The 57,671-nt window shown below is 41.9% G+C and carries 45 protein-coding genes (2 of these 45 running past the window's edge); 30 read left to right on the top strand and 15 right to left on the bottom strand.

Annotated elements, in window-relative coordinates:
• Together ACOI22_RS12895 and ACOI22_RS12900 are read right to left on the bottom strand one after the other, a co-directional pair.
• Positions 1-1,202, bottom strand: the 5' portion of a protein-coding gene (locus ACOI22_RS12895) for an NAD-dependent malic enzyme (protein WP_420672527.1). Its footprint begins 493 nt before the window's first position; 1,202 of the gene's 1,695 nt are visible here — the first part of the coding sequence; the start codon lies at positions 1,200-1,202; the stop codon falls past the left edge of the window.
• A gap of 27 nt (positions 1,203-1,229) precedes the next feature.
• Positions 1,230-3,953 carry a penicillin-binding protein 1A gene (locus tag ACOI22_RS12900; RefSeq protein ID WP_420672528.1) on the bottom strand — a complete coding sequence of 908 codons (2,724 nt, stop codon included), beginning with the start codon at positions 3,951-3,953 and terminating at the stop codon, positions 1,230-1,232.
• A 140-nt stretch (positions 3,954-4,093) separates the two neighbouring features.
• Between ACOI22_RS12900 and pilM the strand changes: the two genes are divergently transcribed.
• From pilM to ACOI22_RS12950, 10 genes are all read left to right on the top strand, one after another.
• Positions 4,094-5,164, top strand: a complete 1,071-nt coding sequence (gene pilM, locus ACOI22_RS12905; protein ID WP_420672529.1) for a type IV pilus biogenesis protein PilM — start codon at positions 4,094-4,096, stop codon at positions 5,162-5,164.
• A complete protein-coding gene (locus ACOI22_RS12910; RefSeq protein ID WP_420672530.1) occupies positions 5,152-5,736 on the top strand; it encodes a PilN domain-containing protein in 585 nt (194 codons plus the stop codon). Before pilM ends, ACOI22_RS12910 begins: the two co-directional genes overlap by 13 nt.
• A 5-nt stretch (positions 5,737-5,741) precedes the next feature.
• Positions 5,742-6,335: a type 4a pilus biogenesis protein PilO gene (locus tag ACOI22_RS12915; RefSeq protein ID WP_420672531.1), complete on the top strand. Its 594-nt coding sequence runs from the start codon at positions 5,742-5,744 to the stop codon at positions 6,333-6,335.
• A complete protein-coding gene (locus tag ACOI22_RS12920) occupies positions 6,332-6,874 on the top strand; it encodes a pilus assembly protein PilP (RefSeq protein ID WP_420672532.1) in 543 nt (180 codons plus the stop codon). Before ACOI22_RS12915 ends, ACOI22_RS12920 begins: the two co-directional genes overlap by 4 nt.
• Positions 6,867-8,624 (top strand): type IV pilus secretin PilQ, encoded by a 1,758-nt coding sequence (locus tag ACOI22_RS12925; RefSeq protein WP_420672533.1) that lies wholly within the window; start codon positions 6,867-6,869, stop codon positions 8,622-8,624. Before ACOI22_RS12920 ends, ACOI22_RS12925 begins: the two co-directional genes overlap by 8 nt.
• A gap of 253 nt (positions 8,625-8,877) precedes the next feature.
• A complete protein-coding gene (gene aroK, locus ACOI22_RS12930) occupies positions 8,878-9,393 on the top strand; it encodes a shikimate kinase AroK (protein ID WP_420672980.1) in 516 nt (171 codons plus the stop codon).
• A gap of 21 nt (positions 9,394-9,414) precedes the next feature.
• Positions 9,415-10,488 (top strand): 3-dehydroquinate synthase, encoded by a 1,074-nt coding sequence (aroB, locus tag ACOI22_RS12935; RefSeq protein WP_420672534.1) that lies wholly within the window; start codon positions 9,415-9,417, stop codon positions 10,486-10,488.
• Positions 10,489-10,599: 111 nt separating this feature from the next.
• A complete protein-coding gene (locus tag ACOI22_RS12940; protein WP_420672535.1) occupies positions 10,600-11,949 on the top strand; it encodes an SPOR domain-containing protein in 1,350 nt (449 codons plus the stop codon).
• Entirely contained in the window at positions 11,903-12,781 is an 879-nt protein-coding gene (locus ACOI22_RS12945) for a Dam family site-specific DNA-(adenine-N6)-methyltransferase (RefSeq protein ID WP_420672536.1), read from the top strand. The genes ACOI22_RS12940 and ACOI22_RS12945 overlap by 47 nt, the downstream gene beginning before the upstream one ends.
• A 235-nt stretch (positions 12,782-13,016) precedes the next feature.
• Positions 13,017-15,431: a putative bifunctional diguanylate cyclase/phosphodiesterase gene (locus ACOI22_RS12950; RefSeq protein ID WP_420672537.1), complete on the top strand. Its 2,415-nt coding sequence runs from the start codon at positions 13,017-13,019 to the stop codon at positions 15,429-15,431.
• Between the two features lie 28 nt (positions 15,432-15,459).
• On the opposite strand, the gene ACOI22_RS12955 is transcribed toward ACOI22_RS12950, so the two are convergent.
• The 3 genes from ACOI22_RS12955 to ACOI22_RS12965 form a co-directional block, all read right to left on the bottom strand.
• Positions 15,460-15,648, bottom strand: a complete 189-nt coding sequence (locus tag ACOI22_RS12955; protein WP_420672538.1) for a DUF2970 domain-containing protein — start codon at positions 15,646-15,648, stop codon at positions 15,460-15,462.
• Between the two features lie 47 nt (positions 15,649-15,695).
• Entirely contained in the window at positions 15,696-16,034 is a 339-nt protein-coding gene (locus ACOI22_RS12960) for a hypothetical protein (protein ID WP_420672539.1), read from the bottom strand.
• Positions 16,035-16,139: 105 nt separating this feature from the next.
• Positions 16,140-16,829, bottom strand: coding sequence for a TorF family putative porin (locus ACOI22_RS12965; protein ID WP_420672540.1), 690 nt, complete (start codon positions 16,827-16,829; stop codon positions 16,140-16,142).
• 436 nt (positions 16,830-17,265) lie between these two features.
• Between ACOI22_RS12965 and rpe the strand changes: the two genes are divergently transcribed.
• From rpe to ACOI22_RS13005, 8 genes are all read left to right on the top strand, one after another.
• Entirely contained in the window at positions 17,266-17,931 is a 666-nt protein-coding gene (gene rpe / locus ACOI22_RS12970; protein ID WP_420672541.1) for a ribulose-phosphate 3-epimerase, read from the top strand.
• Between the two features lie 18 nt (positions 17,932-17,949).
• The gene (trpS, locus tag ACOI22_RS12975; protein WP_420672981.1) at positions 17,950-18,972 is read left to right on the top strand and encodes a tryptophan--tRNA ligase; all 1,023 of its coding nucleotides are present in this window, start codon (positions 17,950-17,952) and stop codon (positions 18,970-18,972) included.
• 9 nt (positions 18,973-18,981) lie between these two features.
• Positions 18,982-19,563 (top strand): anthranilate synthase component II, encoded by a 582-nt coding sequence (locus ACOI22_RS12980; RefSeq protein ID WP_420672542.1) that lies wholly within the window; start codon positions 18,982-18,984, stop codon positions 19,561-19,563.
• 4 nt (positions 19,564-19,567) lie between these two features.
• The gene (locus tag ACOI22_RS12985) at positions 19,568-20,794 is read left to right on the top strand and encodes an HDOD domain-containing protein (RefSeq protein WP_420672543.1); all 1,227 of its coding nucleotides are present in this window, start codon (positions 19,568-19,570) and stop codon (positions 20,792-20,794) included.
• A gap of 399 nt (positions 20,795-21,193) precedes the next feature.
• On the top strand, positions 21,194-22,411 hold the full coding sequence (locus ACOI22_RS12990) for an aspartate aminotransferase family protein (protein WP_420672544.1): 1,218 nt from the start codon (positions 21,194-21,196) through the stop codon (positions 22,409-22,411).
• A gap of 14 nt (positions 22,412-22,425) precedes the next feature.
• On the top strand, positions 22,426-23,463 hold the full coding sequence (astA, locus tag ACOI22_RS12995) for an arginine N-succinyltransferase (RefSeq protein WP_420672545.1): 1,038 nt from the start codon (positions 22,426-22,428) through the stop codon (positions 23,461-23,463).
• Between the two features lie 26 nt (positions 23,464-23,489).
• Positions 23,490-24,965, top strand: coding sequence for a succinylglutamate-semialdehyde dehydrogenase (astD, locus tag ACOI22_RS13000; protein WP_420672546.1), 1,476 nt, complete (start codon positions 23,490-23,492; stop codon positions 24,963-24,965).
• Between the two features lie 12 nt (positions 24,966-24,977).
• Positions 24,978-25,784: a DUF1338 domain-containing protein gene (locus ACOI22_RS13005; RefSeq protein ID WP_420672547.1), complete on the top strand. Its 807-nt coding sequence runs from the start codon at positions 24,978-24,980 to the stop codon at positions 25,782-25,784.
• 64 nt (positions 25,785-25,848) lie between these two features.
• On the opposite strand, the gene parC is transcribed toward ACOI22_RS13005, so the two are convergent.
• Entirely contained in the window at positions 25,849-28,146 is a 2,298-nt protein-coding gene (parC, locus tag ACOI22_RS13010; RefSeq protein ID WP_420672548.1) for a DNA topoisomerase IV subunit A, read from the bottom strand.
• 280 nt (positions 28,147-28,426) lie between these two features.
• Here parC and ACOI22_RS13015 point away from each other — a divergent pair, with 280 nt between their 5' ends.
• From ACOI22_RS13015 to ACOI22_RS13030, 4 genes are all read left to right on the top strand, one after another.
• Complete coding sequence (locus ACOI22_RS13015; RefSeq protein ID WP_420672549.1) at positions 28,427-31,405, top strand: response regulator; 2,979 nt, start codon at positions 28,427-28,429, stop codon at positions 31,403-31,405.
• A 355-nt stretch (positions 31,406-31,760) separates the two neighbouring features.
• Positions 31,761-33,608, top strand: coding sequence for an alkaline phosphatase PhoX (locus ACOI22_RS13020; protein ID WP_420672550.1), 1,848 nt, complete (start codon positions 31,761-31,763; stop codon positions 33,606-33,608).
• A gap of 113 nt (positions 33,609-33,721) precedes the next feature.
• A complete protein-coding gene (locus tag ACOI22_RS13025; protein WP_420672551.1) occupies positions 33,722-35,455 on the top strand; it encodes a hypothetical protein in 1,734 nt (577 codons plus the stop codon).
• 1 nt (position 35,456) lies between these two features.
• Positions 35,457-36,179 (top strand): hypothetical protein, encoded by a 723-nt coding sequence (locus tag ACOI22_RS13030; protein ID WP_420672552.1) that lies wholly within the window; start codon positions 35,457-35,459, stop codon positions 36,177-36,179.
• Between the two features lie 86 nt (positions 36,180-36,265).
• Here ACOI22_RS13030 and ACOI22_RS13035 read toward each other — a convergent pair whose 3' ends face one another.
• The 4 genes from ACOI22_RS13035 to ACOI22_RS13050 form a co-directional block, all read right to left on the bottom strand.
• Complete coding sequence (locus ACOI22_RS13035; protein WP_420672553.1) at positions 36,266-39,223, bottom strand: TonB-dependent receptor; 2,958 nt, start codon at positions 39,221-39,223, stop codon at positions 36,266-36,268.
• Positions 39,224-39,459: 236 nt separating this feature from the next.
• Positions 39,460-40,179, bottom strand: coding sequence for a DUF2982 domain-containing protein (locus ACOI22_RS13040; protein WP_420672554.1), 720 nt, complete (start codon positions 40,177-40,179; stop codon positions 39,460-39,462).
• 96 nt (positions 40,180-40,275) lie between these two features.
• Positions 40,276-43,476, bottom strand: a complete 3,201-nt coding sequence (locus ACOI22_RS13045) for an efflux RND transporter permease subunit (RefSeq protein WP_420672555.1) — start codon at positions 43,474-43,476, stop codon at positions 40,276-40,278.
• 8 nt (positions 43,477-43,484) lie between these two features.
• Entirely contained in the window at positions 43,485-44,684 is a 1,200-nt protein-coding gene (locus ACOI22_RS13050; protein WP_420672556.1) for an efflux RND transporter periplasmic adaptor subunit, read from the bottom strand.
• 196 nt (positions 44,685-44,880) lie between these two features.
• Between ACOI22_RS13050 and ACOI22_RS13055 the strand changes: the two genes are divergently transcribed.
• Complete coding sequence (locus ACOI22_RS13055; RefSeq protein ID WP_420672557.1) at positions 44,881-45,525, top strand: TetR/AcrR family transcriptional regulator; 645 nt, start codon at positions 44,881-44,883, stop codon at positions 45,523-45,525.
• Between the two features lie 6 nt (positions 45,526-45,531).
• Here the strand turns inward: ACOI22_RS13055 and ACOI22_RS13060 are convergent, their stop codons facing one another.
• Together ACOI22_RS13060 and ACOI22_RS13065 are read right to left on the bottom strand one after the other, a co-directional pair.
• Positions 45,532-46,443: a DMT family transporter gene (locus ACOI22_RS13060; protein ID WP_420672558.1), complete on the bottom strand. Its 912-nt coding sequence runs from the start codon at positions 46,441-46,443 to the stop codon at positions 45,532-45,534.
• Positions 46,444-46,716: 273 nt separating this feature from the next.
• The gene (locus ACOI22_RS13065) at positions 46,717-47,706 is read right to left on the bottom strand and encodes a zinc-dependent alcohol dehydrogenase family protein (protein WP_420672559.1); all 990 of its coding nucleotides are present in this window, start codon (positions 47,704-47,706) and stop codon (positions 46,717-46,719) included.
• A gap of 111 nt (positions 47,707-47,817) precedes the next feature.
• Between ACOI22_RS13065 and ACOI22_RS13070 the strand changes: the two genes are divergently transcribed.
• From ACOI22_RS13070 to ACOI22_RS13090, 5 genes are all read left to right on the top strand, one after another.
• Entirely contained in the window at positions 47,818-48,723 is a 906-nt protein-coding gene (locus ACOI22_RS13070; RefSeq protein ID WP_420672560.1) for a LysR family transcriptional regulator, read from the top strand.
• A 156-nt stretch (positions 48,724-48,879) separates the two neighbouring features.
• Entirely contained in the window at positions 48,880-49,701 is an 822-nt protein-coding gene (locus ACOI22_RS13075) for an SDR family NAD(P)-dependent oxidoreductase (protein WP_420672561.1), read from the top strand.
• Between the two features lie 166 nt (positions 49,702-49,867).
• The gene (locus ACOI22_RS13080; protein ID WP_420672562.1) at positions 49,868-50,884 is read left to right on the top strand and encodes an aspartate carbamoyltransferase; all 1,017 of its coding nucleotides are present in this window, start codon (positions 49,868-49,870) and stop codon (positions 50,882-50,884) included.
• A gap of 3 nt (positions 50,885-50,887) precedes the next feature.
• Positions 50,888-52,171: a glutamate-1-semialdehyde 2,1-aminomutase gene (gene hemL / locus ACOI22_RS13085; protein WP_420672563.1), complete on the top strand. Its 1,284-nt coding sequence runs from the start codon at positions 50,888-50,890 to the stop codon at positions 52,169-52,171.
• A 16-nt stretch (positions 52,172-52,187) separates the two neighbouring features.
• Positions 52,188-53,237, top strand: coding sequence for an adenylate/guanylate cyclase domain-containing protein (locus tag ACOI22_RS13090; RefSeq protein ID WP_420672564.1), 1,050 nt, complete (start codon positions 52,188-52,190; stop codon positions 53,235-53,237).
• A 15-nt stretch (positions 53,238-53,252) separates the two neighbouring features.
• On the opposite strand, the gene ACOI22_RS13095 is transcribed toward ACOI22_RS13090, so the two are convergent.
• Both ACOI22_RS13095 and ggt read right to left on the bottom strand, forming a co-directional pair.
• Entirely contained in the window at positions 53,253-54,197 is a 945-nt protein-coding gene (locus ACOI22_RS13095) for a Dyp-type peroxidase (protein ID WP_420672565.1), read from the bottom strand.
• Positions 54,197-55,903, bottom strand: coding sequence for a gamma-glutamyltransferase (ggt, locus tag ACOI22_RS13100; protein WP_420672566.1), 1,707 nt, complete (start codon positions 55,901-55,903; stop codon positions 54,197-54,199). Before ggt ends, ACOI22_RS13095 begins: the two co-directional genes overlap by 1 nt.
• Positions 55,904-56,070: 167 nt before the next feature.
• On the opposite strand from ggt, the gene ACOI22_RS13105 reads away from it, so the two are divergent.
• Positions 56,071-56,442: a VOC family protein gene (locus tag ACOI22_RS13105; protein ID WP_420672567.1), complete on the top strand. Its 372-nt coding sequence runs from the start codon at positions 56,071-56,073 to the stop codon at positions 56,440-56,442.
• 39 nt (positions 56,443-56,481) lie between these two features.
• Positions 56,482-56,925 (top strand): lactoylglutathione lyase, encoded by a 444-nt coding sequence (gloA, locus tag ACOI22_RS13110; protein ID WP_420672568.1) that lies wholly within the window; start codon positions 56,482-56,484, stop codon positions 56,923-56,925.
• A gap of 161 nt (positions 56,926-57,086) precedes the next feature.
• On the opposite strand, the gene ACOI22_RS13115 is transcribed toward gloA, so the two are convergent.
• A protein-coding gene (locus tag ACOI22_RS13115) for an ammonium transporter (RefSeq protein WP_420672569.1) crosses the window boundary here: on the bottom strand, positions 57,087-57,671 show its end. 642 nt of this gene lie beyond the right edge of the window; 585 of the gene's 1,227 nt are visible here — the last part of the coding sequence; the start codon falls outside the window, past its right edge; its stop codon occupies positions 57,087-57,089.

The raw sequence follows: 57,671 nt of genomic DNA on the forward strand, positions 1-57,671 counted from the left end.
GTAACAACCAACTCTGTAAACAAGCCTGGCTGGCCTGATACGCCAATGAGGATATCAGGCTTTGCGCAATTAACGGCATCTAGCAATGAAGGGTACTCACCGGAATAAGACCAATCATTTATACTTTCTTTGCTTTGTGCCAATTTTGCTTGGAAGTCTCTTAATCCTTCCATACCCTCGGTTAACAGACCGTAACGGTCTATCATAAATACACGTTCACGTGATTGCGCTTCACTTAAACCTTCAAACATCATTTGCTGAATCAACATTTCAGCAATGCCGCAGCCAGCTGACCCAGCTCCAACAAACACGACTTTCATATTAGAAAGCTTATCGCCTCGCGCTTTACATGCGGCTAAAATTGTCCCCAAGGTAACCGCTGCAGTGCCTTGAATATCATCGTTAAAACAACACACTTGATCTCGATATTTATTAAGAAGCGGCATTGCATTAGGTTGCGCGAAATCTTCAAATTGGATCATTGCTTCTGGCCAACGCTCTTTTGCTTCTCGAATGAATGTATCTAAGAACTCATTATATTGCTCTTGTTCTATTCTTGGATGACGCGCTCCCATATACATAGGGTCGTCTAATAGCTTTTGATTGTTAGTGCCCACGTCAAGCATAACCGGCAAGGTGTAGGCTGGGCTAATACCACCACAAGCGGTATAAAGCGAAAGCTTACCAATAGGAATGCCCATGCCGCCAATACCTTGATCACCTAGTCCTAATATTCGCTCACCATCAGTGACTACTATCACGCGCACTTTACGCTTCGTTGCATTTCGCAATATATCTTGCATTAAATGTCGTTCTTCATAGCTTATAAATAAGCCTCTTGAAGAACGATAAATATCAGAAAAACGCTCACAGGCTTCACCCACGGTTGGGGTGTAAATTATAGGCATCATCTCTTCAATGTGCTTTTGCAACAAGCTGTAAAACAACGTTTCGTTGTTGTCTTGAATAGCCCGCAAAAATATATGTTTATTCAATGGGCTTTCAAATGAAGAATACTGCAAGTAGGCTCTATCAACCTGTTCCTCAATAGTTTCATATCGAGGCGGAACTAAACCTAATAAATTAAATGATTTTCGTTCTCTTTCAGTAAATGCACTGCCTTTATTTAACAAAGGCGTTTCCAGTAGTGCTGGTCCAGAATAATGAGTGTAAAGGTGACGCTGTGTATCGCTAGCTGACATGTTAGGCCTATGCAATGTAGTGAAAGATTAAAATAATTCTTCTAACTCAGGTTCTTGCTGTTCATTCTCTTCTATCGGTAATTCTAAAGAATTTTGTAACACAAAAGTAGTTGGCTCAGTACCTTTTATAAAATACTCAAACATAGATGATGCATCGGTACGCCTAGTTAGCTTGCCAGTTGCTCTATCTATTCTAACTCGAACAATGTTGTCTGGTATCGCTTTAGCGCCTTGTTCTACGTCAGCCAAAACATCTTGCATGAAGTAAATCCACGCAGGTTGTGCGGCTTTAGCGCCATCTTCGGCACCAATCAAACCATTTCCAATCCAGTTAAATTTCTTCGGCTTTTTGTTCACAATATTTTGATTACGAGTAGCTCTCCCCAATTGACGCACGTTGTCATCAAAGCCTACCCAAGATGTTGCAACTAAATCAGGTGCAAAGCCACTAAACCATGTGTCACGAGAATCGTTCGTTGTACCGGTTTTCCCGCCGATGTCAGTTCGCTGCAAAATATTTCTTGCACGCCAACCCGTTCCCAACCAATACGTTTTATTGTTCCAATTACCGTTAGCACGCACCGCCGTTCGCATCATATCGGCTATAAGAAAGGCGGTTTGCTCTGAAATTACACGAGGTGCCGACTTCATTGGGCCAAGTTTCGCCTGCGTATCCTCCAGCTCGCTTTCAGCTGCTGTACTTTGGTCAAACTGAGCCGCCAACATTGCTTCAAGGTCTATTGATTCTGTCCCTTCATTGTTGGCCTTGTTCTCGCTTGCGACTTTATGCCCTTTGCGATCGAGCCCTTCACATGGATCACAGGCATATAGTGGGTCAGCCTGCCAAACAAGCTCACCTGTAGCGGTTTCAATACGCTGAACAAAATAAGGTCTTATGCCATATCCACCATTAGCAATACTGGCTAAGGCTGTAGCCACTTCAATGGGTGTATGGGCTCCCGATCCAAGCGACATAGTTTCATCTAATGGAATATCATCACGCTCAAATCCGAACTTACTTAAATAATCTTTCGCATTTCTTAAACCTACACCTCGAAGTAATCTAACTGACACTACGTTTTTAGATTTACCTAATGCCACTCGCATACGAATGGGTCCATCGTATATGGCTGGTGAATTTTGTGGACGCCAAGCAACGCCTGATGACGCATCCCATTGATTAATTGGCGCATCATTTATAATAGAAGCCACGGTGTAACCGTTATCAAGTGCTGAAGCATATATAAACGGTTTAATATTCGACCCCACTTGGCGTTTTGCTTGCGTGGCTCGGTTAAATTGGCTGTGATAGAAGCTATAGCCCCCCACTACTGCTTCAACGGCTCCATCGAATGGATTTAAAGCAACGAAAGCACTTGATGCATCGGGAAATTGCGATAGCTGCCATGCACCTTTATCCTCATTATAACGCACATATACCGCCATACCCTCTTGTACAATATCAGAGGCTTCTTTCGGATCTGGACCTTGAGCTTGGTCGCTAATATAAGGGCGCGCCCAATCTAAACCGTCCCACTCAATATCAAGTGTTTCATTTGTAGCCGTAAGCACTGTGATACTTTGCTCTTTAACACGAAGCACGGCGGCAGGAATAAGGCGGCCTATTATTTCTATTGATTGTAAACGCTTAAGTAACTCATCGGGCTCAGGCTGTGCAAACTCTCCCTGCATTTCTACAATTTCACTTGCCTGTGCTGGGCTCAACGGTAAATCATATCCTTTCTTTTCCAGAGCTTGAGCATCAAGAGGCGTCCAAATTTTTTCTAATGGCCCTCGAAAGCCGTGCCGTTCATCGTAGTCGTGAAGGTTACGCACAAGCGCTTTTTGCGCGGCTATTTGCTTGTTAGAAATGGCGCTGGTATACACCTTAAATCCACTCGTTTCGGCAATTTCTTTACCGTATATAGAAACCATCTCACTGTAGGCGATGTCAGCTAAGTAGGGTGCGTCTAAATCAATTTCAGCACCATGTTTTTTAGCCGTAACTGGCGCACTTGCGGCTTCATCAAACTGTTCTCGAGTAATGTAACCCTCATCAAGCATACGCAGCAAAACAATGCGTCTTCGTTCTACGGATAAATCTGGGCGGGTAATAGGGTTCAATACTGACGGACGCTGGGGTAAACCAGCCAGTGTCGCTATTTGTGCTAAATTGAGTTCTTGCAAACTTTTACCGTAATAGACCTGTGCGGCGGCCCCCACACCAAAAGAGCGATGGCCTAACTCAACCTTATTCAGGTATAGCTCAAGAATTTCCTCTTTACTTAATTCTTGTTCCATTTTAAGCGCTATGAATACCTCTTTGATTTTTCGAGAGTATTCTTTTTTTCGGGTCAATCCAAAAAAACCACGAGCCAACTGCATGGTCAAAGTACTTGCACCTTGGCCTTTTTCTCCCGTAATCACCAAATTCATTACTGCGCGCATTACACCAATTGGGTCTACACCCACATGATCATAAAATCGGCTATCTTCGGTAGCAATCAAAGCCTGAACCAAGGTCTCGGGGACTTCATCTAAGGAAACGGGTATTCTTCGTTTTACACCATATTGGGAAATCAATTTCCCATCTTGAGTATAAATTCGCATAGGCGTTTGCAGTTGTACATCACGTAGTACATCAACACTAGGAAGGTCGTCTTTAAAGTAATAATACATCCCAACAACAGATGCTATACCAATAAGCGTACCTACAATAAAAATAATAATCAGGAATTTTAGAAACTTCACAGGTGTTCTAGATCTCAGTAAAAAAAGAAAAAACTACTTAAATTTTATACGTATGTGTCGTTAACAGAAACATACCACAATAAATATCTCAGTATTATGTGCGGCATATGATACTGGAAACCACATTAGGCTACCATGATATGAAGTCGCTTTTTTCAAAAAAGGCAAAAACAACAATTGGTTTAGACATTGGCACGAAGTATGTGAAAGCCGTTAGCTTAGATCTAACAGACACACACACCGCTGTTACGGGTTTCGCGTGCGAGCCCATTATAGGCACTGCATTTGCTGAGCGAGATTTAAAAGATTTTGACGCGGTAAGTAAAGCCCTTAAAAAAGTAAAGCTAGCGCTTAAATCAAATAATAAAGCTTGCGCGCTTGCCGTTTCGGGATCATCCGTTATTAGCAAACTCGTTTACATGGAGCCTGACCAATCTGACTTCGAACTTGAAGGTCAAATTGAATTAGAAGCCGATAGCCTCATACCTTATCCATTAAGTGAAGTGTATTTGGATTTTCAGGAATTAAGAGTAAGCGAAAGCCACGCTGGAAAAGTAGAAGTATTGCTAAGCGCGGCACACAGAGATTTGGTTGATAGCCGCATTACCGTTGTGCGTGAAGCCCCGTTTGACCCTGTAATTATAGATATTGAGTCAAATGCCTTAGGTGATGCGTTTCTTAATTATCGCCCTAAAGACGCCAGCCCGCACGATATACTTTGCTGCGTAAATGTAGGCGCAAGTTTATTGCAACTTTCAGTTACCCAAGGAAATGAAGTTATTTATGCAAAAGAACATGCTTTTGGATTAAATAAACTCATCCAAGACTTGTCACTCATATATGGTATTGACGTACCCGAAGTAGAGGCACAAATAGCAAACAACCTTGCCCCTAAAGAATGGTTCGTTGAGTCAGTAGCTAGCTTTTACGCCAGTTTACAACAACATATTCAGCGCTCATTGCAAATGTACGCTGCCACTACTCACAAGCCCATGCCAAGCACAATTTATATTGCAGGCGGCTTAGCGCGTTTACCAAATATATGCCTAGAACTTGAAAAAGAACTTTCAATAGATGTGAAGTTATTTAACCCATTTAAGGGTATAGAAATTGAAAATGACCTAAACGAAGAACAACTGGCCAGCATGGGGCCGCAACTAGCCATTGCATTTGGACTTGCTACAAGGACGCTTGAAACATGGCAAAAATAAATCTACTACCTTGGCGAGAGAGCCTAAGACAAACACAGAAAAAGCGCTACATAGGCTCGCTGATTGCGGTATCAGTTGCGGTTTTGGCGGTATTTTGGATAGCGGGACAAGTATTTGACCAGCAAATTCGAAATCAAAACTCTAGAAACAACTATTTGAAACAGCAAATAGAAGTACTCGATCGTCAAATTGCGCAAATTCAAGAAATCAATACCGCCAAAGAAGCCATTAGCATTCGTATGTCGCTCATTAAGCAATTGCAAATTAGCCGAAACCTTACCCCTATTATTTTTGACGAGTTAGCGAATATTGTGCCTACGGGCGTATCGTTTAACAAAATGAGTCGAATGGACAACGAAATTAAAATTATAGGCACAAGTGAATCCAACAATCGCTTATCAAGTTTCATGCGCGCATTAGAGGACTCAAAAGTATTTATTGATCCGGTTCTTTCATCAATTGTGGCTGACAAATCAGGCAGCAATGCTATGAGTGATTACGAACTCACCTTTTCTATTTCACCTTTGTATGGCCCGGTTGAAGTAGCAAGCCAGCCAGAAAACACAAGGTAGTCAGTATGAATTTTGACTTTAACAAACTGAAAGAGATTAATGAGCTAGATTTTGAGCAAGTGGCTATTTGGCCTCGCGAAATTAAAATTGTTGTAGGCCTTGTTTGCGCTTTGATTGTTTCGGGCGTGTGTTACTACGCAATTATTTCAAGCAAGATTCCTTTGCTTGCCAGCGCTAATAATGAAGAAGTGCAATTGCGCCAAACCTTTGAAGCTAAATATAGAGTTGCCGTTAATTTAAAAGCTTACGAAGAACAGCTTAGCCGCATTAAGAAAGATTTTTCTTCTATGCTCAAGTCGCTTCCCACGAGCAACGAAACCCCCGGCTTACTTGATGACGTTACCTTTGTTGGTACTGATGCAGGGCTGTCTTTTAAACTTTTAAACTGGCAAAACGAAATTCCAAAAGAGTTTTACACCGAACTGCCGATACAGTTAGAAGTGAGCGGAAATTATCATGAGTTTGGTCAGTTTGCGTCGAATGTCGCCAACTTGCCTAGGATTGTCACCTTACACGATTTTGATATTAGCATGAAAGATGAGCAGTTAATGCTGCGCATGCAAGCTAAGACTTATCGCGCAGAAAACACGGAGCAATGATCGTGAGAGTTGTAGTTATAGCGGTTTTATCACTTTTGCTTAGTGCCTGTGGCTCTAACATTGATGACTTAATTTTGTATACACAGCAAGTAAGAGCAAATACTCAAGTGAGTATAGAACCATACCCTGAGTTTAAAGCTTTACCTAACGTAAGTTACGGGGCGGCCGATTTAAGAAGTCCGTTTCAACGCTCTATTCGCGCCGCAAATGAAGCGCCCGAACAGCAGCAAACGAACTGTCCACAAATAAATTTGAATAGGCCAAAACAGGGACTCGAAAAATACGGGCTTGATGCCCTAACCATGACAGGGGTGTTTACTAGCAATGGAAGAAAATATGCACTAATTAGCGCCAATGATGGCAGTTTGCACAAAGTTACTCGAAACAGTTATTTAGGGTTATTCCACGGTCGCGTTAAGCAGATTACGAATAAAGAAATTTTGATCACAGAAATGCTACCTGATGGCGCAGGATGCTATAAGAGCAAAGATACCACATTAATCATGTCGTCTTTGTTAGGGGAAAGAAACGATGTCTAAACAGTATATATTTAACACCGAATTAAACACACGTAAGCCGCATTGGCTACTGCTGCTTGTGTTTGCTCTGAGCGTCCTGACTTTTGGTGTAGTTGCCAAGCAAGACAAAGTAGACTTTGTTGATCCTAGCGGGGTAACAGAATCAACATTGTCGTACCAATTGTCGGCCATTGATTTTAATCGCGACGCTTCTGGTGCCAATATTATAATTGACTTTGAATCGGGACACCCATCGGTTTCTTATATTGAAGCTGAGGGAAAATTAAATATAAGTTTTGATAAAACACAATTAAATGATGACCAATACGTAGAAATAGATGTAAGCCAGTTCGGCACCTTTGTAAATAAACTCGAGACCTTTCAAGAAGGTGACACTAGCCGCCTAGAAGTAAAGTATTCTGGCGTGGTAAAGGTGAAGAAAAGCGCACAAGATAATCAAGTCATTATTTCACTTAGCCCTCTTAGCAAGGAACAAGTGAAAGACAGCCAAGGCAGCATCTATACAGGTAAACCTATAAGCCTAGACTTTCAAGATGTTCCTGTTCGCCAAGTACTGCAAATTATTGCTCAAGTAAATGGTTTTAATTTGGTTACCACCGACACCGTAAGTGGCAACGTTACTATTAGCTTAAGCGGAGTCCCTTGGGACCAAGCCCTAGACATGATTTTAAAAATTAGGGGGTTAGACCAACGCCTAGAAGGCAATATTTTATTGATTGCGCCTAGCGAAGAATTGGCCGCAAGGGAAGCCCAAGTTCTGCAATCTAAACAACAGGTCCAAAACCTAGCAGACTTAGTTTCTGCCAATATTGCAATTAACTATGCCAAAGCGCTTCCTATGTCTGAGATTCTGCAATCGCCCCAAGGTGGAATATTATCTCCCCGCGGCAGCGTAAGTGTAGATGAACGTACAAATACTTTGCTTATTCGTGATACCCAGGCATCAATAGATGAAGCTAGAAAAATAATTAAGGCCCTTGATATTCCAGTGCGCCAAGTACTTATTGAATCAAGAATGGTAACGGTTCGTGACAACGTAGATGAACAACTAGGGGTGCGCTGGGGATTCACTAGCAACTCAGCTGATGGAGCAACATCGGGAAGCCTTGAAGGTGCTGATATTACTAACGGTGGCTTGGTGCCCTCAGACATAAGTGAACGATTAAACGTAAATTTACCCGTAAGTAATCCGGCAGGCAGAATAGGCTTTCAGATTGCAAGTTTAGTCGATGGCAATATTCTAGATTTGGAGTTAAGTGCTTTAGAATCGGAAAATAAGGGTGAAATTATAGCTAGCCCGCGCATAACCGTAGCTAATCAGCAAGAAGCATACATTGAGCAAGGTACTGAAATACCATACGTGCAAGCAACTTCTAGCGGAGCAACTTCTGTAGAATTTAAAAAGGCGGTGTTAAGTTTACGCGTTACGCCACACATTACGCCTGATAATCGCATTATTCTAAATTTAGTAGTGACTCAAGATACTCGCGGCGAAACTGTATCGACTTCAACGGGCCCTGCTGTTGCTATTGATACTCAGGAAATTAGCACACAAGTATTGGTTGAAAATGGCGAAACCATAGTACTAGGTGGTATTTTTCAACAAATTAGTACAAACGACGCAAGTAAAGTCCCTTTATTCGGTGATTTACCGGTGGTGGGTAAGTTATTTAGCACCACTTCAACCGTAGAAGAAAAGCGTGAACTGCTAATATTCGTTACACCTAAAATAATTATGGCTAATATGTAAGCTAGCATTTTATGCTATATCACTGATAATTATGCAAAAAGGTCGCTCATGCGGCCTTTTTTTATAATCCCCCAAAAGCAATTTGCTTACAGGGCTTGCAAATGTACTGTGATAATTGAGATAATCCCGCGTCTCGATTTTAACGCGAGGAAGAAAACGCTCATAACAGCTCCCGCCTGTTATGGTTTTTGTTGGCCCAAAAATAAACGAATAGGCGCCAACACAACTAACAAAAGATGTGATTAAAACAAATATGGCAGAGAAACGTAACGTATTCCTTGTAGGGCCAATGGGCGCTGGTAAAAGTACCATAGGTCGACATCTCGCGGACGAACTGCACCTTGAATTTTTTGATTCAGACCAGGAAATAGAACGCAGAACGGGTGCTGATATTGCCTGGATCTTTGATTTAGAAGGTGAAGACGGCTTCCGTAAACGTGAAGAAACAATTATTCATGACCTAACCGACAAGCAAGGTATTGTTTTGGCTACCGGTGGCGGCTCAGTTGTTTCTAAAGCGGTTCGCAACAGATTGTCAGCAAGAGGAATTGTAGTATATCTTCAAACTACAATTGATAAACAAGTAGCAAGAACACAACGCGACAAACGTCGCCCATTGCTACAAAAAGATGATCCTGAAACAGTATTAACGTCATTAGCAGAAGAACGTAACCCTTTGTATGAAGAAGTTGCCGACTACGTAATAGATACTGACGAGCAAAGCGCTCGTGCTGTTGCCAATCAAATTATTAGCAAAATAGGTTTATAATAACTGTAAAGGAATATTACTATGCCAAGCATACAAGTTGACCTTGGTGAACGTAGTTACCCTATTGCAATAGAAGCCGGCAGCTTTAATGAAGCCGGCTTTTTGTTATCTGCAATAAAGGGCTCGCAAGTTGTAATTGTGAGTAATGACGTCGTTGCCCCGCTTTATCTTGAACAATTAAAATCACTATTAGCTGAATCCAATAAAACAATTCACACGGTGATACTACCTGACGGCGAATCGCATAAAACTTTAGCGAGTTTTGAGCAGGTTATGGGTCAACTTTTAGAGAAGAGGATTTCTAGAGATGCATGCCTAATTGCTTTAGGCGGTGGCGTAATTGGTGATTTAACAGGGTTTGTGGCAGCTTGTTATCAACGTGGCGTAGACTTCATTCAAATTCCTACCACTTTGTTATCTCAAGTAGACTCTTCTGTAGGCGGAAAAACTGCGGTTAATCACCCGCTTGGAAAGAACATGATTGGTGCGTTTTATCAGCCCAAAGCAGTGTTAATAGATCCCTTGAGCTTAAATACCCTAGCCGATGCGGAATTTGCAGCAGGCATGGCCGAAGTCATCAAATATGGCATTATTTACGATGCTGATTTTTTCCAGTGGTTGGTAGATAATCAAGCGGGTATTGCGGCCAAACAGCAAGACCTACTAAGTCATATGATAGGGGTGTGCTGTCAAATAAAAGCCGATATAGTGAACCAAGACGAAAAAGAACATGGCATTAGAGCTTTGCTTAATTTAGGCCATACTTTTGGCCACGCCATTGAAGCTGAAATGGGCTATGGTACTTGGCTACACGGTGAAGCGGTTGCCACTGGCATGGTGCTTGCTTGCAAGCTAGCTGTTATGCGCCAACAAATGCAAGTGTCAGAATTACGTCAGGTTGAGAAGTTACTAACATACTTCAATTTACCCATCAGTGGGCCTGAAAATATGCATGCTGAGCACTACATTTCACATATGCAGCGCGACAAAAAAGTATTGAGCGGCACCATGCGGTTTATCTTACCTAAAGGTATTGGAAATGCCCATGTTGTGAGCGATGTGACTCATCAGGAACTGAACGAGCTGCTTAATTAAATTAACCTATTAGCTCTTGAGCGGTATTAAAATATAGTGTCTGAACTTCACAATAGACTATCCCATCTTGTGAACTATTCGTCTCAGCTAATTTTTGTTAGCGGCGATTCTGTGTCTGATCAACAGCGTACACTAAATGAATTTCTCGCTCATCAGCAAGAAAATACCGACATTTCATTTTTTAGCGCTAAACAAGAGCAAAACGCAACAGACTACCGTGGAATGATTTGCCGTCAGTTAGGTGGGCATACCGTAGGTAGCTTTGTGCGGCCCCTTAACCAACTTTTAATAGACTTACCATCCGATGATGGGCCTTTTTTAGTTTGCATCACGCAAGCACAGCATTTGAGCAATGATTTTTTGCAAGAGCTGTGGGATTGGGTTATGCATGCTAAGCAATACAACCGTAAACTACACCTCAATATTATTTTATTTGGTAAAAATGATTGGGCACAAGCTTCTCAGGAATGGTTGCCTAGCCAAAATAGTCATAAACCGGTGCTGTTATCTTCTCAATCGCTAGACGCTGTTGGCTTTGATGTAAATGCGCTTGAAGCTTTAATGGCTCAAGACAAAGAATGGTTTTCTGGCTCAGCCTCCCCTATTGTGACCAAAAAATGGTTCATTTCGAGTGTGTTAGCCGTATTTTTGTGTCTTTTTATTGGCATGATAACTTGGCAATACCCTGAAGATATTAGTCGTTTACTTGCAGGCGAAAAAATAGACAATATTGAAGCACCTGCTTTCGACTTACCAGAAGAAGATGTTGAAACGGCTATCTTACCTATTGATGATACATTCGACCAAGTTAGCACTGATGTTAATGAAGTAGTTGTGGTTGAACCGGTACCCGTTACTGAAGATATTTTGGTTAGGTCGTGGCAAAGCGAGAAGCAAACTGAAGCAAGCCAGACAGTCCCCATTGCTTCCACGGCTGAACAACAAGCAATAAATAGCCCACAAGAAGATGCGGGTGATTTCCAAGTTCCAGATATTATTAGCGTGGCGCAATTAGATGAGCGTTTAGGTTCAAGCGTTCAAGATCCTATAGAAACGCCAATTGAAAACGATACTGTTGCCAACATTGAAGACGATATTGAAGACGAACTTGTAAATGAACCCCAATTACCTAGCGAAACAGTTGCAACAACTATTGACTATCGTTTCGATGAAACTACACTATTAGCCTTGCCAAGCGATGCTATCGTTTTGCAATTGTCGGGAATTCAAAATCCGGTAGTGCTTGAAAACTACCTTAATAATAATAATCTGAAAGCAAATACATGGGTTTACGAAACCCAGCGCTATGGTGGGCCTTGGTATGTGGTGGTTTATAATCAGTCATTTGACTCTATTGATGCCGCACTTAACAGGTTATCTAGCTTGCCAGACGACATAAGAGACGCGCAGCCTTTTGCCAAAAGTATCAATCAAATCCAACAAGAAATTAAGCAACGCTAGCGCCGTTACCCCCACGCCGTATAAATCGCCATTAAAGTGGGCCGGTGGAAAACGCCGCTTAGTAAGCAACATTGCACAATGGCTTCCTAAAAAAAGTACGGGCCGGTTTATAGAACCCTTCGTTGGCGGTGGCTCTGTGTTTATTAATTTGCCCTACTCTAATTATCTACTTGTTGATAGTAACCCTGATCTCATTGGTTTGTTTAACGCGCTTAAGTCTAATAAAAACGAGTTTTTGGAACTCGCCGAACCTTTATTTACACCGGAATTTAATCAAGCAGAACAATATTACTCACTTCGCAAAGAATTCAATGACTGTGACAAGGGCCTTAGAAGATACGCGTTATTTATGTATTTGAATCGCCACGGATACAATGGTTTATGCCGATACAACTTAAAGGGTCAATATAACGTTCCTTTTGGTAAGTACAAACGCCCCTATTTTCCAGAGTTAGAAATAAATCGATGCCATCAACAGCTGCAAAATGCGCACTTACAAAGCGGTGATTTCTCGCTGGCATTTGAGCAAGCACAACCTGGCGACATAATTTATTGCGATCCCCCCTATTTCCCACTTGGCGAAACCGCTTCTTTTACTGCGTACTCAGGTGTGGCCTTCTCATTTGATGATCAGCAACGTCTTGCATTACTGGCTGAAGACGCCCAAATGAAGGGAGTTACAACGGTTATATCCAATCACCACCTTCCCGCTACGCTTTCACTGTACCAAAATGCGAATAAAATTGTTCCGCTTAAGGTATCACGAACAATTAGCTGTAAAGGCAGCGTTAGAAAACCAATTAAAGAACTTCTTGCGATCTACAAAGCGTAATTTACCACTAATAAAAATGTTCTAAGGGTCGATACACATACTAAGATTACGCAGTTGTTATTACATAATAAAGGTATAAACTAGTACCTACGCATGTAAAACGGTTAATTAGCTAAGTATAAGAGAACACTCATTAAATGGCTTACAACCCTGACTCAGAATTTAATTCTAAGATCAATTTGTTGCATTACGCGTCTATTTGCTACTTTGGCAAATACAGGGCGAGTTCGTGTATATGATTAATATAAACGGCTTGCTAGCGAAAATGTTAATAATGGTTATGTTAGTAGCTGTTATAGCTTTAGGCGCCTCTTATACCTTTGTTAATATACAGCAGAAACAAACATTCAAGTCTAATATAGACGACATCAAAACAAGCCATCAACAATCCGCAAGTGTTCTTTTTCAGCGCCATTTAGAAGAGCAAGTTTTATCTGCTGAAGAAATAGTAATGCTCAGCGGCATTACGAACATGCCATCAGCAAAACTTAAAAACTATTTCAGCGAAATTTGGCCACGCATACAACTTAGTTTTATGCTCTCTTCAATGTCATTTTCAAACGGTGAACAACGCTACGATTACGGCCGCTTTCCTGACACTGAAATGCAATTTATGCATGATGAAGCAACGGCAACGTTAACCCCGCAATCAGGCATTATCTGTCATATCATTTGCGAACTTACCTCAACCATTCCTGTTAGCATTCAAGATGAACGCTGGTCATTCTCTTTGTTATCAAACATAGGTCCATCCATCATATTTCTAAGTTACGTGGTGGGCAGTGATATAGGTATAGTGTCAAACTCCCAAGCGGTCTCAAGCCAAAACATGACACTGTCACGCTATGTGATTGAATTTATGACTGGGACTGAAAAAAACGTTTTACTAATGGAAACAGAACTTTCCGAAAAACAACTCGAAAAATTAGAAAATGGTGGTTTGCAAATCACCACCGCAGACCGAGATTATTATGTTTGGTTTGAGAAAATTAAAGGCATTGGTACTGATATTAATTTATTGATGATTCGTGATATTTCTAATCTTTTAGTGCATCAAAATAATCAAAAGCAACAAGTTATCGTAATATTTGCGACCCTGACCTTCGGCATATTGTTGTTTTTAACCTTGTTCACCATCATTCCTATTTCTAAAATAAATCAGCTCAAGCGTGCTATTAAACTAATAGGTGCAAAAGAGTACAACATTGCGCGCTATCGGCTTGGCAAACCTAGTAATTCATTATTTGCCGATGAACTCCATGAGCTTGAAGATGAGTTTAGGCACGCAATTGACGTACTTGAAACCTACGAGCAACAACTTAATACCTCGCAAAAACGTTTGATAAGACAAGCCACCGTTGATGGTATCACCGGGCTGTATACACGTAACGTGCTCGTAGAAGATTTAGATAGCATGAACAGTGAAAAGCACATTCATGAAGTGGCTATTTTCTTCTTAGATTTAGATGGCTTTAAACCAGTTAACGATAATCTAGGGCATGAGGCTGGCGACATTATGCTCAAAAAAATAGGGTATCGCTTAAAAGGGGTGGTTAATAAGAGCACCAAAGTGTATCGAATTGGAGGTGATGAGTTTGTTATTTGCTTAAGTAACTTTGCATCCGAGCAAGCTCTACTTAGCACAGCGAACTCACTTGTTGAGCTATTTGCTGCACCATTTCATATATACGATTCAACAATTTCTATTAGTGCCAGTATTGGTATTGCAACGCAGGCATCGGGTTCAATCAATTCTGACGAACTACTCAGATTTGCTGATATCGCAATGTATCAAGCAAAAGAAGATGGCAAAAATAGATATCGCTTCTTCGATGACTCTATGCGCGATAAAGCCCAGCAACGATTTACCATTAAAAACGATTTCCTTGCCGGCTTAGCTGACAACCAGTTATTTTTGGTATTTCAACCCATTGTTAATGCAAAAGACCGCCGAGTAATTAAACTTGAAGCCTTGTGTCGTTGGCACCATCCTGAGCTTGGTTTTATCCCCCCGCCAGTATTTATTGACGTGTTAGAAGAAAGCGAAAATATGAATACTTTGTTTGATTGGATTGTAGATGCCGTTCTTGAAGAGTTACTTTATTTAGACTCCATTGGCTTAGACGACATAGTTATCTCCGTCAATTTAAGCTCTTCACAATTAGTCAGTAATGATGCACTTCATGTGCTTGCAGGCAAAATTAAGAGCAAGCAAATAGATGCTGCGCGAATTGAGCTAGAAATCACCGAAACCTCACTTATAACCAACTTTTCACAAGCAAAAATTTGGGTAGAAGAAGCCGCAGATTTAGGTTTTAAAGTTGCCATTGATGATTTTGGGGCAGGTTATTCATCTTTATCATATTTAACGGCGTTTCCTTACAATACCGTTAAGCTTGACCGTTCGTTACTTAATAATATTGATAAAGACGCTCGCCAGCAACGTGTGGTTGGCTCACTAACACAAATGCTGCACGGTTTATCTGTACCCATTGTTGCAGAAGGGGCTGAAACTGAAGCACAATTTGAAATGTTAGAAAGGCTAGGTTGTGACTACATACAAGGTTACTTAATTTCTAAGCCCATTCCACATATTGCCTTAGTAGATTTTTTGCAGGAAACGCGTTTACAGGCCGACGAAACACAGTAAGCTCCGTGCAGCTATAATGCATCGCTCATTAGTTTGCACTCACGAGTACTTTCACAAGCATCCATATGGCAAGAACTAACACCACCACCATGATGAAGCCCACTACTACGAAGGGTATTACGGAATTCATATTGGCATCTTTAACATACTGCTCTTGCGTTTGTACGCCAAAGAAGCTCGCCATTACACTTTTAAGAATGCCAAACCACTTACTCATAAATTGCCTTGTATTGTAACTGTGTTGCTTGTGAGGACAACTGCAGGCTAATTATCGCGAGATAAAAGCTCTAGCAAATCTAAATAATGAAAATCAACTGACTCTGAACGTTTAAACAGCCACGTTAACCAGGTCACTTGTTGGTTGTTGCGGTTGCATATAATCATTGGTTGGTCAGTGTCACTTTGCCTAAGGCGCGATTGATGTGTATCTACTATGACTTGATCTTGTAATGCCTGGCTGTTGATACAGGGAGTATTCGCTTGGGTGAAAACAGCACTAATAATGAATACCGTAATGCTGCTAAAAAGTGCGGCAGTAATAAACATCCCTGCAGGAAATTGCTTTCTTGCTGAGCTTTCTGATAATTTTTGCTTATCGTTCATACGCACCATCCTAGTTAGTATATTTAGTGTACACCAAAAATCTCAAATAGCAAAAAGCCAACATAATAATGTTGGCTTTTAATTTCTTGTTTTTGTAATTAGTGCTTAGAAGCTTGTGCCCCAGCTTGCTACAAATTTAAGGTCGCCGTCAGCGAAGCCTTCGTCTTGTGCTTTGCTAATTGAAAAAGTGAAATCACCTTTAGAAATGTCAGCTTGGATGTGCGCGTAGTCGTAATCTGCACCATCATCACCGTCTGAATCAAAAGTGTATAAGCCAGCGCTTAACCCTAGTTCGAATTCATTGCCTAAATCAATGCCGCCGTAGCTTACACTGTAGTATATGTCGCCAGACTCAAAGCCAGCGCCGTCAGGAACTTCACTGTTAACGGTAACTGCTACGCCAAAACCGAAGTTGCCGAAAGCACCATTAAAGTAAACTTCACCGAAGTTAGCATCATCTAATTCAGTATATGCATAATAGATATAACCAACATCGTATGCAAAACCGTCAGTTTCGCCACCGAAACCTAGGTAAAAATCTGTTTCTGTACCGTTAAAGCCTGAGTCAGAGTCGCCTAAAGAGCCTACCCAAGTACCGGCATAAAAGCCGCTTTCGTCTGCGTAGTCTAGGCCACCAGATACAGATGCTGCATCAGCACTTTGGCTTACGCCACGCCAAATGTAGTTAGTGGTAGCACCAATGTTTGCACTAACTTCAGCAAGTGCTACTTGGCTAACGAATAAGCTTGATGATAGAGCTGCTGCTACCAACGATAATTTTGCTAATTTTTTCATGTGTGTTCTCCATACTATAAATTGTTTGTGGATTTTGAATTAAAAATGTTTGTCGTTGATTATTATTATTCTTATTTTCTATTCATCTCACTTACGAGTTAAAGCTCCCTTCAACCCTGCTCGTGGCTTAAGCCCCGTTAGCACCTAGGTAATAGCAAATGCGATGCCAAAAACACTAAAAAAAATCGGAAGCCTCTTCAATTCATTAAAATACAAACACTTAACAAGAAAATCATTAGGCAAGATTGCTATAATTTTGTAAATTTGAAGTGTTAATTGTTGTAAATTTACATATTTTTGCACCTAAATGGCGCATACTCACCAATGTGGCGCATAGGTTTTTAAAAGCCACCATCACATTTTATTTAAAAAGCTTTTTATACTCACTATTAAAATACGGTAGACTTGAGCTTTTAAACATTCAGGCAATTTACGCATGGCACATCATCCCCTTATAGCACCCTCTATATTATCAGCGGATTTCGCGCGTTTGGGCGAAGAAGTTGAGAACGTTTTAGCGGCGGGTGCCGACGTGGTACATTTTGATGTAATGGATAATCATTATGTTCCAAACCTCACTTTTGGCCCCACTATTTGTAAGGCGCTTCGCAACTATGGCATAACGGCAGATATAGATGTTCACTTAATGGTATCCCCCGTTGACTCTATGATTGAGGCCTTTGCTGAAGCAGGTGCAACTATGATTAGCTTTCATCCAGAAGCCAGCCTGCATGTTGACCGAAGTATTAGTTTAATAAAAAGCTTAGGGTGCAAAGCCGGTTTGGTGCTTAATCCAGCCACATCGCTTAGCGTACTTGACTACGTACTTGAAAAGCTTGACTACGTATTATTAATGTCTGTGAATCCAGGATACGGCGGGCAAAGCTTTATTCCCAGCACCGTTGAAAAAACCGCACACTTAAAAGCAATAATTGATGAACTGGGTTTAGATACAAGAATAGAAGTAGATGGCGGTATTAATAAAGATACAATTGGTGCAGTGCATGCTGCCGGTGCAGATATGTTTGTAGCGGGTAGTGCAATATTTAACACCAATAACTACAAGCAAGCCATTGACGATTTAAAGCTACAATTAAAATAGGAAAGTTTTGTGAGTGACATGAATACAAATAATATCAGGCCCACCGTTTTAAGTGGTTGCCAGCCATCAGGACAGCTTACATTAGGTAATTATCTTGGCGCACTGCGTCAATGGGTGCAGATGCAAGATACCCATGATTGCTTATATATGATTGTGGATTTGCACGCTATTACCTTACGCCAAGATCCCGAAAAATTAAAGCAAGCTTGTTTAGATGGTTTAGCTTTATATTTAGCCTGTGGGATTGACCCACAAAAAAGCACCATTTTTATGCAATCGCACGTGCCTGAACACGCACAATTGGCTTGGGTCTTAAATTGCTATACGCAAATGGGTGAGCTTAATCGCATGACTCAGTTTAAAGACAAGTCACAAAAGAATCAGTCAAATGTAAATGTGGGCTTGTATGCTTATCCGGTGCTTCAAGCTGCAGATATTTTGTTATACCAAGCGAATGAAGTTCCTGTGGGCGAAGATCAAAAGCAACATTTAGAATTAACTCGAGATATTGCCACACGCTTTAACAATATATACGGCGATATATTTACTTTACCTGACCCATGCATTCCCAAAGATGGCGCCAGAGTAATGAGCTTGCAAGAACCCACTAAGAAAATGTCTAAGTCTGATGCAAACACAAATAACTTTGTAGGTTTGCTTGAAGATACAAAAAAATTAACAAAAAAAATTAAGCGCGCTGTAACCGACAGTGACGAACAAGCCAATATTTACTTCGACCAAGCCGAAAAACCAGGGGTGTCAAATCTACTTTCTTTATTAAGTGCTACCTCGGGGCAGTCAATTGATGCATTAGTCCCTCAGTACGAAGATAAGATGTATGGCCATTTAAAAGGTGATGTGGCAGAAGCCGTAGTCAATTTACTTACCCCTATTCAGCAAGAGTATGCACGGATCCGCGAAGATCAAGCGTTTCTTAATGAGGTAATGCACCAAGGAAGTGCTAAAGCAAGAGAAAAAGCGTCCGATACATTAGCTAAGGTTTACAATGCACTAGGTTTTATATCCGGTTCTTCTTACTAGGTTATTGATGTGGTCTTAATTATTGATAATTACGATTCGTTTACTTACAACTTAGCAAGATACTTTGAAGAACTAGGACAACAAGTGAAAGTGGTAAAAAATGACCAAATTTCACTCGCCGAATTAGCTAATGGTAATGTTACGCATTTAGTTATATCACCTGGGCCCTGTACGCCAAATGAAGCGGGAATTAGCCTGCAAGCGATTACGCATTTAGCAGGCAAATTACCTATTTTAGGTGTGTGTTTAGGGCATCAAGCTATTGCGCAAGCATTTGGTGCAAAAATCGAAGTAGCAAAATTTATTAAGCATGGAAAAACATCTTTAGTAAATGTGGCAATTAAGAATAGCGTTCTATTTGCCGATTGTGAGCCAGAGTTTCAAGCTACACGTTATCATTCTTTATTGGTAGATAGCGCAAGCTTAAATTGCGATTTTGTTGTGTCAGCCTATAGCGAAACGCAAGGCACACACGAAGTAATGGCTATTGAAAATCATAAATTACGACTGTATGGACTGCAATATCATCCTGAATCGTTATTGACTAGCAACGGCCATAAGGTATTAGACAATTTTTTAACGAAAGGATAGTTGCTTGACTGCTCGCTTAAAACAAAGTGTTAGCCAATTGGCTGGTATATACAACAATCGATTCGACAAACTTTTGCTTTCAGTAGACGAAGCGATAATTGATGCAGGCAGAAAAACAGAAGCCCAGCGTTTGCTTGAGGATTCTGAGCAGCATGAAGCGCGGCGAATGCTATTGTCTGTTGAAGAGCTTGCAAATAAAAAGCGAGAACTTCAAGCCACCGCCGAAAATGCATTTTTGTTTCAAGTAGAAGCCGACTTTCATCAAGAGTTGGTAGCTGACCTAGAAATAGAGTTTCGCAATACCGCTGAAATAATGAAAACGGTGCTTAAATTTGATAGTAGCTTAGGTAAACTGCTGGATGTACTTTATACCGAGGCTTGTTCTATAAGCCGCTTAGTGCAGTGCCTTGAAACCTTGCCATGGTTGGAAACTGCCATAACTAAGTTTTCCCTACAACCCAAATATCGACGCGTAGATTCAGCCGGCTCTCCCATAGTGTTGAAAACCACACGTAGCGTTTTAAGTTTTATAGGAATAGAAAGCTTACGCACCTTGATTCCAGTTTTGGTCGCAAAGCATATTAACCCCTTAAAATCAGAGTTCACGCCTGATTTAGTTAAAAATATGTGGCTCTACACATTGGGCTCAGGGAACATTGCAAGGGCGTTAGCTGAAGCTAGAGGCGTTCGGCCCCACTTTGGCTTTAACTTAGGCCTAATGTCGAATATAGGACGTTCTGCCGTAGTCAATATGTACTTGCGTGAATTTGACAAACAACTACGCGCACAAATTATTAAAGCACGTAAAGACAATAATCCAAACCAAGCCAAAGCACTTGGCATGCTTTCACCATCGCACAAATATATACTCATGCTTTGGAAGCGCCACGCCAACAAAATAACGTCAAATGTTTTCAAAGAACTAGATTGCAGATGGCTTACTATTGCAACAGGGTTTGAGGACTTCTCTAAAATTAGAGAAACCAGTATTTCAGCTATTGAAGATCAGAATTTGCATCCTTTTGCTAGCTTACTGTTCAGTGCGCAAGGGTTTATTCAATATAAAATGTTGCATGGCCATAATCTTATGGGTAAAAAAGAGGCGATGGTATACTTGCGTAATTACGGTATTACGTCGCAAGATGTGCAAACAATTTCTAAAATTAACCTAACAGGTATTGAGCTAAATATTGCAGGCACGATTGAAGAAGCCCCTGAAAAAAACGAATAATTAACGGTTTCTGCAATTATTTTTAGCTTTTTCTTTGCATACTTATGCGTATAAATTATAAAAACGCACTAGGACTTTAAATCATAAAAGCCGTTTTCTTGATCTAAGGAGTTCGACCACTAGCCGCAAAGACCCGCCCCATTGCGTTGAAGCCTATATCGCTAGCTTGGCTTATTTACGAAAGATATTTATTCACTTTTTTAACAAATCATGTCACAACCCAATGAAAATGCGGCATTCGGCACATTTATAGTAGCGACTTATGGGGATTTTTCTGTCATACTCTTGCTTCATTTTATCAATAATAGTTTCAATTAGTGGTTAATACTTAAGCGAAAACGCCCCAGTAGCCAGCCAAAAATTGCCAACTGCACTATAAAATTTCAGTGAGGTTTCAATATGCAAGTCACTCGTAACACGTTTAATGATGTCATGGTTCCAAATTACAACCCAGCAGCTATGGTGCCTGTGCGCGGCGAGGGCTCACGAGTATGGGACCAAGAAAACAACGAGTATATTGATTTTGCCGGTGGTATTGCGGTGAACGTGCTAGGCCACTGTCATCCAGCATTAACCAAAGCGCTTAGCGAACAAGGCAATAAACTTTGGCATTTAAGTAATGTATTTACTAATGAGCCGGCCCTGCGCCTAGCAAGTAAACTAACCAATAGCACTTTTGCTGAAAAAGTATATTTTGCAAACTCGGGTGCCGAAGCAAATGAAGCGGCACTTAAACTAGCCAGAAGATTCAGCCTTGAGCACTTTGGTGAAAACAAAGACCAAATTATTGCTTTTAAACAAGGCTTCCACGGCCGCACGTTCTTTACCGTAACTGTGGGCGGACAACCCGCTTACTCTGATGGTTTTGGCCCAAAACCCGGCAGCATTATTCATAGCGAATACGGCAATTTAGACATGCTGCGCGAATTGATGTCTGAAAACACGTGCGCGGTAATGATGGAGCCGATGCAGGGCGAAGGTGGCATTATTGTTCCCGACCCAGCCTTTGTGAAAGGCGTTCGCGATTTATGTGACCAACACAGTGCACTGCTTATTTTTGACGAAGTGCAATCAGGCATGGGGCGTACAGGTAAACTTTTCGAGTATATGAACCTTAATGTTACTCCTGACATCCTAACAAGTGCTAAATCCTTAGGCGGCGGTTTCCCTATTGGCGCAATGCTTACCACTGACAAAATTGCAGCCAGTTTAAAAGCAGGCACCCACGGCAGTACTTATGGCGGTAATCCTTTAGCTTGTGCGGTTGCCGAAGCCGTGTTTGATGTGGTCAGTGATGAGGCTCTACAAGCAGCCGTATTAAAGAAAGAAGCGCTATACCGTGAGCATTTAGCTCGCATTAACGAAAAATACGATGTGTTTACCGAAATACGCGGCAAAGGCTTGTTGCTCGGTTGCGCATTGAATGAAAAATACCAAGGGCGTGCTCGTGACTTCATGGTAGCGGCTAACGAAGAAAACATGATGTGCTTAATTGCCGGTACTAACGTAGTGCGTTTTGCGCCATCTTTAGTTATTCCTGATGAAGATATTGTTGAAGGCCTGGCTCGCTTTGAGAAAGGTATTGCTAAGTTGGTTGCTGCAACAGATTCAGAATAATAGTGAACTAAACTATGTTAATCATTAGGCCTATCACAGATTCAGATTATCCTTCACTATTTCAAATAGCGAAGGATTCAGGCATTGGATTTACTTCCTTGCCTGTTAACGAAGCTTTGCTTCGTAAAAAGATTGATGCCGCGAAAAATGCCTTTTCTTCAAACCCAAGTCAAGCGGGTCAAGAAAGCTATTTTTTTGTGATGGAAGATACTGAAACGGGCAAAGTTGTTGGTACCTCTGGTATTGAAGCTACAGTAGGTACTCAAGACGCCTTCTACCATTACCATTTGGGCACCGTTGTACATGCCTCGCGAGAGCTAAATGTGCATAACTCGGTTGAAATCCTGACGTTTTGTAATGACTACACTGGCGTGAGCGAAATTTGCTCCTTGTTTTTACAAGAAGAGGCGCGCAATGGACTAGCTGGGCGCTTGCTATCTAAATTCCGCTTCCTATTTATGGCACAGCACCCTCACCGATTCTCTGACAGAGTGATTGCTGAAATGCGTGGTATATCTGACGAAAATGGTCGCTCAGCGTTTTGGGAATGGTTAGAGGCCCATTTTTTCTCTGTAGATTTTCCCACAGCTGATTACTTAACAGGTATAGGTAGTAAAGTGTTTATTGCTGAGCTTATGCCTAAGTATCCAATTTACGTCAATTTGCTTTCAAAAGAAGCACAAGCTTCAATAGGTAAGGTGCATGAAAAAACACGCCCTGCCTTACGTTTGCTAGAACAAGAAGGTTTCAAGTGCCGAGGATATGTAGATATTTTTGACGCGGGCCCTACGGTTGAAGCAGATATTGACCAAATAGCGACTATCCGCCAAAGCCATGAAGCCAATGTGCAAATATCGCCTATGTTAGATACCGATAGCTTAGATGACTATTTCGTTATAAATGCGAAAGTACATGATTTTAGAGCCTGCGTGGCTCAATTGCGCCTTATTGATGACAATACTGTGTTAGTCAATCAGGAAGTAGCCGATGCACTAATGTTGCAAAATGGCGATACCGTGCGCTTCAGTCATAGCCGATTAAAACAGTGCTAGCACTGTAAACAAGAGGACAACAATACATGTCACACGCAACACACTATATTAATGGTCAATGGATAGCTGGAAACGGCCATGCAATGAACTCAATTGACCCAGCTAAAAACGAAGTAATTTGGGAAGCTGTGTCAGCCAATAGTGAGCAAGTTGATGCCGCTGTTAGCGCTGCCCGCGATGCTTTTGTTACGTGGTCAATGCAAAGTTTTGAAACACGTTTAAATATTACAAAGCGTTTTGCTGAATTGTTAGCTGAACACAAGAGCGAACTAGCTAACATTATAGCCAAAGAAACCGGTAAACCTGAGTGGGAAACTGCAACGGAAGTGGGCGCTATGATTGGCAAAGTAAGCATTTCAGAAAAAGCATATCATGAGCGTACTGGCACAGTAGAAAACCCTATGCCTGCAGGCAAAGCCATGCTGCGACATCGTCCGCACGGTGTAGTTGCCGTATTTGGGCCATACAACTTCCCCGGCCATCTACCTAACGGACATATTGTTCCTGCACTTTTAGCAGGCAATACTATTGTATTTAAGCCAAGTGACCTCACCCCGTTAACTGCTCAATTTACAGTGCAACTATGGGAAAAAGCTGGCGTCCCTAAAGGGGTATTAAACCTTGTGCAAGGCCAAGTTGAAACCGGTAAAGCTGTGGCTTCAAACCCAGAAATTGATGGCCTGTTTTTTACGGGTAGTTCAACTACTGGAAAATTACTACATGAACAATATTCTGGCCAACCAGGTAAAATTTTAGCGCTCGAAATGGGCGGAAATAATTCACTTATTGTAACAAAAGTAGAAGATACCCTAGCCGCAGTTCACGACATCATACAGTCAGCATTTATCAGTGCAGGACAGCGCTGTACTTGTGCTCGAAAATTATTTGTACCAAAAGGTGCACAAGGCGACGCTCTCATAAATAAGTTAGTCAGCGCGACTAAAAATATTAAGCCTGGGCTTTATGATGCACAAGAGCAGCCTTTCATTGGTGCCATGATTTCTGCTAACGCCGCAGCAATGATGCTTAACGCACAAGAGTCGATTTTAGCGCTAGGTGCAGAAGCGCTAGTGAGCATGCAGCATATAGACACCAACACAGGTTTAGTTAGCCCTGGCATACTGGATGTAACAAAGGTAATAAACGAATTACCTGATGAAGAACATTTTGGCCCGCTTTTAAAAGTCGTTCGCTATACTGAACTTGATGAAGCAATTGCCCTTGCTAACAACACTCGATTTGGATTGTCAGCGGGCTTGCTAGCTGACGACAAAGCTGACTACGATTATTTCTTACCACGAATTCGTGCCGGCATTGTAAATTGGAACCGCCCTATAACGGGAGCAAGCAGTGCTGCTCCATTCGGTGGTATAGGCGACAGCGGCAACCATAGAGCAAGTGCTTACTATGCCGCTGACTACTGTGCCTACCCGGTTGCAAGTGTAGAGCTTGATAAAGTTACCTTGCCTGGAACCTTAAGCCCAGGGCTTATTTTAGAATAATAAGGATAGAATATGCACACCCAAGTTAGCGATTTGTTTGACGGTTTGTGGAATGATTATTTACACATTACGCCAAGTGCAGTGAAGATTCATGATTTGCTCACGCAAACCACGAATAGTGCACACATCGTAAATGACCACATTGCCTTAAGGACATTCAACTTACCAGGCATTGGATTATCAAAGCTAGCGGCGCACTTTCTAAACTTAGGTTACAAGCAAGGTGGCGATTACGACTTTGCAAGTAAAAAGTTGACCGCACAGCATTTTGAACACCCCGATCCTACGGTACCAAAGGTATTCATTAGTGAACTGCGCGTTGATGAAATGAGCCAAGCCACTCAAAGCATCATTAAAGACTTGGTGGCTCAAATGGATACCTCGGTAGTCACTAATAATGACTTCCTATATTCAGGCACGCATTGGCAAGTAAGTAGTGAGCAATACAAAGCGCTACTGGCTGAATCAGAATATGCGGCTTGGATGGCAGCTTGGGGCTTTAGAGCCAATCATTTTACCGTAAGTGTTAATCACTTAAATAGCGTTAATGAACTTAGCGACGTTAACGAGCTATTAAAAAGCGCTGGATTTGTATTAAATACCGCCGGTGGTGAAATAAAGGGTTCTGAAGAAGTTTGCCTAGCGCAGTCCAGTACCATGGCTGACAAAGCAAGTGTTGCATTTACAGACAAAACTATTGATATTCCTAGCTGTTTTTACGAGTTTGCTCAACGTTACAAACAAAGTAATGGTGAATATTATCAAGGGTTTGTAGCCGCATCGGCGGATAAGATTTTTGAGAGCACAAACGTAAATTAAGCCCGTTAGCGCGCATAATAAAGTAAAGGCAGAAGAAACTACGTTCTTCTGCCTTTTTTATTGCTTATTCGTCAGCGCTGGGAAGTTCACTTGGCTCTTCTTTTGCTTCTGGCATCTCAACTACAATGTCATCAACGCGCTGAAGCCCTCTTGGAAGTTTATTCCCGCGTCGTCCTCGCTCACCATAATAATGGCTCAAATCACTGGGGCTAAGCGTCATACCGCGCTTACCTGCAATTATCTTGACACTTGCGTCTTGTGGTACAACAACTAATTGCGTTAAGTACTCTTCTCGAGATTTAGCCTTGGCAGACGGAATATTCATTAGCTTATTTCCTTTACCTTTACCTAACACTGGCAAATCTTTAAGGGGGAACAGCAACATTCTGCCTTGATTAGAAATACATAAACACCAGTCGGTTTCAACGGAGCTAATGGTCATAGGGTGCATGATTTTGGCACCCACCGGCAAAGAAACAAAGGCTTTACCTGCTTTGTTTTTGGTTACCATGTCTTCAAAACTAGACACAAACCCGTAGCCAGCATCTGAACCAATCAAGTAATTTTGCTTATCAGCCGCCATAAGTACAAATACAGCTTGCTCCCCGCCTACAATACTAAACCGGCCCGTAAGGGGTTCACCTTGGCTGCGAGCAGAAGGTAAGGCATGGGCATCGCATGAAAAGCTACGCCCTCCCGAATCTAAAAATACCGCTAATTGATTGCTTCGCCCTTTGGCGCTTGAAAGATAGGCATCTCCTGACTTATAGCTTAAACCCGCTACATCAACGTCGTGGCCTTTGGCGCATCGTGCCCAGCCTTTTTCGGATAGCACTACCGTAACCGGCTCTGAGGGAATCAATTCTTTTTCTGATAAAGCTTTTGCCTCAGCACGCGCAACAATTGGGCTGCGGCGATCATCACCATAGGTTTGCGCATCGGCCAAAATTTCTTTCTTAATGAGTGATTTTAAACGGCGGTCTGAACCGAGTAATAGCTGTAAAGAATCACGCTCTTTGGCCAACTCTTCTTGCTCACCTCTAATTTTGAACTCTTCCAGCTTTGCTAAATGGCGTAATTTAAGATCAAGAATAGCTTCTGCTTGTTTATCAGATAAAGCAAAACGTTGAATCAATTCCTTTTTAGGCTCGTCAAATGTACGAATGATTTCAATTACTTCATCAATGTTCAAGAAAGCAATTAATAAGCCCTCTAGAATGTGTAAGCGCGCTAATATTTTATCTAAGCGGTACTGCAAGCGGCGCGTGACTGTATTTTTACGATAACTTAGCCACTCGGTTAAAATCATGCGCAAATCTTTGACTTGCGGACGGCCATCTAGGCCTATCATGTTTATATTAACGCGGTAACTTTTTTCTAAGTCTGTAGTGGCAAAAAGGTGCGCCATCAATTGCTCGGTATCAACACGGTTCGAGCGTGGTGTAACCACCAAACGAGTAGGGTTTTCATGGTCTGACTCATCACGTAAATCAGATACCATAGGAAGCTTTTTCGCCTGCATTTGCGAGGCAATTTGCTCCATAATTTTAGCGCCTGATGCTTGATGCGGCAAGGCAGTTATAATAATTTCACCCGCATCTTGTGCATAAACCGCGCGCATTTTTATTGACCCGCGGCCTGTTTCATATATTTTAGTAATATCAGATTTAGGCGTAATAATTTCAGCGTCTGTAGGGTAGTCAGGCCCTTGCACTATTTCAAGCAAATCAGCTAATTCAGCTTTACTGTTATCAAGCAATAAAGCACAGGCATTCGCTAATTCACGAACATTGTGCGGCGGAATATCAGTAGCCATGCCTACCGCTATTCCAGTTACGCCGTTTAATAAAATATGCGGTAAACGAGCAGGTAAAACAATGGGTTCGTCTATAGTGCCATCAAAGTTGGGTTGCCAATCAGCGGTACCTTGGCCTAATTCGGTTAGTAGTATTTCACTAAACTTTGATAAACGAGCTTCGGTATAACGCATAGCCGCAAAAGACTTAGGATCATCGGGTGCGCCCCAGTTACCTTGGCCATCTACCAATGGGTAGCGGTAAGAAAATGGCTGAGCCATTAATACCATCGCTTCGTAGCAAGCAGAATCCCCATGAGGGTGGAATTTACCTAATACATCCCCCACCGTACGCGCTGATTTTTTATATTTAGCATTGTTACTCAAGCCTAAATCAGACATTGCGTATATGATTCGTCGCTGAACGGGTTTTAAGCCGTCACCGATGTGAGGTAAGGCACGGTCCATAATTACGTACATTGAGTAGTTTAGATAGGCGTCTTCAGTAAACTGACCTAAAGACATCTGTTCTATACCATCACTGTTTATGGTGGTGTTGTTGTTCATATTATTATTTCACCTAAGCACTGAATGTTTGCTATGACTGTTTGCTATAAATGCTTGACCACTTTATATTATGTTAATGGTAGCGCATTTTCACTTAAATCATAATAGACCCTTGAATAAACATATTATAAAAATTTGCCTGAGTATCTTGTTTTGTAGTTTTTTCGCTCAATTTAAGCTAAATGCGCAAACTACTAGCAACATAATTCCTCTAGTAAACCCTTCTCAAGCTAATTTAATTTCAAATAGCTTTAAGGTTTACAAGCAACGCATTCGCGTGATGGAATTTGAAGAATTTTCTAAAGCTCGAACTTTCCTTCCCTACTCTATAAGCCCATCAAGCAATTATGGCTTTGAAAAAAATGGTGTATGGCTTTACACCCGAATCAATAATCTATCAGATTTGCAAGACTGGGTGTTAACCATTCGATTCTCACAACTACAAGAAGCAAAGCTTTATATTCGCAGCGGCTCAGAGCTTATTTATCAAGGCAATGATGGTATGCAAAATAAGACCAGTCCATTTGCCCTGCCAAGTTTCTTGTTAAACTTACCGAGTAATCAAACGCTTGAATTATATATTTATGTTCGCTCATCTAGCATGAGCTTAGTTGCACCAGTATATATGCAAGGCATGCAGGACCATTCTGCTTTATCTATTGCTGATTATAGCATATGGGGTTTTCAGTACGGCATCATTACCCTGCTATTTATTTTTGCGACCACCTTCTTTGCATACAACCGATACAATGTAGTGTTGCTGTTTGCGGGCAGTTTGATTGTTCTACTGGTGTTCGGGGTTTTGTGGAGTGGACACGCTGCCCATATGCCTAGCTGGGTAAAAAATACGTTCATTTACTTACGGGCTGAATCCGTAATCATGATTTACGTATTCTTCTCTACCGTATTCACACTTATTATTACGCCGGTGAATATTCAAATAGCATGGGTACGAAAGTTTTTAATTGCTAGCTCTGTAGCAGGCATCTTTTTCTCTACCGCTTTTTTAAGCGACTTTTTCAGCCCACAAGTGAAGTTAGTTATTTGTTATTTTATCGCTTTTTCTGGAATACTCGCCAACACCCTGCTTTCAGCTCGCGCACTCATGCAGTCATTTTTTCCCGCGCGAGCCTTGCTTATTGGCTGGGGAGTAGCGGCCTTAGGTTCAATAGCCAGTGCTAGTTTTTTATTTGGAGCGCTACCCAATAACTTGTTTCACCAACATATTTTTAATTTTTCATTGGTTGTGCAAGCCTGCGCCTTCCTTTTAGCCATAATATTACGCAAACAATACGACTTAGAGCTAGTTGTGAAAGAAGCGCAAACTGATGCAGAAAACAATTTCTTACTTATAGAAGAACAAAATATTCACTTAGATATTGCGCGCAAACAAGCCATTAAAGCCTACGAAGTAAAATCACAATTCCTTGCCAATATGTCTCACGAAATTCGAACACCATTAAATGCGATTATGGGCTTCACTAAAGAGCTAGAGTCAAATCAAAATATAGTAGAGCGCGAAGAACATATCCGCATTATTAATTCCTCGGCATCTGACCTACTTACCATAGTTAATGACGTACTCGACTTTTCAAAAATGGAAGCGGGCAAACTAGTTCTGAACAACAAGCCTTTTTCACCGCGATATTTACTTGAAGACGTGGCGGCTTTAATGTCAAAAACAGCACATTTAAAACAACTTGAATTTATTCTGGATATTGAAGACTTACCTTCTTCGCTTATAGGCGACTCATTTAAAATTAAACAGCTCTTGAGTAACTTGCTCAGTAATGCCTTGAAGTTTACCAACTTTGGTTATATTAGTTTACGAGCCATAGTAGTAGATAAAACTGACTATGAATGCTCTATAGAATTTCAAATTGAAGATACCGGAATAGGCATAAGCGATGCCGACATGGGCCAACTGTTCACCGCTTTTCATCAGCTAGATGATGATCTGAATCGCTCATTCCAAGGGACAGGGTTAGGCTTAGTAATATGCCAAGAACTCGTTAGTTTGATGAATGGTCAAATTAAAGTGAGTAGCGAAGCCAATGCGGGAAGCTTGTTTGTGGCTAAAATTCCATTCCAGTTAGATGAAACCGCTACGCAATTAACGCCTGTAAATAAATTTACAAAGCAAACTGCGGTGCTTATAGATGCGTGGCCTTTATCGTGCAAAACAAGTAAACAGCAACTTGTTTCTGCAGGGTTTGATGTACTTACCTTTGCCAGCGTAAGTGATTTGAGTAGAGCGGGTGTAAAGCCCGATTTTGTGTTCGTGTCTTTGCCCTTACGAAATAATGATCAACGACCATCTATGCTTGAAGCCTTAAGCACAATGAACATTTTCAATTTGGTATTACTCTATTCTGGGCCTGTACCTAACACGCAGTTACTTGCCAAGCGCAAAAAGAGCCCTAAACTGATTCGCTTGCCGCTAACTAGCCGAAAATTAATTGATATTAACCAAAGTGCGGTAAAAGCGCCTATTATACAGGCAAACCCAGAAGTAATTGACTTACCAAAAGTGAGAATATTAGCGGTAGATGATATGGAGCTAAATTTGCGCTTAATTGATACTTGGCTTAAACCTAGCGCAGTCACTCTAGATTTAGCGTTCAGCGGCGAAATGGCAATATCTTTTTGCAATGAACACGAGTACGATTTAATACTTATGGATATTCAAATGCCAAACATGGATGGTTTAGAAACTACCCGCCATATCCGTAAAATAGAGTTGAACATTGGCGTGCCTATTATTGCTGTAACCGCACACGCATTGGAAACAGAAAAACAGCATTTCTTAGATTCCGGTATGGATGACTTTTTATCAAAACCAATTGATTTAAACACCTTATCACTCATGATTAAGAACTGGTGTCAGGGTGAGGCCACTCCTCCTCCTGATTTACCCGTATCAATTGATTGGGACCTTGCCCTTAAGCGTGCAAATAACAACAAAAACGATGCCATATCATTTTTAGATAGTTTTATGGATAGTTTGCAGGTGCATTCGGTTGAAATTGAACAAGCATGGCAAGAGCAAAGAAAAGACGCGATATTAACGACCATTCACAAGCTACACGGTGCGTGTTGCTACACGGGCGTTCCTCGACTTCAGGGATATTGTTATGAAGCGGAAGATGTACTTAAACATCAAGCCTTGGCTCAGCACTCTAAAACAGTTTCGCAAATTTTGCTCGAAATTGAACACGTTATGATTCAGTGGCCAGCCCTGAAAAAAATTCAGAGCTAAGAGAATTCTTCTACGCTACAACTTCATTGAGAAACGCAACAACATCTCGCCTATCTTTGTTTCTCTTAGCCATAAGTTTACAAGTGCTAGCAAAAATCCATATTAGTATTAAACACTTATGCTTTACTCTGGCAATATGTGCTGCGTAGCGTTTTATGAATAAATTGTTAATGTTTTATGACGCCCTGTCAAAAAACATTCATATTTTTGAAGTCTAAGCGTAACCCAAATGTCATTAACTTTTCCCACAATTGCAACAGCCAAAAATTGAATAGCGCAACTCTTAGTTCATTTTGGCTCCAAAAATAAGCGAGGCAAGTAAAGCTAAGCTACAACACATTAACTGGGAAATATCATGTTGCAAAATCAAAAAAATACACTTAAGTACACCGCTTTAGCGCTAGCTATATCACTAGGTTTGACTGGCTGCGTTTTAGAAGGCGATGACGGCGAACAAGGTCCAGCGGGCGCGCAAGGTCCAATTGGTGATCAAGGCCCTACGGGTGAACAAGGTACCAGCGGTAAAAGCGAAGGAAAGTTAACTCGTATTGCTACCGTTCCTGACGGCGCTGAAGTAACCGGCATATTCTTAACTGACGAAGGTGATTTATTCTTCAATGTTCAGCATCCTTCTGGCACCAATACAACCACCACTGATTTAAACACCATGCCAATTAATACCGGTACGGTGGGTGTGCTTTCAGGTATTAATTTTAATAATCTACCTGATACTTTAATTGATTCACCTGTACCTACTAGCCAAGAAGAGCGCGAAACCGTTATGAGTGCTTATGGTGAGTATCAGGTGCTTGGTCAAACAGGCGATACCTTTGACGGTATGCTTTCAGCTGGTTTAGGTCATATTTATACGCTTGATCAGCAAACGCTTATTCTTGAAAACGACATGCCCGATTTTAACGGCTATGTGTCTACAGGTGATGGCGAAGGTTATTTATTCTCTAACTGGGAAGAATTACCAGGTGGCATGAGCCGCATGAAAATAGAAAAAGACGCTCAAGGCGCTTGGACTGTTACAGACGCAATGATGCTAGATTTCTCACCTGTATGGGGAACAGCCGCTAACTGCTTTGGTTCTATGACACCATGGAATACACCGTTAACCTCAGAAGAATGGGTAGTTGATTCAACGGTTGACAGCACCACTGATGCTGATTGGAATGACCCAGATGAAATCGCAAGCAATGGCCGCTTAGGCCGTATGTGGGAAATGACAGCACCTGACGCTTCTAACCCATACAAATACGGTTATATTGCCGAAGTAACAGAAGCGACCACTGATGCGCCTGTTATTGTTAAGCATTTTGCACTAGGTAGATTTGAGCACGAAAACGCTACCGTTATGCCTGATGGCAAGACCGTTTATTTATCACAAGATGACACCGGCGGCGTTTTCTTTAAGTTTGTTGCTGACACCGCAGAAGACCTTTCAGCAGGTACATTATATGGTGCTAAGTTAGTTCAAGATGCTGGCCAAAATGACCCAGCAACGACTGGCTTTGATGTAACTTGGATAGAAATTGGTTCAGGTGATAACGCCACTATTCAAGCTTGGATTAATGAATATGACGGCATTGGTACTGATGACTACGTTGAAGGACAAAGCTCATATATTACTATGGAAGACGTTCAAGCATGGGCTGACGGTGATGCTACCTACCCACTTGCTGCTGATGGCGGAAGCGCTGTAACGGCAGGTGAAGCAATGGATGACCGTGCTGCTTTCTTAGAATCACGTGCTGCGGCTAAATTGAAAGGAGCTACGGCTGAATGGCGCAAGCTAGAAGGTATTAGCATTAACCATGATCGCGCTAAAGAAGCGGTTGAAGGCGTAGATTTAATTGATGATGAAATTGTAACTGATGCCTACTTATACATAGGCATAGCCGACATCGACAACACCATGATTGATGATGAAGGTGACATGCAGCTTTCTGCCCGTGTTAAAGATTGTGGTGGTGTTTACCGCGCTCGCTTAGGTGAAAACTACGACATAGCTCGCATTGAGCCAGTGGTTATGGGTTCAACTTACCGTTCAAGCCTAACTGGCGCAGAGCGTTGTGACGTGGACAACCTATCTCAACCAGACAACGTGATTGTTATGAAAGACGGTCGCATTTTAATTGGTGAAGATGGTTTCCAAGAAAACAACACCTTGTGGATGTACCAGCCTGTGAGTGACTAAGCTTCACTTTCGTTAAATAAGCCGAGCGCAGTGCTCGGCTTATTTGCATTTATTTAGATCGTAAAAGACCATCAAAAAATAACAACAATAAGCTAGACAAGTGAGAATTACCCATGACTTCATTCAAATTAAAAGTGAGCGCAGTTGCAGCCCTACTTGGCGCAATATCGCTTTTAACAGCCTGTTCGCCGGCGCAAACAAACCAAGTTGCACACGCACAAAGTATGCAAGAAAATGTAGCCGACAATAGCTATCCTTATAGTGAGGGAGACAATATTCCTGCCTTAGCTTATATGGAGCACGATGAAGTTTATAATCCAGAGGCCGTTATACCACCTCAGTGCTACACCAAAACCGAAGGTGTAAACAATCCTTGTTATGCTTGCCACCAAAGTTATGACCGAAACGAAGCACGCCCCAACCAAATGGGTGATGGCAGCTTACAGGGCAACTATGAATTTTCAGATGTAGGTTTAAGTAACAGTTGGAAAAACCTATTTATTGACCGCCGTGAAATGATTAGCAACATTGATGATGAATACATTGATGTATGGGTAGACCAAGATAACTACCAAAATGCTATTGCTCAAGATACGAATAGCCAAGATAACAAGCCCGCAGAGCACATACAGCAACTTCCTGAAAACATGCATCTTGATAATTTAGCTCGCCCAGCCTTGGCTTTTGAAGAAAATGGACTGGCGAAAGACGGAAGCTTTTGGGTAGCATACAACTATAAGCCGTTCCCCAGTACATTTTGGCCAACCAACGGTTCATTCGGCGACGCAATGATACGCCTTCCTAAAGCATTTAGAGAAGTGAACGGCGAAGTCAATGAATCTATCTATTTTTTAAACTTGGCCGCGGTAGAGCTCGCAATTAAAGACCTCCCTAGCATTCAAATTTTTGAGTTTGATGAAACCCTTCATAAAATTGATGTGAACGCTGATGGGCAATTAACAAACTCGGTAACCCAACTGGTAAAGCCTAGCCACTATTTTGGTGATGCCAACGAAATTGAATTGGCACGTATGCTGTATCCTCAAGAAAGTGAATTTTTACATACGGTGCGTTATTTAGCAGAAGATGAAAACGGCGAGCTAGTTCCATCAAAGCGTATGAAAGAAGTGCGATACATGCAAAAGCACTTATTCAGGAATCGCCAAAGTTTAGCCTCGGCCTATTACGCTGAAGCTAAAGATAAACATTTCGAACAATTGCCGCAAACACGTTATTTAGGTGAACGCGGTATCGATAATGGATTTGGCTGGACCATAAACGCCTATATTGAAAACAGTGACGGGCGCTTGCGACCTCAACATGAACAAGAGCTAGCTTTTTGCAATGGCTGCCACAAATCAGTAGGTGCTACGTTTGATCAAACTTTCTCGTTTGCTCGCAAAGCTCCAGGCTCTATTGGTTGGGGATATAGCAACCTTAAGAAGTTACAAGACGCCCCTAATATAGGTGAACAAGTAGGTGAATACCTGACTTACATGGAGCGCGTAAATGGCGGTGACGAATTTAGACAAAACAAAGAAATGCTTGCACGTTGGTTCACCGAGGAAGGCAAACTTGATACGCAAAAAGTGGCGCAAGCGCCTAACATTCATGCACTTATAGTCCCCTCTAGCGGCAGAGCACGTGATTTAAACAAGGCTTATTATACAATTGTGCAAGAGCAAAGTTACCTATTCGGACGTGATGCTACCATCACTAAAGCCACAAATGTGCTTGAGCATATAGACGCTGAGCAAGCACCTTTGTTAGATGAGCATCAACATACTTGGGATATGCGCCTTGATTGGCATACGCAAGAGGCTGTTGAATTAGTTAAGGAAGACTAGCATGCACGTGCCATTGACTGACTTTGTTTTTGCCTGCGCATTAATGAGTATTGGCATAGGTACTGATGTTGCGTTGGCTACCTTAGCAAGAGCCAGCCAATTAAAAACCACTAAAACTATTTTAATATGGGTAATAGGCGTGTCACTTACCCATACGCTATTTCCAATGCTCGGGTATTTAATGACGTATTTTTCGGTGCAGGTAGTCCCTATACTTACGCCAATTGTGGGTATAGTGGCAGCACTTTGTATTTTTTGGTTTTTATACCATGAAATTAACGGCGTATTTGAACATGAAGCGGGCAGCGATGAAGGCAGCAACCGAAGTGACCGTTTGCTCGTTTCTTTGGGCTTAATTCTTGCGGTAAGTTGGGATGCCTTATGGTCAGGACCGGCTAAATCAGCACAAGTGATTGGCTGGCCTGAATTGTTGGTGTGGATATCTTTCTTATTAGTTGGGGTTGCGGTGTCTTTACTCGCTATATCCAGTGTCGCATTTTCAAAAGTGCTGGCACCTACGCTTGTTAAAGCACGTAACACGCATTTAGGCTTATTGTGCTTACAATACTCGGTTATTGCTTACTTTGGCTTTTTGGCGGTACTGCGCTATACCTTTGGCTTTACCTTTGCTTGGTATTATATTTTGGCCCTATCATTTTTGTTCATTGCGAGTTTAATGATATTACGCGCTAACCCAAGGCTCATTAGTACATCTAACTCTTAGCTTCTTCATTACTCCTGCCTTAAATGAAAAGGGCCGCTTGTGCTAAGAACAAACGGCCCTTTTACTATAATGTTAACTATCGCATATTAAAACTTAATAGACGCACTTAGTTGAACATATCGAGGGGTTTGGTATGCATTCGCTAAACCAAAATCTGGCTCAGCTACACCAGGATCACCTAGCTCCGCATATTCATTCACTCGAGTCACACTAGATGCGTCAAGTATATTAAATACGTCTGCTCTAAAATTAACATCATAATCATCAGCAATTACCATTGAATATGAGGCTGATAAATCTAAACGGGCTACCCAAGGCGTCTCGCTAAATGAACCACGAGGACTAAACACATAGCTTGGGTCTTCTGTCGTACAATCGGCAGTACATAGATAATATGTATCACCGTATGATGGTCTACCATCTGGATGCCCAATACCGAATGCCGTAACTGGGCGTCCTGATTGTAACGAGAAGTTCAGACCAACTAAGAAGTCTTCTGTTAAGGCATATGAACCATATACTTTGAACTGATGACGTCTGTCATTAGGCAGATTACCGTACGCACCATCCATCAACTCTGGGAAATCAAAGTCTTGCGTTAAGCCTGCATCACCTTGCGCGTTATCAGATTTTACCAAACCTTCTGAGTTACCATAGCTTTTCGACCAAGTATAAGACGCGTTCATTGACCAAACGTCATCCCACTGGCGGTTTAAAGTAAACTCAAGCGCAGTATACTTTCTTTCTGCTTTTGGATAGCCTAGGCCTTCTGCATCTAAGGTAACAATTGTATCTACTTCATGGTCACAGTCGGTATCAACTCGTACCGTCATATCTTCGCCAGGATTGCCCAGTACATAACCGCCACCACCAGGATGTTCACAGCCGTATAACTCTTCTGTTAGGTGGCTGATTGTCATATCATCAATCGCACCATTTAGTAAACGTCTTGTCGCTTTCACGCCCCACGACCAGCTCTCATTAATAGTCGCTTGGTAGCCCAACATGAACTCATCTTGGTACATTGGGTCTAGATCACCATCAACAATACCCGACACCTCAGGAACTTCACCATCAGCTAAGAACTCATCACCACCTATTTGTGCACCAACATTAGGCGTTAAATATTCTAAACCGTTGTAATCATTGATCGTAACACCTTCTAACACGTAATATTTGCGTACATCAAATTCATTACCGGCTAATCTTACGTTGGTATTATTGGCAACTGGTAAGAAGTATCGGCCAACGTTGAAGAACAGCTTTGATTCACCGTCACCGTAAACGTCCCATGCAGCACCAATTCTAGGCGCAATCATGTTGTCTATTTTAGCAAAGGTTTCACCAATGCTGTTTTTGTTATCAAAGGTCTCATTTCTCAAACCAAGCGTTAAGGTAATGTCATCTGTTACCGTCCACGTATCTTCAATATAGATCGCGCTCGCTTCTGTTTCAAAGTCACCACTAACGGTGCGTTCACGGCTTCTTACATATTGCGTTACGCCTTCAGGAACAACACCATCATTTGCAAGTACAGTACCCGGCTCAGTATCATACAAGAACCAGTAAACACCCTCAGGGCCTGAGTAGCCTTGTAGGCTATATGAAGTATTTATTTCACGATCAAGGCCAAAACGGATTTCATGATCGCCCCACAAATAAGTAAAATCTAAGCGCATAGCTTCGCGAGTATCTAAGCCTTCTTCTATACTATAGTCATTTACCGTTGCACAACCTGAACTAGTTTTGCCTAAGGTTTGCTCAGCACGCGTATCGTAAAGTAAATTACAGTCAGCTTGGATATTACTCTTGTTAGTTAGTGAATATTCATTTTCACCATATAAAGCACTCACGCTGAAATCATCAGTAATATATCCGGTATATTTTACTGACCAGTTATCACCGCCCGTTTCTTCATAAGAAGTAGAGATGTAATCACGTGGGTCGTAGTTGTAGTTGTCGGTACTGGTGGTAGCTGAATCCGAAAATGCCAAAAACTCTAACAAATGATCTTCATTGATTTGCCAATCTATTTTAGCTCCCCAAAACGCGTCATCGCCGGTTGCATCGTTAAACGTGGTTCTTTCACCATCGGTATATTCTTGGGAAATATCGCGCGGGTTATAAATACCATAGAAAAACAAAGTATCTTCAATAATTGCGCCCGACGCATAAATGTTCCCCTCAAGCTCAGCTACTGAATCGTCACCGTTATAGCGGTAAAATTCACCGTTTGTTTTTTTACCATTTGGCGATGTTTCTCTTAAATCACCAGGCTTCCAATAAACATTTGCGCCAAATTTAAATTCATTTGAACCACGTTTAGTTACTGCATTCACTACACCACCGGTAGACCGTCCAAATTCAGCGGAATAACCACCTGTTTTCACTTGGAACTGGTCGTAAAATTCGTATGGTACATTTGAAAAACCAAGCCCGTTTCTGAAGTTTGTAACATTCAAACCGTTAATATAAACAGAGTTTTCTGCAACCGAAGCACCACCAAACGATGCAAAATTACCAAAGCGTGAATCGCCAGCCGTAACGCCTGGCGCAAGTAAAGCAACACTTGTAAGATTACGAGGCACGGGTATTCTAGCCAGTTCAATCGCATCAATGTTTAATGATGATTCTGACGATGAAACATCAATCATTGAAACGGCATTACCTGACACCTGAATGACTTCAACACCCGAAGACGCTGCCACTAGGTTTATGTCAACTTTGGTTGTGGTACCTATATTCACTGAAATTTCACCCAAGGAAACAGGCTTATACTCATCAACTTCTGACGATACTTCATATACTCCAATTGGAAGACTCCCCAATTTGTATGAGCCGTTTTCGCCCGTAATAAGGGTTTTCGAATAACCGGTTGATTTATTTTTTAGGACAATAGTTGCCCCGCTTATTTGCTTATTTGTTGTTGCATCTATTACTGTACCAGAAATGGCACCATCAGTATTACCAGCGAAAGCTGGAACTGATAAGCCGAGGCACAATGCTACTGATATTGCTGCTGTCGTTTTTTTAAGTGCGAACATGTGAATCTCCCTTCGTCGCTTTTTAAGTTGGATAGCGATTTCAAATCGCCTTATTTTTATGTAGATTTTATTGTAGGACAAACTTGCCCGTTCAAATAATAGCCAGCCGATCACTTTTTAGTCAATAGTGGGCGCGATAATTATTTTAATTAAATTATACGGCGGCTGATTTTTACGTAAGCGAGGAAGGGGAAATAAAAAGAAATCTATAAAACACGGTTACGTTAGTTGTTAAATTACGTCCGTTGTTGAGCAAGCAAAGTATCTTGGCACTCTTTCAATAACGCGACAAAATCTGCACCGGTTCTATCTACATCATTAACTGAAACAAAAATATCGTAGCCTAAACCTTGCTGAAGTTTGCGCATGCGGTGGGCAAACATGGCGCTCACCCCGTTTATGATTCGCCCGTCTTGGCATTTGTATTTGGTATCTTCAATTATGTCGTCACTGGGGCATTGGCCGGTTTTACACGAATTGGCAATAACTTGCGCAACTAAGGGACGTTGCTCCATTAGTAAGTGCGTTATAAGGCGCGGAGAAATGCTTTGTAAGAAAGGTTCAGGATCACGTAAACGAAAGCCAATGAGTTCTAAATCAACATGTTCTAAACCCTTATGAACACGAGGCACATCAAAACGTTGAATATTTTCCCATGGCAATACCCACTGGCCCTTCCTATGGTAATACTCAATTGACTGCTTGGTGATTTTTAAACTGTATTTAGGTTCTTGAAGCTTATAAAACCCCATTACAAAAGCGACTATGCTGCCGCTTAAAAACAGCACCCCTACTAAGAAAAATAAAGGCGGCATAAATATTAAAATTACCGACCCAACTAAGGCTACAGCTAAGCCTATTAGTAAGGTAGTAATACCATTAGAAGACGCGCTGCTTTTTATGTAAATTGCTGCGTGTTGATCTTCATGCTTATGTTGTTCGTTATTGCCAGACATAAAAATACAGTACCATCATAATAATTGCCCATATTATGATATACCTTGATCGCAAACAAAAGGCACAGTTTGTGTGCCACCATTGACGAAATTTATTCATGAATGTTGTAACTCTTCCCTATTGCCTTGCTCAGCGCTGTGCTTATGCTGGCGTTTGTAGCGAAAACGACACAAAGCAGCAATAATAACAGGCGTAAATATAAGTGATAATACTACCGAAAAGCCCACGCCTCCGGCCAATACTACCGCTAAGGGAGGCCAAAAGGTTCCTTCGCTAAATAATAATAAAGGAATTAGGCCGCCAACGGTAGTGACTGTGGTTGATAAAATATGCCTTGAGCAACTCATGGCTTCTTTGACAATTTCTTGCGTATCACCGGTCATGGCTTTGGGGTTAGCCGCAATAGCCGCAATTACCACAATAGAACCGTTTATAGCCACACCAATTAACCCGGCACTACCTAACAATGGGTTAAAGCCCACTGGCAACCCCGACAGCCACAAGCTTAAAAAGCCCAAACCCACCGAAAGCACCGCTACCGCACCAATAACAATGGCAAAGCGAACACTAGAGAAACTCAGTATGAGTGAAGTGATCATTAATACTAATAGCACCGGTACGTAGGTAGCTAACTTTCCTAAGGCTTTGCCTTGCTCGTCAGCGTCACCAGCCATTTTAATGCGGTAGCCTTGTGGCAAATGCACATTCTTATTAATTAAATCGCGCAGTTGCGTGCTAGATGACACCGCGGCTACTCCGGGCAATAAGTAAGCCTGAATTTTGTTTACTCGTTCACCATCTACACGCGTAATGCTGCTAATACTTGGCTTTATATTAAGTTCACCCAAAGCTGATACCGACATAAGCGCTGCCTGATTGGTGTTTGTTGGCGCAAGTAAAGGCATAGCCTCTAAATATTCTAGGCTACTGCGTTGCTCATCATTTACTCTTACGCGAACATCAAGTTCTTCGGTGCCCTCAAGTACTGAACCACCTGTACTTCCGCCAAGTGCCGTTTGCAGTTGCTGCGCTATTTGCGATAGCGACAAGCTAGACAAGTACGATTGGTTTTCACTTAAATCAAACTGTATTTCAGGCTCGCCCGTGCTTATGGTAACTAACGATTGCGTTAAGCCGGGAATTAGCGTCATTTGATTGCGAATTTGTTGCCCTAGTTCATCTAATACTTGTAGGTCAGAACCGTAAACGTGTACTTCAATAGGCGCCGCAATAGGTGGCCCTTGGCCAAATTTACGCGCAATAACTTGTGCGTTAGGGAATGCATCTTGTAGCTCATACTGCAGTTTAACCACAAGGCTATCTGCACGAGCCACTGAATCAGCGGTAATAACCGCATTTGCGAAATGAGGGGTGTTATCACGAGTTTGTATCTGATTATAATATATAGACGGTGTAGACGCGCCAACCAACCATGTGACTTGCTCTACGCCTTCATTGTTCGCCACAATACTATTTGCCTGCATGGCCATTTCATGAGTGCGATTAATGCTGCTACCTTTCGGTAAAATCATGTAAATTTCAAATTGGTCTCGGTCGGCACTGGGGAAGAACACATTGGCGAGTTGCGTTGACAAGACAAAGCCCATTAAACAAATCACCACAATAACAGGAAGTACTAAATAGGGTACGCCAATGGCCTTAGCAATAACCCGTTTAAAAGCTAATGATACCGACGGTAACTGATACCCACGCAAAAACCACGACGCGTTTGGATCGGCATCGCGTGGTAAGTAGCGGGCAGCAAGTGCGGCAATAAGGGTTAATGAAATAGCCAACGAGCCTATTAGTGCCATCACCACGCTTATTGCGATTGAGCCAATAAAATCCCCCACATTTCCGTCTAATAAAAAGATCGGCATAAAGCCCAAAATAGTCGTTAAGGTAGAGGCCAATAAAGGAGAAAAAAGATGGCGAATGCTCTTTTTAAGCACTCCCAAACGAGACAAGCTATGGTCAAGCAGGTTAAGACGTATTTCATCTGTCACTACAATGGCGTTATCAATTAACAGGCCAATGGCAATAATAATACCGAAAATAGATGTTTGGTGAATTTGCTGGTTGAACACACTTAAACTGAAAATTGCGAATGCTGCACAAAGAGGCAAAGCCAAGCCCACTATTAATGAGGCTTTTATGCCCATAAAGAACAACACCACTAGAATCACTACCAATGAGCCCATTACCAAGTCCATGGTGAGTTCACTTAAGCGCTGTTCTGTGTACTTATTTTGCTCAAATACGGTAGTGGCCTCAAACGAATCACCAAAGGTTTCGTTAAACCTTGCCACTTCGTCATTAATTGCCTCAGTCCACTGGTCAACTCTTACTGTTGGTTGCATGCGCACACTTACAAATATAGTTTGCTTGCCATCTAAAATTGCAATTTCAGTGGCCGGCAAGCGAACGTTTTTCTCAATGCTAGCAATATCTTGCAAGCGCAAATATGCGCCATTGGCAGTCTGAACTGGAATTCTAGCCAATGCATCCACACTATTTAACGGTTCTGAGACTTGCACACGCATGTCATTGTGGTGGCTGAGTAACACGCCAGCAGGTAATTTAGGATCAGCAGAGGCAATGCGCTGGCTAAGCTCTTGTAAGCTAAGGCCGCTTAAGGCTAGCTGTTGTGCTTGTAAACTTACCGTTATTTCTTCTTCGGGCTCGCCAAAAATGCGGACTATTTCTGTGCCATTAATATTGCGTAGCCTATCTGATAGCTCATCGGCAATTCTTCCAGTTTGAGCAAGTGAACTGGATTCAGGGTATTTTGCTTGTATAGAAAGTAAAACCGTAAAGGCGCTAGCACCTCGTTTATCTTCCAGAAAAGGCGCGCCTACTCCTTCGGGAAAGCGATTTGCCGCGTCACCAATAGCATCTCTTATTTTTGAAAATACTTGTTGGTTGCTGGTGCTATCTACGGAGTCTTGTAATTCAATTGCCAGTACAGAAAAACCTGCTGTAGAGGTAGAGTTAAGTTCTTTTACTTCATAAAGTTGCCGTAACTCATCTTCAAGAACATCACTGACTAAAGCTTCTACTCGTTCAGCAGATGCGCCGGGGTAACTCGTTAACACGCGCACGTTTCGTAAATCAATACGGGGGTCTTCAAGGCGAGGCATACTTTGTATGGCCGACATCCCTGCCACTATAATAATAATAATACTCAGCGCAAGTAAGTGTCCGTTACGAAAAAATGTCGTAAACCACGGCCGGCTTTCTTCACTTTTCTTTGGTGAATTGTTGTTTTTGTGGCTTGGCATGTGCTCTTGATTCATAGCCAGCCCTAGCGCTTGTTGTCAGTTATTGGATTGGCCACTTCGTGTATATTATTAATTTGCTGATGCGGCGTGATTCTATGTATACCTTCAGTTACATACATATCGTTATCAGCTATAGCGCCACTAATGTACGCTTTTTCATTGTCAGCATACTCAATAGATACCATTCTTGTTTCAACCATTGCCTTACTGTTAATCACATACAGTGACCACATTCCCCTTACCCCACTCGCTAAGGCAGTAATTGGCACCCAAGCTCCTTGCTTGGTTTCGGGAGTATCAATAGCCCAAGTAACTAGGTCACCACTCACCAGTTTACTGATATCACTCTCATTTAAAGCTGTATCGTCAATTAGTAAAACCGTATCAATAGTGCGAGTGGCTAATTGACGCTCATTAGCTACTGAAATTAGCCTTGCATTCACACCAAGCCCGTTAATATGAATAGGATACGTTTGCCCTACTTTTAGTTTAAATGCAGTCTGCTCAGGCAAGCCAAATCGAGCTTCTAATTGAGTTGATTTCATAATGGAGAATACCGCTTGGCCTGCACCCAGCACTGTGCCCTCATCAATATATTGGCGAACAATTTGCCCGCTAAATGGCGCTATAATATTTGCTTTGGCTAATTCAACGTCAATACTGGCTAAACGTGCTTGCGCTTGGGAAACTGAAGCGTTAGCGGCATCGAGTTGCGCGTCTACTTCGTCTAAGCGCTGCTGAGGCTCTAGCTTTCTAGCTACAAGCTCTTGAACGCGTTTGGCTGATAGGCGTGCCAACTTAGCATTGGCCTTGGCGCTTTCTAGAGCGCTTTGAAGCTCATTTTGCTGAGCACTTAGGCGCAGTGTATCAAGGCTTGCTAATACTTCGCCTTTTTCAACATAACTGCCCTCGGGGCGCAACACCTCACTAAGTATACCGCTTGAATCAAATCCAATATCGGATTGCTGTGCTGATTCTAATTGCCCAAAAATAGTTCGCGGTTTGGTAAATCCATTTTGCACCTTAATTCGGCTAGTGTTTACTTGTGCATTTTGCATAACAAAGCCCTTGTTAGCATCACCAACCGAAGCACCCGAATTACCCGATAAAATCATAAGTAAACATAAAGCCGCAATTGACACCAGCGTAATAATTAATAGCGCAATAAAATTGGGTTTGCTTTGCTTTTCATTGCATTGCTGCGAAGTAGGCACGGCCGACATAAAATATCCTTTGGAGCTAGCAGTAGAAATTACATACTGAACACACTATACACGAATTGACCAAATCCTAGACTAAATATACTAGACTGTCTAGTCTATTAATGATAAGTTTTTAAATCGAACGAATGAGTTTTTAAATAAAATACATGCGCAAAAGGTGTGCTCGCCTCAGCATTATAGATTCACTTGGTAGTTTATGAACAACACACTTAAAAATAAGCAAATTGGTAGGCCTAAGTCACAAGCTAAGCGCCAGCAAATACTTGATGGTGCAACAGAGTTATTTCTAGCTAAGGGGTATACTCACACCGCTATGGACGCCATAGCAAAAAGCAGTGGCGTATCAAAACAAACCGTTTATTCACACTTTAATAGCAAAGAAGATTTGTACACCGCCATCATTGAAAATAAATGCCAAGAGTATCAAATTGATGATGCGAGTGTGTGCGTAAACAAGCCTTTGGGGGCTGTATTAACAAGCATTGCGGTTAAGTTCTTGCAGTTGATGCAAGATGAAAACGTGATTGCCATGTATAAATTGGTAATTGGTGAGGCAAGCAAAAATAACCGTGTTGCGCAGATTTTTCATGAAGCAGGTCCAAGACACGGCGTTAAGGTGCTTGCTAGGGTATTTGCTGTACATGAGTCTACTTTGTTTAGCCAAGATAAAGCAGAAGAAGCCGCGCTCGACTTCTTCAATTTGTTGAAAACTGATTTTCATATGGCCAGTATTTTAGATTTACCCTACAAACTGTCGCAAGCCGAGCAACAGGCATTGGGTGAAAAAGTCGCACACAAAATTATGCTTTTATTTCCAAGTAAAGCGCCCAATATTTCGTAAATGTGTTTAGCTTTTCTTAGGCGTAAATAATACCATTGCGATACCACCTAAAATAATTATTTGCGCTAAAATTAATTCAAAACCTAAGGCTTCATTAGCCCAAATAGCTCCACCTATAGCGGCTATTACAGGCACCAAAAGTTGCACCACTCCTGCTTGAATTCGGCTTAAGCCCTCTAAAGCTATATACCAAATTGCGTAGCCCAAGCCTGATGTTATAGCGCCCGATGCCAAAGCTAACAACACGCCAGTTGTTGAAATATTGGCGGGTATTATTAAAAACGCTAACAACAAAGCCAAACAGAATGGTAAGGCATAAATAAAATTGTTCTTTGTGTCTAACAAGGGAGATGCTGAGCCTTTTCCCATAAGCGTATATCCCGCCCACGCCACACCCGCTAAGCCCATTAAAATTACACCCAGTAACGAATTTGAACCGCTACTTTCACTATTTTGAGAAAGCACTAAGTACACTAAACCCGAAAACGCCACTATTAAACCGGCATATTGGAGTAAGTTGAAACGTTCTTTTTTAAACAAGCTAACAGAAATCATACTCAACTGTACGCAGCCAAATAAAATTAACGCACCAATGCCTGTGTCTAAAGCGATATAAGCATAAGAAAACCCTGCCGCATAAATGAATAATAAAGCGCCGCTTCGCCAATAGTGGCTGCTGCCGCGATGCGCACTGTGTGCATGCTGTGTGCTTTTATGAGTAAATAAGACCAAGCACCACAATGTAATTGCGCCTGATACTAAGCGCAAAATGGTGAAACTTGTGGCGTCAATGGTTTGATCTGCTAAGGCTAAGCGGCATAGCACCGAGTTACCCGCAAACGCAATTAAAGCGAGCAAAGTACTCAAACTGTATTTTAAAGTGGCATTCATAAATAGTTGGTTTTCTTTGTATTGCATGACTGTACTACATGACCAAGCTGATGCGTAAATTATTACATATTATTTTTTGGTGCCACTATGGCTGCAGTTTTACTGCTTATAAGAAAGGTAATCTTGGTATGTCTTAGTAAAAACAGAACGTTTAAAACATGAAGATGGAAACTGCCTCTGGCTATTACGTAGTGTTGACGATCAACTTTCCAGTGTGGTGGGCCAGCCTCTAGTAACTGCAAAAGTGAAAAATCTCTCACTTTTGCAGCGCGTCCACTTTCGTGGGAGTTATAAAAATGCCTAAATATCTACAACCACTTTACCGACTGCTTTGCCACTAGCCAGTAAATCGTGTGCTTTACTCACATCTTCTAAGGCAAATTGTTGTGGATCAACTACGGGCTTAAGCGCTCCAGAATCAACAGCAATGGCTAGTTTACGCAATATCTCACCATGGGTTTTGCGCTTAAGGTTATGTAGCATTGGAATAAGCATAAACACAACATGCAAAGACAAACCTTTAAAATGGGCCAAGGTTAAATCTAGCTCAAGCATGGCTACGGTTGTAGCAACTTGACCATTTAAAGCAGCGGCTTCAAACGATTTACTAATGTTAGCGCCGCCAACTGAGTCGAACACCACATCAAAACCATTTGAATCAGTATGCTTACTTACATAATCTTCAACTGATTCGTTAACATAGTTGATGCCCGTCGCACCAAGCTTCTCTATAAGTGCTAATTGCGACTCGCCGCCGCCGGTTGAGAAAACCTCAGCACCAAAGCTTTTCGCAAGTTGTACAGCTATGTGGCCTACGCCGCCAGAACCGCCGTGAACTAATACTTTTTGGCCTTGCTTAACGCCCGCGCGAGTTAAACCTTCATAGGCGGTAATACCCACTAAAGGAATTGCCGCTGCTTCACGCATAGAAATTGTTTCAGGTTTATGAGCAATTAGGTCAACATCTGCAAGCATGTATTCTGCAAGTGCGCCAGGTAAATCAGCTAAGCCACCGGCACAACCGTATACTTCGTCACCCACTTTGTATGCGACTACGCCTTCACCTACCGCTTCTACTATTCCAGCAAAATCCATTCCCAGAATAGCGGGTAAAGGTGGATTAAGCGGAGCAAGCTCTTCGCCCATTTGTCGAATCATCATATCAACGGTGTTGATACTAGTCGCTGCAATTTTAACAAGTACTGTGCCTGCTTTTACGTCTGGTTTTGCTACCGTGTCTAATTCAAACACATCACTTGCACCATAAGACTTTATTACCATCGCTTTCATATTCATTACCTTTTTCGTTGAATTTATGAACAAATTATAGATTATGAACAATAGCTTTGATAATATTCATATTAATATAATCACTTTATAGTTTTTTTAAATAATCAAAAAATGAATCTAGAACATTTAAAGTTGTTTACACGTATTGCTTCATTGCAAAACATTAGTTTAGCCGGCAAAGAACAAGGCTTGTCACCAGCGGTGTCGAGTACCTACGTGAATAAATTAGAAGAGAGTTTAGGCGTGCGTTTAGTACACCGAACCACGCGCCGTGTATCCTTAACCGAGGAAGGCTTAACTTTTTTACCCCATGCACTTCAGGTTCTTGAAAACGTAGAGCAAGCTAAATCTGCGGTAGGTGCCGGGCAGTCCATACCGCAAGGTAAGCTTAGAGTCACCGCGCCGGCCTCTTTTGGCCGCATGCATCTATTACCCGCATTAGCTGATTTCTTGTGTCAGTTTCCAAATTTATCGGTAGACCTGAACTTATCAGACAAAATCATTGATTTAGTAGAAGGCGGTTACGACATTGCTATTCGTGATGCGTCGTTAAATGATTCTTCGCTGATTGCGCGAAAACTAGCTAATGACAGGCGCTTTATATTTGCCTCGCCCTCTTACATAGAAAAATACGGTGAACCCAAAACCCCTGAAGAATTAAGCAAACATCGCTGTATTAACCTAATGGGCTTAGAACATTGGCAATTTATTGTTAATGGCGAAACTCAACATATAAAAACCAACAATATTCTGCGAACAGATAACGGCGAAGCCGCTAGAGATGCTGCAGCAGCAGGCATTGGTATAACGCTAAGCTCTACTTGGTGTGCCTATAAACACATCAAAGATAAAAGCTTAACGCCGATATTAACTGATTTCCCTTTAATATCTGATACGAATATTTGGGCGGTGTACCCAAGTTCTCGCTTAGTCGCGCCTAAAGTCAGAATGTTTATTGACCACTTCTCAAATAAGTTTAGCGAATCGCCGTATTGGGAAGAAGGATTATCTATTTAAAGCCTTATCTCTATAGGCATATCATTAGATTATATGCAAAAACTATAAACAGATTTAAATAAAATGAGAATTATCAAAAACAAATATATCCACTAAGCTAGTTCTATAATGAAGCATGGTTCACCGTTTACCTGTGCAATACCTTAGGACATAGCAATGAAAAAAACTATTTTGATTACCGGCTCTACTGACGGTATTGGCCTGGCAACCGCAAAAACACTGGCCGCTTTAGGTCACAATGTCCTTCTGCATGGGCGCAGTAGCGCAAAGTTAGCAAGCACTAAAGACATTCTATTAAGCGTGAGTGGCCACGGCAATGTTGAAACTTATCAAGCTGACTTATCTGTATTATCTGATGTGAAAGCACTAGCCGACGAGATTAAAAGCAATCATTCTTCAATTGATGTGCTCATAAATAATGCGGGTGTTTATGTAGTACCCAAGAAAGTTTCTTTCGATAATCTAGATGTAAGGTATGCGGTAAACACTATTGCCCCTTACTTACTAACACGCTTATTACTTCCCTTGTTAAAGAACAAAGCTCGCGTTGTCAATTTATCTTCAGCGGCTCAGGCCTCGGTCAAACCAAGTGAACTTAGCCAGCCAAGTGTATTATCTGACAGCGCTGTTTACGCACGAAGCAAGTTGGCCATTACTATGTGGACGACCCAATTGGCAAAAACGTTTGTTAGAGACGGCTTAGTATTAGTGTCGGTTAATCCTGCATCTATGTTAGGCAGTAAAATGGTTAAATCAGCCTATGGTGTGGTGGGCGGTGATATTCAAACAGGCGCAGACGTATTGGTAAAAGCATCAACCTCAGATGAGTTTGAAAACGCATCGGGATTATATTTTGATAACGACATTGGCCGATTCGCAAACCCACACCCTGATGCCTTAGTAGAAAGCAAACGAGTTGCTGTAGTTAATGAGCTTGATAAGATACTAAGTCAACATATTGAAGAAGTTAGTGCATAGTAAGTGCTTACAGTTAAACGTAAAGCTAAGCGAAAAGGCGAGTCACTCACTCGCCTTTTTCTTTTTCTAAATATATAAAATCACCTTAACAAGAGGCCATATTTTCCGTCCACATTAAGCTAAAGTTTGCTACACTTACCCGAATTAAAATCAACTTAGCGACAGCATGATTTCATTTACCGGCGAACATATTCTTAGTGTTAATCAATTTGACCGTGAAGCGGTAGAGCGGGTTTTCACTATTGCAGATAACATGAAGCCCTATGCGGCACGTCAAAAACGCACAACTGTGCTAGACGGCGCTATTTTAGGTAACTTATTTTTTGAGCCGAGTACTCGAACACGAGTCAGTTTCGGTACTGCCTTTAATTTGCTGGGCGGTGAGGTACGCGAAACCGTAGGAATGAGCAATTCAGCACTCGCTAAGGGTGAATCATTATATGACACCGCACGGGTGTTAAGTGGCTATAGTGATATTATTGCGATGCGCCATCCACAAGCGGGCTCAGTAGCTGAATTTGCGCAAGGTAGCCGAGTCCCAGTTATTAACGGCGGTGACGGAGCCAATGAGCACCCTACGCAAGCCTTACTTGATCTTTACACCATTGCCAATGAGCGCGCTTACTTCGGTCACGGTATTGATGGCTTGCATATTGCCATGATAGGCGACTTAAAACACGGAAGAACCGTCCATTCGCTTGCCACTATGCTGTGCTTGTTTAAGCACATTAAGTTTACACTTATATCGCCTAAAGACCTGAGCATGCCTACGCATATATGCGACATTATAGTAAACTCTGGCCACGAATTGATTGTTACCGAACAGCTTGAAGGTATTGTTGAAGCCGATATTTGCTATCAAACACGGGTTCAGGAAGAGCGCTTTGAAACACAAGAATTAGCCAATCAATACCGGGGTAAATTTCGTTTAAACCAGCAAATTTATACCCAGCACTTTAAATCACAAACGGTGATTATGCATCCATTACCGCGTGATTCTAGGTCAGAAGCAAACGAATTAGATAACGACCTTAACAGCCATCCAAACCTTGCCATATTTCGCCAAACTGACAACGGCGTTTTAGTAAGAATGGCTTTATTCGCCCTAACCTTAGGCGTAGAAAATACAATCAGTGACTTTGATCAAGAAGTACATTGGTACAGCAATAAGAGTAAAAAGTAACTTATGACTAAATCAGAAATATTGTTCGAACGTGCACAAAAAACCATTCCCGGCGGAGTTAACTCGCCTGTTAGAGCATTTAAAGCCGTGGGCGGAACGCCTCGTTTTATAACGCGCGCCGATGGCCCATATATGTTTGACGTTGATGGTAATCAATACATTGATTACGTAAACTCTTGGGGTCCTATGGTGCTAGGCCATAATAACCCAGCTATTCGTGAGGCTGTTATTAAAGCCGCTGAATTTGGTTTGAGTTATGGCGCACCTACCGAAGCTGAAATTGAAATGGCTGAATTAGTCAGTAGCATCGTTCCATCTATGGAAATGGTGCGTATGGTGAACTCTGGTACAGAAGCGACTATGAGTGCTATTCGATTGGCTCGCGGCTATACCAGCAAAAACAAATTACTAAAATTTGAAGGTTGTTATCATGGCCATGCTGATTCATTACTGGTTAAAGCTGGCTCTGGCGCTTTAACCCTAGGTGTCCCAAGTTCACCGGGTGTGCCTGATGATGTGGCAAAACATACACTCACTATGGAATTTAATAACTTAGATTCAGTGAAGCAAGCCTTTGAAGAACATGGTGACGACATAGCCTGTATTATTGTTGAACCGGTTGCCGGCAACATGAACTGCATTCCGCCTGCACCAGGCTTTTTGGAAGGCCTTCGCGCTATTTGTGATCAATACGGTGCCGTACTTATTTTTGACGAGGTAATGACGGGCTTTAGAGTATCTTTAGGCGGTGCCCAAGAGCGCTTTGGCGTAACACCTGACTTAACATGCTTAGGCAAAGTTATTGGTGGCGGCATGCCAGTGGGTGCTTTTGGTGGTAAACGCGACATTATTACTCATATAGCGCCTACCGGACCTGTTTATCAAGCCGGTACCTTGTCGGGTAATCCTATTGCCATGGCGGCTGGCTTGTGTGCACTAAAACAATTAAAAGCCGAGGGTTTCTACAATAGCATTTTTGAAAATACACAAACGTTGGTTGATGGATTTCAAAAAATGGCCGATAAAAATGGTATACCACTGAGTACCAATATTGCCGGTAGCATGTTTGGTATTTTCTTTACTACTAATAAAGTTGTGAACTACAAGCAGGCCATTAGCGTGAATCAAGCTCAATTTAATCAGTTTTACCACAACATGTTAAACGAGGGTGTGTACCTAGCGCCGGCTTCGTTTGAGGCAGGATTTGTATCTAAAATGCACACGCCTGATGTAATTGAAGCCACTTTGCATGCTGCTGATAAAGCTTTTAGTAAGATAAGCGTTTAAGCCAGTGCTGTGGGGATTGCTCGCAATACTCGCATTAATACTCTACGCGGTGATAATCACCGCGTTGTGGTATTTTGCTAAAAAGCAAAATATTGCTAACGAAACGCTGTTAAACATTCCGGTAAAAAGGGAGCCTCCCCTTAATACGCCTATAAAAGATCCCATTGCGCAAAAAGCTGATGAAGCGCAAACTCTGCAACAAACCTTTCAAAAATTTGTGCCGCGGCAATTTGTTGATCACTTTGCGATGGGCGGTGCTGAGTCACTTAAATTAGGCTATGCAAACAATGATGAAGTAGCCGTAATGTTTTGCGACATTCGTGGGTTTACAGGATTGTCTGAGCAAATGACGCCTCAGCAACTGATGAATTTTTTAAACTCCTATTTCTTGCGAATGAATGCCCCTATTCATGACAATTTTGGCTTTATTGATAAATTCATTGGTGATGCCATTATGGCCTTATTTGACCACCCCAACGGCCAAGCCATGCACAAAGCCGCTGATGCTATTAATGCCGCTTTGGGATTACAAAAAGCCTTAAAGCTATATAACCAACATCGAAGCAACAGCGGATATGCTGCCATTAAAAATGGTGTTGGCTTGCACTATGGGCCTGTAGTACTTGGCACTGTAGGCTCTGATGACCGCATGGATACCACGGTAATTGGCGATACCGTGAATATTGCCCAGCGCATAGAATCATTAACTGACCCCCTTGGCATTGATATTATGGCAAGCCAAGCGCTAGTAGATGAAGCCCTCAAACATATGTCGTTTTCGCACCGCTTGGTTGACAACGTGGTATTAAAAGGAAGAAGCACCAGTGTAGACTTGGTTGAAATATATGAACACCTTCCACCTCACGAAATAGAACAACGAGACGCCAGCATCCATCTAATACAAGAAGGTATTCAGTTACGTAGTGCGCGTAATTTCAAAGATGCCATCACCTTATTTAAGCGCGCTTGCCTTAAGTACCCAAATGACACCGTATTAAAGCATCATTTGAAAGTATGTGAAGAACTCAACTATACGCTAGAGTGGGACGGTAAAGTTCATTTATAAAATGCGATAGCAAACTTAGCTTACGCCTTCACTTTCATTTTGCGCAATATTTACGTTGGCACGCATAAACGTAATGGAAGGTGCAAAAAACACGGCACCGGTTTCTGCATTAGAGTAATCAAGTAGTTTGTCATAGTGGCCATTTCCATCACCGTATATGCGGCTAAACAAATAATTTTTAAACGCATTGGGATGGCTACTGCATGATACAAAATACAAGCCTTGGGTGGTCATATCACCATACGGCATGCTTTGGTTTAGCAATATTGGGAACTCCCCTTTTGGCCCTACAAGTTTAGTTCTAAAGGCATGAGAATCTAGCCCTGAGCCTAACACATCCATATTGTGCTGCTTGGTTTTACCCATCACTAACTGCTGATTTTTTTCTGACAAATGTGACCATTTGTCCATGTCATGGCGGTAACGCTGAATATGAATGTATGAGCCACCTTCAAAGTAAGCGTCATCTTTATTGACTAAACTAATATCAAACTTTTGTCGTCCACGAGGGTTATCATCTGCTAATACAAAGCCTGTCCAGTCACGGCCATCAAGGTAGCGAAACGCTTGAACTTGCTCAACTAATTCAGTGTGTAACTTAAGTAGTTTGCTTACTTCTATGCCTATGGCTTGGCAAATATCTAAGCGGTCAGCTCTTATTTGAATAAACAAATCACATGGCAACACTGGCGCACAGCGATCATCACATTGCATGTCGGGGAACGATGATAAATTAGCCGGCCTAGCATGTGGATACAATTCATCCCAAAAAGCGCCGCCAATACCCACCACACCTGATACCATCGCCTCGTAATGTTCGTCATCGAAGGTTTCAAATACATCTAAAATATGCACCAATTTTTGGCGCATGCTGGCAACGTCGTCATCTACTACATTATAGAGTAAGTAAAGACAATGAAGATTAGGTTCGGCACATATGCCTTTTTGTGGCTGGGTCATTAATAGCCTGCTGCTTGTCCGTCTTTGCGAGATTCTGATGCACCGTAGTACACCTTGTTTTTATCATCAAACATTATAGCCTGATAACCACCAAACGCGCCTACGCTATCGGTTAATATATGCCCTTTTTGGCCCAAATCGCGCCGCGTTTTTTCACTAAAACCGCTTTCTAAACTGATGTAACCGCCATCAAGCATTTTATGCCCCGTAGGAGAGCTTGAACCTGTGTGCAGTATTCTAGGTGCATCACCTGCTTCTTGTAAATTCATGCCAAAATCAATCATGTTAACAATGATTTGCGCGTGCATTTGCGGCTGCGTTCCCCCGCCCATAACACCAAAACTCATAAGAGGCTTATTGTTCTTTGTCACAAATGCCGGAATAATTGTATGGAAGGGCCGCTTGCCTGGCTCGTATTGGTTAAAATGCCCTTCTTGGAGACTGAACATTTCACCACGATTTTGCAGCACAAATCCGAGGTCAGTGGGGATCATACCTGAGCCCATTCCCCTATAATTGCTTTGTATTAATGACACCATGTTGCCGAAGCGGTCAGCCACCGTAAGGTAAATAGTATCACCTTCATTTTTACCTGCATCTACTCTTTTACTTGCTTTGCTAGGTGATATTAACTGTTGGCGTTTTCTAGCGTACTCTTTAGAAATTAGCCAATCAACTGGAATTTGGTTGAAGGCTGGATCAGCATAAAACTTGGCGCGGTCTGCAAAGGCAAGTTTCTTAGCTTCAACAAAAGTATGAATGAACTCGGCTGAATCACGCTGCATACCTTCAATGTCGTACAGTTCGAGTATGTTTAATATTTGTAGCGCAGCAATTCCTTGGCCATTTGGCGGCAGCTCCCACACATCAACGCCTCTGTAATTACTTGAAACGGGTTCAAGCCATTCAGAATAGTGCGCCGCCATATCTTGGTATGATAAAAAGCCGCCTTGCTGCTTCATGAATGCCCCAATGGTGCGTGCAATATCGCCTTTGTAAAACGCATCACGCCCGCCGGTAGCTATTTTTTCATAGGTATTAGCTAAGGCCGGGTTTTTGAATATTTCGCCCTTTTTGGGTGTATTGCCGTTGGTGGTAAAGGTTTGTTCAAAGCCAGGATACTGGCCTATACGCTGCTGATTCACTGAAAAGTAATACGCAATAAGCTCGCTTACAGGAAAGCCATTTCGCGCGTAACTTATAGCGGGTGCCAATAAGTTTTGCATAGGTAAACTACCAAAACGCTCAGATAGCATAAACCAGCCATCAACCGCGCCAGGAACCGACACAGGTAAAGGGCCAAACTTAGGAATTTCGCTTAAGCCCTGCTTTTTAAATTCATCTAAGCTTAACGACAGTGGAGATCGCCCAGATGCATTGAGCCCATACAATTGCTTAGATTGCGCATCCCACACAATTGCGAACAAGTCGCCTCCAATACCACTACCAGTAGGCTCGACTAAACCAAGCATAGCATTAGCGGCAATGGCCGCATCTATGGCGTTTCCACCCTGCTTAAGTACATCTAATCCCACTTGGGTAGCTAATGGTTGGCTAGTAGCCACCATACCATTTTGCGCAATCACCTCAGAGCGCGTAGCGAAAGATTCACCGGTTACGCGATCTGCCCCTATTGCGCTGCCCGCTAGATGTAAACTGCCAAGTAGTATGCCTGAGCAAGCAAACAGTAATGACTTTAATTTCATGTGCACCCTTCTTTTTGTTTTTTTAAATTGACTGGTAGCGTAATTAATATCTTGGTACTTTATAGCTTCTTTATAGCCTTCGCGCCATACTGCTGAAAACACGTAGCCATCATTGCTTAGTGTAACCTTACAAACCTTAGCTCACAACACGAAAAGTGAGGCATCTTATGAATCAAGCTAATTCACAGCCCCAAGCAAGCCACATTAATTATGTAGAATTTGCAGCAAATAATTTGGCACTAATTAAATCATTTTACGTAAACACCTTTAATTGGCAGTTTACTGATTATGGCGACCAGTACATTGCCTTTGAAAACGCGGGTTTACATGGCGGGTTTTATTTATCAAAGCATTCCAATAATGCTGACATTGGCGGCGCACTAGTTGTGTTGCAAAGTAATGATTTAGAACACAGCAAAGCCCAAATAATAGCGAACGGGGGAAGCATTAAAACAGACATATTTAGCTTTCCCGGTGGCAAGCGATTTCATTTTCTAGACCCTTGCAACAACGAGTTAGCGGTTTGGTGCATAGACTAGCAAATACTTTTTTACTAAAAACAATGTTAAGGATACAAAATGCAGTTTTTACATACCATGGTGCGAGTAACTGATTTAGACGCATCGCTTCATTTTTATTGTGATTTATTAGGGATGGTACAAACTCGCCGCTACGACAGTGACAAAGGGCGCTTTTCCCTTATTTATTTAGCTGCCCCTGATGACGCAGAATCAGTTAAAAACAAACAAGCACCTGAGTTAGAGTTAACCTATAACTGGGACCCAGAAGAAGCTTACACCATAGGGCGTGCTTTTGGTCACTTAGCCTTTAGAGTAGAGAACATTTACAGCTTATGTGAGCAACTTCAAGCTAACGGGGTAGTAATTAACCGCCCCCCACGTGATGGACACATGGCCTTTGTTCGCTCCCCCGACAACATATCAATTGAGCTATTACAGAAAGGGGAAGCGCTGCCAAGTGCTGAGCCTTGGGCAAGCATGCCAAATACGGGTGAGTGGTAAACAGCCTTTATTACCTACCACAGCCTGAAATGCTAAGCATAAAAAAAGCCAACTACTTTGGGTAGTTGGCTTTATTAATTAGTGCGGTTTTTATTCTATCTTATTATTTTTATTATTTATTTGTAACCGCATTTTCCCTTCAAACTTTTAAAAAGCGTTGTTTATTTGAACTCAGGGTAGGCTTCTAAGCCACACTCGCTCATATCAACACCTTCAAACTCTTCTTCTTCAGTTACTCGTACACCAATGATTGCTTTGATGATTAACCAAACAACTAGGCTAGTTACGAATACCCAAACAAAGATAGTAAGTGCACCAATAATTTGGCCACTAAACGAAGAACCAGTGTTAGTGATTGGTACTAATAATAAGCCTAATAAACCAACTACACCGTGAACTGAAATAGCGCCCACTGGATCATCAATCTTAAGCTTGTCTAAACCAATAATACTAAATACAACTAAAACACCGCCGGCAGCGCCGAACAAAGTAGCTTCAAGTGCATCTGGAGTAGAAGGTTCAGCTGTAATAGCAACTAAGCCTGCTAATGCACCGTTTAATGCCATGGTTAAATCAGCTTTACCGAACATTAGGCGAGCTACAATTAATGCAGCAACTAATCCACCTGCAGCGGCCATGTTGGTATTCATAAATACAACAGCAACACTGTTTGCGCTTTCTACCGAAGCAGTCGCCAATACAGAACCACCGTTAAAGCCAAACCAACCCATCCATAAAATGAATGT

This window comes from Glaciecola sp. 2405UD65-10 (genome assembly GCF_048820975.1).
In the GTDB taxonomy this organism is placed as follows: domain Bacteria; phylum Pseudomonadota; class Gammaproteobacteria; order Enterobacterales; family Alteromonadaceae; genus Glaciecola.

Bases quoted from the DNA above. Each gene is read 5' to 3' on its own strand.
- pilM (WP_420672529.1), top strand. From the start codon at position 4,094: ATGAAGTCGCTTTTTTCAAAAAAGGCAAAAACAACAATTGGTTTAGAC.
- ACOI22_RS12910 (WP_420672530.1), top strand. From the start codon at position 5,152: ATGGCAAAAATAAATCTACTACCTTGGCGAGAGAGCCTAAGACAAACA.
- ACOI22_RS12915 (WP_420672531.1), top strand. From the start codon at position 5,742: ATGAATTTTGACTTTAACAAACTGAAAGAGATTAATGAGCTAGATTTT.
- ACOI22_RS12920 (WP_420672532.1), top strand. From the start codon at position 6,332: ATGATCGTGAGAGTTGTAGTTATAGCGGTTTTATCACTTTTGCTTAGT.
- ACOI22_RS12925 (WP_420672533.1), top strand. From the start codon at position 6,867: ATGTCTAAACAGTATATATTTAACACCGAATTAAACACACGTAAGCCG.
- aroK (WP_420672980.1), top strand. From the start codon at position 8,878: ATGGCAGAGAAACGTAACGTATTCCTTGTAGGGCCAATGGGCGCTGGT.
- aroB (WP_420672534.1), top strand. From the start codon at position 9,415: ATGCCAAGCATACAAGTTGACCTTGGTGAACGTAGTTACCCTATTGCA.
- ACOI22_RS12950 (WP_420672537.1), top strand. From the start codon at position 13,017: ATGATTAATATAAACGGCTTGCTAGCGAAAATGTTAATAATGGTTATG.
- ACOI22_RS12955 (WP_420672538.1), bottom strand. From the start codon at position 15,648: ATGAGTAAGTGGTTTGGCATTCTTAAAAGTGTAATGGCGAGCTTCTTT.
- ACOI22_RS12960 (WP_420672539.1), bottom strand. From the start codon at position 16,034: ATGAACGATAAGCAAAAATTATCAGAAAGCTCAGCAAGAAAGCAATTT.
- ACOI22_RS12965 (WP_420672540.1), bottom strand. From the start codon at position 16,829: ATGAAAAAATTAGCAAAATTATCGTTGGTAGCAGCAGCTCTATCATCA.
- rpe (WP_420672541.1), top strand. From the start codon at position 17,266: ATGGCACATCATCCCCTTATAGCACCCTCTATATTATCAGCGGATTTC.
- trpS (WP_420672981.1), top strand. From the start codon at position 17,950: ATGAATACAAATAATATCAGGCCCACCGTTTTAAGTGGTTGCCAGCCA.
- ACOI22_RS12990 (WP_420672544.1), top strand. From the start codon at position 21,194: ATGCAAGTCACTCGTAACACGTTTAATGATGTCATGGTTCCAAATTAC.
- astA (WP_420672545.1), top strand. From the start codon at position 22,426: ATGTTAATCATTAGGCCTATCACAGATTCAGATTATCCTTCACTATTT.
- astD (WP_420672546.1), top strand. From the start codon at position 23,490: ATGTCACACGCAACACACTATATTAATGGTCAATGGATAGCTGGAAAC.
- ACOI22_RS13005 (WP_420672547.1), top strand. From the start codon at position 24,978: ATGCACACCCAAGTTAGCGATTTGTTTGACGGTTTGTGGAATGATTAT.
- parC (WP_420672548.1), bottom strand. From the start codon at position 28,146: ATGAACAACAACACCACCATAAACAGTGATGGTATAGAACAGATGTCT.
- ACOI22_RS13015 (WP_420672549.1), top strand. From the start codon at position 28,427: ATGGAATTTGAAGAATTTTCTAAAGCTCGAACTTTCCTTCCCTACTCT.
- ACOI22_RS13020 (WP_420672550.1), top strand. From the start codon at position 31,761: ATGTTGCAAAATCAAAAAAATACACTTAAGTACACCGCTTTAGCGCTA.
- ACOI22_RS13025 (WP_420672551.1), top strand. From the start codon at position 33,722: ATGACTTCATTCAAATTAAAAGTGAGCGCAGTTGCAGCCCTACTTGGC.
- ACOI22_RS13030 (WP_420672552.1), top strand. From the start codon at position 35,457: ATGCACGTGCCATTGACTGACTTTGTTTTTGCCTGCGCATTAATGAGT.
- ACOI22_RS13035 (WP_420672553.1), bottom strand. From the start codon at position 39,223: ATGTTCGCACTTAAAAAAACGACAGCAGCAATATCAGTAGCATTGTGC.
- ACOI22_RS13040 (WP_420672554.1), bottom strand. From the start codon at position 40,179: ATGTCTGGCAATAACGAACAACATAAGCATGAAGATCAACACGCAGCA.
- ACOI22_RS13045 (WP_420672555.1), bottom strand. From the start codon at position 43,476: ATGAATCAAGAGCACATGCCAAGCCACAAAAACAACAATTCACCAAAG.
- ACOI22_RS13050 (WP_420672556.1), bottom strand. From the start codon at position 44,684: ATGTCGGCCGTGCCTACTTCGCAGCAATGCAATGAAAAGCAAAGCAAA.
- ACOI22_RS13055 (WP_420672557.1), top strand. From the start codon at position 44,881: ATGAACAACACACTTAAAAATAAGCAAATTGGTAGGCCTAAGTCACAA.
- ACOI22_RS13060 (WP_420672558.1), bottom strand. From the start codon at position 46,443: ATGCAATACAAAGAAAACCAACTATTTATGAATGCCACTTTAAAATAC.
- ACOI22_RS13065 (WP_420672559.1), bottom strand. From the start codon at position 47,706: ATGAAAGCGATGGTAATAAAGTCTTATGGTGCAAGTGATGTGTTTGAA.
- ACOI22_RS13070 (WP_420672560.1), top strand. From the start codon at position 47,818: ATGAATCTAGAACATTTAAAGTTGTTTACACGTATTGCTTCATTGCAA.
- ACOI22_RS13075 (WP_420672561.1), top strand. From the start codon at position 48,880: ATGAAAAAAACTATTTTGATTACCGGCTCTACTGACGGTATTGGCCTG.
- ACOI22_RS13080 (WP_420672562.1), top strand. From the start codon at position 49,868: ATGATTTCATTTACCGGCGAACATATTCTTAGTGTTAATCAATTTGAC.
- hemL (WP_420672563.1), top strand. From the start codon at position 50,888: ATGACTAAATCAGAAATATTGTTCGAACGTGCACAAAAAACCATTCCC.
- ACOI22_RS13095 (WP_420672565.1), bottom strand. From the start codon at position 54,197: ATGACCCAGCCACAAAAAGGCATATGTGCCGAACCTAATCTTCATTGT.
- ggt (WP_420672566.1), bottom strand. From the start codon at position 55,903: ATGAAATTAAAGTCATTACTGTTTGCTTGCTCAGGCATACTACTTGGC.
- ACOI22_RS13105 (WP_420672567.1), top strand. From the start codon at position 56,071: ATGAATCAAGCTAATTCACAGCCCCAAGCAAGCCACATTAATTATGTA.
- gloA (WP_420672568.1), top strand. From the start codon at position 56,482: ATGCAGTTTTTACATACCATGGTGCGAGTAACTGATTTAGACGCATCG.